The following is a 47,719-nucleotide window of genomic DNA, read 5'->3' as shown; positions in this document are numbered from 1 at the left end:
GCCGGACCCACGCCAATACGAGATAATACTATGCCTATCTTGAACCGGACAGCCGTGGGACAAGCCCGGCCATGACGACGCTGCGCATTCCAAGATGTATGCATGCGGTAACCCTAAAGGGGAGGGTGAACCGTCTGTTCTTGCATCCACCCGACCACCCTGCTCGGCAAATCGATGCGCAAGCGGTGGGCGCGACCAGAGCAAGCCGAGACCCGCTGGAGCCGCTCTGGCCCCGAGTTCGCATGGCGAGCCGCGCCCGGAGCGATGCGAGCCTGACGGCGCGCGGGTCCGGGGAGAACGTCGGATCGCGAGCCTCGAGGCTCGCTCTCGAGAGCGAGGAAGAAACATGACCGAGGGACAAGGATTTCGCAGAATCGACGTCGCCGCGGCGCGCGCGGTGCTGAGCGCCGGCGACGCGCTGGTCCTCGACGTGCGCGATCCGGCGTCTTTCGCGCGCGGGCACATCGCCGGCGCCGAGAATGCGGCGCAGGACGATCTCTCTTATTATTTGTTCGAGACCCCGAAAGAGACGCCGGTCGTCATCTGCTGCTATCACGGCAATTCGAGCCAGGCCTATGCGAAGATCTTTTCCGACATGGGCTTTGCGCAGGTCTACAGCCTCGACGGCGGCTATGAGGCCTGGGCCGCGGCCGAGCGCGCGGCCGCATCGACGCCCGCGCTCGGCGCCGCTCTGTCCGCCTTTCTCATCGAGAACGGCTTTCCCCCGAATGACGTGAACGCGCGCGACAAGACGGGCGCGACTCCCTTGATGGCGGCCGCTCGCCTCGCGCCGCCGGCGCTGGTGACGGAGCTGCTCGCCGCCGGCGCCGATCTCCATGCGGCCAACGCCGACGGCAATCAGGCGCTCTGGCTCGCTTGCGTCGGCGAGAATGTGGACAACATCCGCCTGCTCATCGAAGCGGGGATCGACATCGCCCATGTCAATCTCACCGGCGCGACGGCGCTGATGTTCTCCGCCTCCTCCGGCCGCGCAAAAGCGGTCGCCGCGCTGCTCGCGGCGGGCGCCGATCCGGCCCAGGAGACCGATCTCGGCCTCACCGCGCTCGACATGGCCGCGACGAAGGACTGCCTCGACCTGATGCGCGCGGCGGCGCGGAGCAAGACGGCGGGAGCGTGACGGCCTTCGCCGGATACTTGCGCTAGCGTCCCCACATTGCCATAAGAGCCGCCGGCCTCAAACCAGTCGGCGCTTCGCTCATGACCAGCTTTCCCCAGCGCGTCTTCTCCGGCGTGCAGTCCACCGGCAATCTGCACCTCGGCAATTATCTCGGCGCGATCGTCAAATTCGTCGAGCTGCAGCAGAGCTTCGACTGCCTCTATTGCGTCGTCGACCTGCACGCCATCACCGTGCCGCAGGACCCGCTGAAGCTCAAGGCCAACACGCGCGAGATCGCCGCCGCCTTCATCGCCTGCGGCATCGATCCGAAAAAGAACATCGTGTTCAATCAGAGCCAGGTGGCCGAGCACGCCGAGCTCGCCTGGGTGCTCAACTGCGTCGCCCGCATCGGCTGGCTCAACCGCATGACGCAGTTCAAGGACAAGGCCGGCAAGGATCGCGAGAACGCCTCCATGGGCCTGCTCGACTATCCGGTGCTGATGGCCGCCGATATTCTGATCTATCGCGCGACCCATGTGCCGGTCGGCGACGATCAGAAGCAGCATTTGGAGCTGGCCCGCGACATCGCGCAGAAGTTCAACAACGACTTCGCCGAATCGATCGCCCGCAACGGCTTCGGCGAGGCATTCTTCCCGCTGCCCGAGCCGCTGATTGCCGGCCCGGCGACGCGGGTGATGAGCCTGCGCGACGGCGCGAAGAAAATGTCGAAATCGGACGCCTCCGATTATTCACGCATAAATCTCGCCGATGACGCCGATCAGATCGCGACGAAGATCAGAAAGGCCAAGACCGACCCCGACGCATTGCCGTCGGAGGAGAAGGGGCTGGAGGGGCGGCCCGAGGCCGATAATCTCGTCGGCATATTCGCGGCGCTGTCGCAGCGCGCCAAGGCCGATGTGCTCGGCGAATTCGGCGGCGCCAATTTCTCGACGTTCAAGAACGCGCTGGTCGATCTCGCAGTCGCGAAGCTCGCGCCGATCACCGCCGAAATGCGCCGCCTGTCGGCCGACGAGGCCTATGTCGACGGCGTGCTGCGCGAGGGCGCCGAACGGGCGCGCCAATTGGCGCGCGCCAATATGGACGCCGTAAAAGATATCATCGGCTTCCTGCGCTGAGACGTGCGCCAGCGCACGGACGAATCGACGGCGCCTGCTATTCTTCATCCGGCGGCGGATGGAGAGAAGAATGCATCGGATCGGTTGCGCAATGGCGGTTCTGCTCGCCTTCGGCGAGCCATGCGTCGCGGGCTGCAAGGTCTCGCAGATCGAGACCGACATAGAAGCCGTGCGACTCGACGATGAGTCGAGCGCCGAACGGGCGCTCGGTGCGCTCGACGCTCTGCCCTTCGCCGGCGACGATATGCCGAGCTTGTTGCTCTTCAATGGCGACCGGAGCGAGATGGCGACGCTGACGCAATTTCCTGGCGCCATGCGCGGATCATTCGGCGTGATCGAGGTTCGCTCCGCCGTGGGCGCCTCGCGTCGTCCCGGGAAAATGCTCGAGGCCGAGCATCTTTCGAGCGAGCACGGCGTCAAGCTCGGCGTCTCGCAGCAATTCGTCGTCGACCTGCTCGGCCTCTGCTTCACGCCCAAGAAGACGAAAGGCGGACGCATGACGATCCGCTACGAAACCGACGATCCCGACCATCCGTTTCTCAAGCGCACCGGCCTGCCGAATTATTTCGCCGAATATACGTTCCGGCATGATCGGCTCGTCGCCTTCCGCTATGGCTCGGACAATCCCTGAAGCGCTGCGGGCCGCAGGCCGCCACAAGCCCAGTCGAGCAGCTCGATCGTGTGCAGAATCGGCAGGGCGGTCCCCTGCCCGATCTGAAACATGCAGCCGAGATTGCCGGCGGCGACGGCGCGCGGCGCGAGCGTCTCGATATTGGCGACCTTGCGCGCGCGCAATTGCTCCGCGAGATCCGGCTGCAGCAGATTATAGGTTCCCGCCGATCCGCAGCAGATATGGCTTTCGGGAACGGAAACGACCTCGAAGCCGGCGCGGCGCAGCAGCTCCATCGGCAGTTCCGCGATCTTCTGCCCATGCTGCAGCGAGCAGGCCGAGTGATAGGCGATGCGCAGAGCGCCGACGTCGGCCTTCGGCGTAAAGCCGAGCGCGGCGACGACTTCCGTCACGTCGCGCGCCAAAGACGCCACGCGCGCGGCCTGGTCCGCGAGCGTCGGATCATCGCGGAACATATGTCCGTAATCCTTCACGCTGGTTCCGCAGCCGGACGTGTCGATGACGATATGATCGAGCCCGCCCGCGTCGATCTCGCGCGTCCAGGCTTCGATGTTGCGGCGCGCGAGCGCGTGCGATTCGTCTGTTCTGCCGAGATGATGCGGCAGCGCGCCGCAGCAGCCGGCGCCTTCCGCGACGACGACCTCGGCGCCGAGGCGCGTCAGCAGCCGCACGGTCGCTTCGTGGATGCGCGTATCGAGCACGGTCTGCGCGCAGCCGGACAGCAGCGCGACGCGCATCCGCCGCGGCGCCTTTGCCCCGAACACCTGCGGCCGATCGACCGGCGAAGCGGGCGGCAAACGCGCCGGCGCCATGGCGAGCAGCGTCGCGAGGCGTTTCGGCAAAAGCTGCGCGAAAGGACGCGCAAGAGCGGCAGCGCGCAGAGATCGCCGGAACAGAGCCGGCCGCGTGAGCGTGAAGGCGAGCGCCGCGCGCAGAAAACGCTCGAACAGCGGACGGCGGTAGGTCTTCTCGATATGCGCGCGCGCATGATCGACGAGATGCATGTAATGCACGCTCGACGGACAAGTGGTCATGCAGGAGAGGCAGGAGAGGCAGCGATCGACATGCCGCGCGGTGCGCGCATCGGCCGGACGGTCGTTCTCCAGCATGTCCTTGATGAGATAGATGCGCCCGCGCGGGCTGTCGAGCTCGTCTCCGGTGAGGAGATAAGTGGGACAGGTCGCCGTGCAGAATCCGCAATGCACGCAGGCGCGCAGAATCGTCTCCGAATGCGCCATGTCGGAATCGGCGAGGAGATGGGGTGAGAAATGCGTCTGCATGGTCGCGCCTATGAGTGCGAGCCTGAAGGCTCGCGGTCCAGGGGCGCGCTTGGACCGCGAGCCTTCAGGCTCGCTCCTCGAAGCACGTCGATGCGCGGGGCGCAAGCCATCAGAATTCCGCCCTCATGCGGCCGCGCTCCAGTATATGGCGTGGATCGAACGCTTCTTTCACGCGCCGCGTCAGCGCGGCGAGCGCCGCCGGCTGTGGATGGAACACCTCGACCGCGGCGCGCGTCGCTTCGTCGGCGCGGATCAGCGTCGCATGGCCGCCCAGCCGATCGACGTGTCGGCGAATGACGCCGGCATGGGCGTCGGCCGCAGCCTCCAAGCGCAGCCAGACGAGGCCGCCGGCCCAATCATACACATGCGCGAGCAGCGGCGCCGCCTCGCGCCGCAAGCTCTCGACGAAAGCGAAACCATTGGTCGGCGCGAGCGAGACGCGCCAGACGACGCCCTCCCCCGCCGCCACGGGCTCCGCGTCGCGCAAGCGCATCCAGAAGGCGCGGCTGCTCTCGGCGTCCAGCGTTTGCGTGGCGGCGCCGAGCAGAGCGGCGAGATCGTCGCGTCGCTTCACGACGGAAATCTGCGGCCCCTCGAGCCGCAGCGCGGCGATGTCGTCGCGCGGATCGAAGGCCAGGCTCGAGACTTCGAAAGGCGAGCCCGACGCCTTGCGCAGCGCGGCGAGGCCCTTCTCCTCGCCGAGGCCGGAGAGCAGCAGCGTCTCTTCGGTCTCCGCCTTCGGCAGAACTTTTAGCGTCGCCTCGGTCAGCGCGGCGAGCGTGCCATAGGAGCCCGCGACGAGCTTGGAGAGGTCGTAGCCGGTGACGTTCTTCATCACGCGGCCGCCGGATTTCACCATTTCGCCGCGGCCGGTGACGCAGCGAAAGCCGAGCAGATGATCGCGCGCCGCGCCCGCCTTGACGCGCCGCGGGCCGGAGGCGTTGACGGCGATGACGCCGCCGATGGTGGCGTCGTCGCGCACGCCGCCGAGCAGCGCCGCGTGATCCATCGGCTCGAACGCCAATTGCTGGCGATGCGCATCGAGGAGCGCGACGATCTCGCGCAGCGGGGTGCCGGCGCGCGCGGTGAGCACCAGCTCCTCGGGCTCATAGAGCGTCACGCCGGAGAGCGCGGCAAGCGAGAGGATATGCGCCGGCGTGGCGGCGCGGCCGAGCGCGGCTTTGGAGCCATGGCCACGAATGGCGAGCGGCGACTCATCGGCGAGCGCGTCGCGCACCGCATCCAGAACGTCGGATTCGTCTCTGGGGCTCACCAGCATCTACAAAGCTCGCGCACCCTTCTCCCACTCGTGGGAGAAGGTGGCCCCGCGAAGCGGGGTCGGATGAGGGTCCCTCAAAGTTTGCGGCATGCGACAAAGGGCGCGCCAGTTTCCTCGGACCCTCATCCGACCCTCGCTGACGCGAGGGCCACCTTCTCCCGCAAGCGGGAGAAGGGGCGCGCCCGAACGCGATTGATAATGAAATTCCAATCAAAACCTCGGCAGGTCGGGGAACGGCAGCTTGCCGCCCTGCACATGCATGGCGCCGAGCTCGGCGCAGCGGTGCAGCGTCGGAAACACTTTTCCCGGATTGAGACGGTGCTGCGGATCGAAGGCGCATTTGACGCGCTGCTGCTGCGCGAGATCGGTCTCGTCGAACATCTCGCCCATCAGATCGCGCTTTTCGACGCCGACGCCATGCTCGCCGGTGAGCACGCCGCCGACTTCGACGCAGAGGCGCAAGATGTCGGCGCCGAGCCGCTCGGCGCGCTCGATGTCGCCCTCCTTCGAAGCGTCATAGAGAATGAGCGGATGCAGATTGCCGTCGCCGGCGTGGAACACATTGGCGACGCGCAGGCCGCAGGCTTTCGCCAGCTCGTCCATGCGCGTCAGCACATCGGGCAGGCGGCGGCGCGGAATCGTGCCGTCCATGCAGAGATAATCGGGGCCGATGCAGCTCACCGCCGGAAAAGCGTTCTTGCGCCCGGCCCAAAAGCGCAGCCGCTCCGCCTCGCTCCGCGAGACCCGCGTCTCCATCGCGCCTTCGGCGCGCGCGATCGCCTCCACCTCGGCGACCAGATGGTCGACCTCGGCGGGCGTGCCGTCCAGCTCGACGATGACGATCGCGCCGGCGTCGAGAGGATAGCCGCAGGGCTGGAAGCTCTCGACCGCGCGAATGGTCGCCTGGTCCATCATCTCGAGCCCGCCGGGAATGATCCCGCGCGCGATGATGGCGCCGACGCAGCGCGCGCCGGCCTCGACCGTCGGGAAAGCCAACAGCAGGCCGCGCGCGGCGAGCGGCTTTTGCAGCAGCCGCACGGTCACTTCGGTGACGACGCCGAGCAGGCCTTCGGAGCCGGTCATCAGTCCCAGGAGATCATACATCTCGCTGTCGAGATGCTTGCCGCCGAGGCGAAGGATCTCGCCGCCCATCAGCACGATCTCGAGGCCGAGGATGTTATTGGTGGTGAGGCCATATTTGAGGCAGTGCACGCCGCCGGCGTTCTCGCCGACATTGCCGCCGATCGTGCAGGCGATCTGCGACGACGGATCGGGCGCGTAATAGAAGCCGGCGTGCTCCACCGCGCGGGTGATGGCGAGATTCTGCACGCCCGGCTGCACGCGCGCGCAGCGGTTCTCGAAATCGACATCGAGGATGCGGTTGAATTTCGCCATTCCGAGCAGAATGCCGTCCTCGAGCGGCAGCGCGCCGCCGGAGAGCGAGGTGCCGCCGCCGCGCGGCACGATTTTCACATTCAGCTCCGCCGCCAGCGCCAGGATCGCGCTGACCTGCGCCACCGTTTCCGGCAGCGCCACCACCAGCGGCAAAGTCCGATACATGGCGAGCGCATCGCATTCATAGGCGCGCCGCGCCGTCTCGTCGGCGATGACGCTCGCCGGCGGCAGGATTCGGCGCAGCCGCGCGCAAATCTCGTCGCGGCGCGAGAGGATCGCGGGCTCCGGCGGCGGCATGATGAGAGGCATGAGGTCTCGCTCGAGGACACCGTTTCGGCGCGCCGGCGGCGGGCTTGCGGCGCCGGCCGTTTCATGGTCCTCCCTATGCGAGCCGGCGCGGGCGTGCAAGCCTCGCCGTCGAGCCCAATCCATGCCGGCCAGGAGCGGACGCCCATGCAGACCAAATTCGCGCTCACTCTCGCCGACGCCAGGCGGGTCGCCGAGGCCGCCGAGGCGGAGGCGCGCAAGAACGGCTGGAGTGTCGTCATCGCCATCGTCGATGACGGCGGCCATCTCGTGTTTCTGCAGCGTCTCGACGGGACGCAGCCCGCGTCCAGCGAGATCGCGACGGCCAAGGCGCGAACGGCCGCGCTGTTCAAGCGGCCGACCAAGGCGCTCGAGGAGGTCGTCGCCTCCGGCCGCACCGCCATGCTGAACCTTCCCGGAATGACGCCGGTCGAAGGCGGCGCGCCGATCCTCTATCGTGGCGAGATCGTCGGCGCGATCGGCGTCTCCGGCGTACAATCCTTCCAGGATGGACTCGTCGCCGCCGCCGGCGCCGCGGCGGTCGCGGAGAATGGCTGAGGCCGCGGGGCGGCCCGTCCTTCGCGACGCTTGCCGCGCAGGCTCGTCATCACGAGGCGGGAGACAGCGCCGCCTCCGCATCCGCGCGCTATTCGAAGCCGGTTCCGCCCAGCGCGACGCAAGCCGCGACGACGCGCTGCGGATCGCAGTTTTCCGCGGCCGCGAAGGCGACCAGCAGCGGCTCGTCGCTGCAGACATGCTCCAGCAATGCGCGACAAAAGCCGGCATTGTCCGCGAGCGCGCGAATCTCGCCCGGATTTGTTCCCGTGAGCGCCAGAAAGCGTTCCATCCGCTCGTCATCCGCCGCTAAAAAGATCAACAACTGCAACGCTATGGACCGCGCGTCGGCAATCGAGGGACGCATCGCCCGCTTTTCGCCACCAGCGGGGTGTGTAGTCTTTCCGATTTTCATTTCATCAATCTTCCTCTGCTAACCAGAAGACGATCTCGTCTTCGAGCCGATCCGCTCGCCATGCCGCGTCGGAGGAGGCCGAGGAAGACGCGTCGAAGACGGCTTACGCCGGCGGAAAACGCGACATGAAGAAGAGCCGAGTCCCCCATGCAGAAAACCGTCCTCATCGTCGAGGATAACGAACTCAACATGAAGCTCTTCAACGATCTTCTCGAAGCCAATGGGCATGCGACCCTGCAGACGAAGAGCGGCGTGGAGGCGATCGCGCTCGCGCGCCGCCATTCTCCGGATTTGATCCTGATGGACATCCAGCTCCCGGAAGTGTCGGGGCTCGAGGTGACGCGCTGGCTCAAGGACGATGAGGAGCTGCGCTCCATTCCGATCATCGCCATCACCGCCTTCGCCATGAAGGGCGACGAGGAGAAGATACGCCAGGGCGGCTGCGAAGCCTATCTCTCCAAACCCATTTCTGTGGCGCGTTTTCTCGAGACCGTGAACGCATTTCTCGCGGATAGATGAAAGGCCCTCGGCCATGACCGCACGCATTCTGATCGTCGACGACCTCGTCCCCAACGTCAAATTGCTGGAGGCCCGTCTCACGGCCGAATATTTCGACGTGCTCTCGGCGACCAACGGACCGGACGCGCTGCGCTTATGCCGCGAGGACCGCTGCGACATCGTGCTGCTCGACGCCATGATGCCGGGGATGGACGGTTTCGAGGCGTGCAGCCGATTGAAGGCCGATCCGGCGACGGCGCATCTGCCGGTGATCATGGTCACGGCGCTCGACCAGCCGGCCGACCGCGTGCGCGGGCTCGAGGCCGGCGCCGATGATTTTCTGACCAAGCCCGTCGACGAGGTGGCCCTGCTCGCCCGCGTGCGCTCGCTCGCCCGCCTCAAGATGATGCTCGACGAATTGCGCGCCCGCGCCGTGACCTCGGCGAGCCTCGGCCTCGTCGAGATGAACCGCACATCCTCCGACGCCGGGGAGAACGGCCGCATTCTGCTCATCGAAGACCGCGCCGGCTCGGCGGAGCGGATCCTCTCCGCTCTGCGCGGACGGCACGAGGTGACGATCGAGGCCAATCCGCAGGAAGCCTTGTTTCGCGCCGCGGAGGGCGGCTTCGACATGGCGGCGATCAGCCTCGATCTCGCCGATTTCGACGCGCTGCGGCTCGCCAGCCAGATGCGCTCGCTCGAGCGCACGCGCGCCCTGCCCATCCTCATCATCGCCGATCTCGACGACCGCCCCCGCATCCTTCGCGGACTCGATCTCGGCGTCAACGACTATATCGTCCGCCCGATCGACAAGAATGAGCTGATCGCGCGCGTGCGCAGCCAGCTGCGCCGCAAGCGCTACGCCGACAGCCTGCGCTCCGACGTGCAGGCGGCGATCGAGCTCGCCGCGGTCGATCCGCTGACCGGCCTCAACAATCGCCGCTATCTCGAGACGCATCTCGCTTCGCTGCTCGACCATGCCGCGCATCAAGGCCGGGCGCTGACGCTGATGATCCTCGACATCGACCATTTCAAATCGGTCAATGACAGCTACGGCCATGACGCCGGCGACGAGGTGCTGAAGAATTTCGCGCGCCGCGTGCGCCGGGTGGTGCGCAGCGGCGATCTGATCTGCCGGCTCGGCGGCGAGGAATTCGTCATCGTCATGCCGGACACGCCGCTCGCCATCGCCACGCGAGTGGCGGAGCGCGTGCGCTCCACCATCCAAGGCGAGCCCTTCTGCATCGACGCCAATGGCCGCACCATTCCGGTCACCGCCTCGATCGGCATCGCCGAGCGCGGCCGCGAGGCCAATCCCGATGCGCTGCTGCGCCGCGCCGACAAGGCGCTCTACGAATCGAAGAACGCAGGGCGCAATCGGGTGACCGCCGCGGCGGCGTGAGAAGCTAGGCAGTAAGGCAGTAGGCGCTCGGTGATGACTGCCCTACTGGTCCGCTTGATCGAATTTGATGGGCTTCGACAGCGAGCCTGAAGGCTCGCGGTCCAGGGCTCGCCCTGTCACCCTGCCAAATCCGCTGAAAGCACGCCACTACTGCCTACTGACTACTGCCCAAACTCCCCAACGCCCCCTCCCCTCGGACAAAAAAAACCTGCCCGAGAGAAACTCGGGCAGGGAGAGTTGGGAGCCCCACTCGGAGGAGAGCATCCGAGTGAAGAGGAGGCGCCGCGGCCCGAAGGCCGCCGCGGATGCCGATGAAGAATGAGAAAGTTTTCGAGAGGACGAGCGCCGGGGTTCGAGGGGCACAGCAACCGTCGCCGACGCGCCGCCGAGGCGCGAAGCGCTCTGACGAGACACCTAGGATCGACGACGCGCATGCGTCGCAAATCGCTTCGGTTCGAGAACTGCCGCAGAGGGCCGATCAGCGCTCGTCAGGGAAAGGTCAGGCGACCAGCGCGGGAGGCGCGCGTGGAGACAGCGGCCGCAATTCGGGCGAATCAGCCGGTGCGTCGATCCGGAATTCGGACCAGAAGCTCACAGCCGGCGGCTCCCGCCGCAGCACGACGACGGTCGCATGGCCGCCATCGATTTCTATGGCCGAGCTGCAATGAATCACGCAGCAAGGGCGGGCATGCCGTCGTTCGACCGGAGAGGAGCCCGAGTCGTCGCCGCCGTCGGAGGTGACGCAGACGACGCCGAACGGGCCGTCGGCGACATTCGCCATCGCCGAGCCGACGAAGCCGAGCGAGAGAGCCTGCAGCACGAACAGGATCGCGGCGGCCGCATTCACCGCCGCTCGTCCGATGCTCGCTTGTCTATGGGCTGCTGCTCTCACGTCCGCACACTCTGAGCTGTCGACGCACGCTATGAGACAGGGGCATGAGGGTCAAGAGCCGCCGGGCCACGTTCATGCGGCAAGATGTCGCGTGATTTAACGATATCCTTCCTCCGCCAGCACCTGCCGAACGGTCGGACGCGACTTCATCAGCTCGTAATGAGCGCGGCAATTGGCAGGCAGCTCCATGCCGATCTTGTCAGCCCAGAATTCGACGTAGAACAGCCCGGCGTCGGCGATCGAAAAGGCGCCGACCACATAGGATTTTCCGTCGAGCTCGCGGTTCACCTTCTCGAAGGCCTCGGCCACGATCTCGCGGCCCTGCGCCTTGGTCGCCTCTATGGCCCCCGCCGCGGCGTAGCGCTCCGGCGTGAACACGCGACGGAATCCCTCACCGTGAATATAGCGCGTGGCGAAATTGAGCGAGACCATCGCCCGCTCCTTGGCGTCCGGATCCTCCGGCAGCAGCTTGCGGCGCGGATAGGTCTCGGCCAGCCATGTCGCGATGGCGACAAAATCGGTGAGCGCGACGCCGTCGTCGCGCACCAGCGTCGGAATCGTGCCATGCGGATTAATGGCGAGATAGTCCGGCTTCAAATGGTCGCCGCGCGGCAGATTGAGGATATGGGCCTCGAAGACGAGGCCGGCCTCCTCGAGCAAGATATGGATGCCCGTCGAGCAGGATCCCGGCGTCATATAGAATTTCATCGCGCGCCTCCCGGCGACGAGAAGCAAGCGCCGCGCCAGGGAGAAGGAAAGCGCTCTCCATCCGCCCTCGAGAGCGAGCCTGAAGGCTCGCTCTCGAGGGATTGCGATGCGAGCTGTCAGCACGCCGTCGTCGTCTTCAGCCCATAGCTGGCGAAGCGCTCGATCTCGCCGGCGATCTCCTCCTCCGGCAAGATCACCGGCTCGCCGGCGAGGCGGGCGAGATAATAGACCCGCGCCAGCGTCTCGAGCTCCACGGCGCGCCACATCGCGCGCTCGAGACTGTCCGCCGTCACGATCATTCCATGATTGCCGAGCAGCACGCCATGCGCGCGGCCGAGTCCCTCGACGGCGAGATCGGAGAGCGCCTGCGTGCCGAAGGGCGCGTAATCCGTGCAGCGGATGCGCGAGGCGCCGAACACGCCGATCATATAGTGCACTGCCGGAATGTCGCGCCGCAGCGCAGAAAGAACGGTCGCATAGGTCGAATGCGTGTGCACGACGGCGTTCACATCGTCTCGCGCGCGCAGAATGTCGCGATGCATGCGCCATTCGCTCGACGGCGCGAGCGGCCCCTCGCTGCGGCCGTCGGCGAGCGAGACGAGCGGAATCTTTTCCGGCGTCAGCGCCTCGTAAGGCGTTCCGCTCGGCGTGATCAGCATCGCGGCGCCATGCCGAATCGAGAGATTGCCCGACGTGCCCTGATTGATGCCGAGCGCGTTCATCTCTCGCGCCGCGGCGATGAGCGCTGCGCGCCTTGCCGAATCCGCCACCCTCGCACCCTCCCTTAGCGCCTCTTGCCGAGGCGCTCGCGAGCCCCTACATCCGCTGGACTCTTTTCAGGCCGAGGCTCGGATGACACTGGAACAAAATGCGCCGGCGGTTTGGCATGCGACCACCATCGTCCTCGTAAAGAAGGACGGCAGAACGGTCATCGCCGGCGACGGACAAGTGAGCCTCGGGCAGACCATCGTCAAGGCCAATGCGAAGAAGGTGCGCCGGCTCGGCAAGGGCGATGTGATCGCCGGTTTCGCCGGCGCCACGGCCGACGCCTTCACCCTGTTCGAGCGGCTCGAGGGCAAGCTCGAGCAATATCCCGGACAATTGACCCGAGCCTGCGTGGAGCTCGCCAAGGATTGGCGCATGGACCGCTATCTGCGCCGGCTGGAAGCCATGATGCTGGTCGCCGACCGCGAGGTCGGCCTGACGCTCACCGGCGCCGGCGACGTGCTGGAGCCGCAGGCCTTCGAGAATGGCGCCGTGGCGGCGATCGGCTCGGGCGGCAATTTCGCGCTCGCCGCGGCGCGCGCCCTGCTCGACAGCCCGCTCGAGGCCGAGCCCATCGCCCGCCGCGCGATGGAGATCGCCGCCGAAATCTGCGTCTATACGAATACCAACATCGTGGTCGAATCGATCTGATCGCGCCGCCGCCCGAGGACTTTGAACCATGGCCGATTTTTCGCCGCGCGAGACCGTCTCCGAACTCGACCGCTTCATCGTGGGGCAGAAGGACGCCAAGCGCGCCGTCGCCATCGCGCTGCGCAACCGCTGGCGGCGCCTGCGGCTCGAGGGCCCGATGCGCGAGGAGGTTCTGCCCAAGAACATATTGATGATCGGCCCGACCGGCTGCGGCAAGACCGAGATCGCCCGCCGCCTCGCCCGTCTCGCCAATGCGCCCTTCCTGAAGGTGGAGGCGACGAAATTCACCGAGGTCGGCTATGTCGGACGCGATGTCGAGCAGATCGTGCGCGACCTCGTCGAGGTGGCGATCCTGCTGGTGAAAGACAAGCGCCGCAAGGGCGTCGAGGCCAAGGCCCAGCTCGCCGCCGAGGAGCGCGTGCTCGACGCTCTCGTCGGCCCCGCCGCCTCGCCGGCGACGCGCGATTCCTTCCGCAAGAAGCTGCGCGCCGGCGAGCTGGACGAGAAGGAGATCGAGATCGAGATCGCGCAATCGGGCCAGCAGATCCCGATGTTCGAATTGCCGAACATGCCCGGCGCCAGCGTCTCGGCCTTCTCGATCGGCGACATCTTCGGCAAGGCGCTCCAGGGCCGCGCCAAGCGCCGCAAGATGCAGGTGAAGGACGCCCACGCCCCACTCGTCGCCGAGGAGAGCGAGAAGCTCATCGATCAGGAAGAGAGCGTGCGCGAGGCGATCGCCGAGGTCGAGAACAACGGCATCGTCTTCCTCGACGAGCTGGACAAGATTTGCGCCCGCGAAGGGCGCGGCGGCGCGGATGTCTCGCGCGAGGGCGTGCAGCGCGACCTGCTGCCGCTGATCGAAGGCACGACCGTCGCGACCAAGCACGGGCCGGTGAAGACCGACCATGTGCTGTTCATCGCCTCGGGCGCCTTTCATGTGGCCAAGCCCTCCGACCTGCTGCCGGAGCTGCAAGGCCGCCTGCCGATCAGAGTCGAGCTCGCCTCGCTCGAGGAGGAGGATTTTCGCCGCATCCTCACCGAGACCGAGGCCTGCCTCACCAAGCAATATGTGGCGCTGATGGCGACCGAAGGCGTGGCCTTGAACTTCGCGCCTTCTGCGGTGGACGCCATCGCCCGGGTCGCGGTGCAGGTGAATTCCTCCGTCGAAAACATCGGCGCGCGGCGCCTGCAGACGGTGATGGAGCGCGTGCTGGACGAGGTGAGCTTTTCGGCCTCCGACCGCGCCGGCGAGACGGTGACGATCGACGGCGATTATGTCGAGAAGCACATCGGCGACCTCGCCAAGAACCGGGATCTGAGCCGCTTCATTCTGTGATCGCAAAAAGGCGCATGACGGGCTTGCGGCGCGCGGCGGGCTGAACTATACAGCCCTCGCGCCGGCGGCGACGAGTCGCCGGAACGCCCCGCCCTTTCCCAAGAGGGCCGGAATACCCTTTCCGAAGAAGGGGAAAAGTGGGGCCATAGCTCAGTTGGGAGAGCGCTTCAATGGCATTGAAGAGGTCGTCGGTTCGATTCCGTCTGGCTCCACCAAAGACTCTTTCGTTCGCCGTTAAAAGTCGAAGGCCGACTGCGACGGCAGCTCCCAGACGTTCCGCCGTCATAGCTTGAGCTGTGGGAATCGAGTTGTGCTCTTCATCGGCAGCTCGAACATGGCTCCGCCTTCTACGCGCATCGCCAATTCGATCATTCCATCCCATACCGCAAGCAAGCGCTCCGCCTGTTTCGTGAGCTTGCTCTTGTAAAGAGCCCTCGACATGAAAAACCCGATCAACCGCGAATTTCGGAAAACATGATATTCGGCCCTATTCTTGGTGATACGGCGATCTGCAGAGATGATTACCCATCGTCCTTCCCGGCTGAGAGCCTCGATCCCTTCGACGTCTTTAACACAAGGCCCGAATTTATCACGCAGGTGCACGACCTTGTGTTCGCCTTTGAATAGTTCGTCGAGAGCGCGCGCAAGCGCCGGTGGGAGATGCTCGTCGATGAGTATGTTCACGTCGACCGCAATGACTCTTCGAATTTCATGGCGTCGCGCACGGCGCCGACACTAGCATCGAACATCATCGCGACACGTTCGATCGACCCTTCGGCTTCGACCGCCTCCGCGAGCACGACGGTCGGCACGCCGAATTCCGCCGCTATCGGCTGACCGAACGCTCGGCTCGGATCGACGACGATCGATTCCTTGCCATTGAATGGCCGCCAGCGAGCGACCGAGTCTTCCGAAAAATCCAAATCCCGGAAGGTGCGTTCCACGACCTGCCTGAACGCATATTGGCGATGCTTCAAATCAAGCAGCTCGCTCTCGCCAGAATGCTTCAAGCTTTCCAAAAAAATCGTCCGTCCATCCGTCTTGAAACGTCGCGTCGAGAACGGACGGTCGTCATTCACGCACTCGCGTGCGCACTCCAGGCAATTACGTATCGTCTTGAGTCCGAGCCCCACGTCGAGGAACGCCTGAACGAAACGCAGCTCGATCAAATCACGAAATCCGATCTCCAAATGATCGTCGAATCTGGGGAGCTGCGGCATCCATAGCGGAGAGATCGCAGTGACGCTCCCATTATGCTTGTACGAATAGCCGCCTAGCCATCGATGAATATTCCGCGCAGGCGTCTTGATGAGCCGAGACGCCTCGGAAACGGTGTAAAATCCGATTCCGATAGGAACATCGTCGTAATGTCGCGAGCCAGAGCGCATAGGCTCGCTTATACACCGCCAGCGGCGGCCGACCTATAGGACGGCGCCCAATTCAATCGATGCTTTTTCATTGCGCGGACGCCCCGGCGCGCTATAAGCGTCGAACATCGCGGGCGTGGCGGAATTGGTAGACGCAGCGGACTCAAAATCCGCCATCCTCACGGATATGTCGGTTCGACTCCGACCGCCCGCACCACTCTCCCCTCCTCGATCGAAGCGAAGCTCGGCGCGCAGAATGCGCCCGTCGCAACGTGAGCGCGAGCGGCAACTGGCGCTGGAAAACGCCCGATAATCGGATATGATTTTCCCTCGAGCGCGGCGCGCCGGTCCTGTGGCGACAGGCGGCGGGGGGCGCGCGAGTCCAGCCTCGTCGAAGGCTGACGGCGGCGGCGCAGAGGCGGGGCCGCGGCCGGGAACGAAGCGCGAGGGAGAATCATCATGCCCGACGGTCTCGTCCCGTCACGGCGGTCGATCGATGGGTTTCGCCGCCTCAGGTCCATGCCCTTCGCCGGCCTCTTCGGCGCGGCATTGCTTTTCCTCGGTCTCGCCGTCCCGGCCGCCGCCCATGGACGGCTCGGCGCGGCGGAGGGCCGCTGCCGGCTATTCATCGGGCCGGACATCATGAACTTCACCGGCTATCTGCCCGACGCCTCGAAAAACGAGTTCTGCGAGGACATTCCCTCGACCGGCCATATGATCATCGCGCTCGACGCCGAGCAGGACGAGCTGCGCGAGATGGCGATCGACTTCCGCATCGTCAAGGATGTCGGCGGCGAGGAGAAGGAGAACGCCGATCTCGACGCGGTGACCGTCGCCTATCGCCCGCCCCGCATCTACCCCAACGGCACGATCAACTTCGAGCATGTGTTCCCGGAGGCGGGCTTCTTCGTCGGCATCGTCACGGCGACCGGCCCGCATGGCGAGCGCTGGGTCTCGCGCTTTCCCTTCTCGGTGGGCGAGAGCTTCTTTCGCACCCTGCCCTATTACATTCTGATGGCGCTCGGCGTGATCGGCCTGTTCGCCATCTATCTGAAGCATCGCCCGACCACGCCGATCAAGACGACGCGGCCCGAGCCGGCGGAGTGATCCGATTGCGAGCGCCGGACCGTTGCGGCGCCCGCGCGACTCAGCGGCCGTCGATGCGATCGGCGAGCAGAGCGATGGTCTTGGAATAGACCTTCGCCTTGTTCCATTCCAGCAGAACGGCGAAATTCGGCTCGCCTTCGTCCCAGCCGGCGCCCGGCTTCCAGCCATAGCCGTGCAGGAAATTGGCGGTCGAGGCGAGCACGTCGGCCGTGTCGTGGACGAGGTCGCGCGACCCGTCGCCGTTGAAATCGACGGCGAATTTCAGATAGGACGACGGCATGAACTGAGTCTGGCCGATCTCGCCGGCCCAGGCGCCGTGCATCTTGTCCGGCGAGAGGTCGCCGCGGTCGACGATGCGCAGCGCGTCGAGCAGCTCGGCGCGGAACCGCTCGGCGCGACGGCAGTCATAGGCGAGCGTCGCCAGCGCGCGAATCGTCGCGAAGCTGCCGTTGAACGCGCCGAAATCCGTCTCGAGGCCCCAAATGGCGACCAGCACCGGCCCCGGAACGCCATAGCGCTGCTCGATCTGCCTGAACAACGCCGCATGGCGCTGGAGAAGCTGGCGCCCCTTGTTCACCCGGAAGGAATTGGCCATCCGCGCCGAGAACTGCTCGAAGCTCTGGCGAAAGACCTTCTGCCCGCGATCATGCGAGATCACCGAGCGATCGTAATAGACGTCGGCGAGCGACGCCTGGATCGCCCGTTGCGAGATCCCCGCCGTCGTCGCCTCGCGCTTGAAGGAGTCGAGCCAAGCCTCGAATCCGTCGCCGCTGCGTCCGCAGTCGATGGTCCCCTCGGCCTCGGCCGCGACCGCGGCCGTGGCGAATGACGTGGTCAGCGCCGCCGCAAGGAGCAATCCTCGAAAATGACTGTGTCCGCCCATTTCACGTCTTCCGATCTCGCGCCTTCGCGCGTCGCAACGGCCGTCTGCAGGTCAGGCTGACCGCCATTCCCGGCCTTATTGCATCGCTGGCGCGGCAAATCCTAGTCTGGCGACCACCCGTTAGCATCAGGTTGCCGTGGTCGGGAGATTTGCTGGCGAGACGCGCGCTGGCGAGATTTGTAGCGAGGCGCCGCCGCCACTGTGGCGCGCGATCCTGTTCCCATATTGTTCTTGCGCGAGCGGTGGCGGCGCGCTAACCTTGCGATGGTCGAGTTCGGTCGGCGCGGCGCAGGCGGGGGCGCGGGCATGGTGATCAGAGTGGCAACCGTGGCCTTCGAGGGGATCGAGGCGAAGCCCGTCGACGTTCAGGTGCAGGTCGCCAACGGCAATGTGGTGTTCACCCTCGTCGGCCTCGCCGACAAGGCCGTCGCCGAATCGCGCGAGAGGGTGCGCGCGGCGCTGACCGCCTCGGGCCTGGCGCTGCCGGCCAAGCGGCTGACGGTCAATCTGGCTCCGGCCGACATGCCGAAGGAAGGCAGCCACTACGATCTGCCCATCGCGCTGGGCGTGATGGCCGCGATCGGCGCCATTCCGTCGGACGCGCTCGATGGCTTCACCGTGCTGGGCGAGCTCGCGCTCGACGGAACCTTGACCCCCGTGGCCGGCGTGCTGCCGGCGGCGGTCGCCGCCAATATGCGCGGCCAGGGTCTGATCTGCCCGCGCGAATGCGGACCGGAAGCGGCCTGGGCCTCGAGCGAGATGGAGGTGATCGCGCCGCGCTCGCTCATCCAGCTCGTCAACCATCTGAAGGGAACGCAGGTTCTGGCGCGGCCGCAGCCGGCGGCGCGCGCGCCGGGCGGCGAGCTGCCGGACCTGCGCGACATCAAGGGCCAGGAGAGCGCCAAGCGGGCGCTGGAGATCGCCGCCGCGGGCGGCCATAATCTCTTGATGAATGGTCCGCCCGGCGCCGGCAAGTCGATGCTGGCGGCGCGCCTGCCCTCGATCCTTCCGCTGCTCGGCCCGCGCGAGCTGCTCGAAGTGTCGATGATCCATTCCGTCGCCGGCGAGCTCGCGGGCGGCGAGCTCACCGATCGGCGGCCGTTTCGCGCGCCGCATCATTCCGCCTCCATGGCTGCGCTCGTCGGCGGCGGGACGCATGCGCGGCCGGGCGAGATCTCGCTCGCCCATAATGGCGTGCTGTTCCTCGACGAGCTGCCGGAGTTCCAGGCGCAGGCGCTCGACAGTCTGCGCCAGCCTCTCGAGACCGGCGAGGTCGCCGTCTCGCGCGCCAATCACCGCGCTGTCTATCCGGCGCGGTTCCAGCTCGTCGCGGCGATGAATCCCTGCCGCTGCGGGCATGCGCTCGATCCGGGCTTCGCCTGCCGGCGCCAGCCCAATGAGCGCTGCGTCGCGCAATATTCGGCGCGTCTGTCCGGCCCGCTGATCGACCGCTTCGACCTGCGCATCGAGGTCCCGGCGGTTTCTGCCGCCGATCTCGTGCTTCCGCCCCCGGCGGAGGGTTCGGCTCAGGCGGCGCGGCGAGTCGCCGCCGCGCGCGAGCGCCAGAGTCTTCGCTATGAGCAGATGAACCTGCCCGCGACGACCACCAATGCGTCGGCTCCCGCCGGCTCGATCGAGACCGCCGCGCGGCTCGACGCCTCGGGCGCGGCGCTGATCCGGGACGCCGCCGAGCGGCTCCGTCTTTCGGCGCGGGGCTTTCATCGCGTGCTGAAGCTCGCCCGCACGATAGCCGATCTCGACGACGCCGAGGCCGTCCAGCGCCGCCATCTCGCCGAAGCCCTCGCTTATCGCGGCGAGCAGCGCGCCCGCGCCGCCGCCTGAAGTCCGAAGTCTACGATTCGATTCATACTTTTTCCGATTCTCTACCGGATGATCGCCATGGTCGAAGCCAATCGGGAAATCCGGATGACCTTCCTGCTGCAGACCCTCGCTGTTCTCGCCGCCGCCGCGCTGCTCGCCGGCGCGGCCTATTGCTGCATGCGCCTCATGCGCTCGCGCCGCCGCTCTGCGGTCGAATGCGAGCTCGAAGGGCTGCGGGACGAGATTTGGGAACTGCGCGCGGCGGCGGCGGCCCGCGATCGGGCCGAGGCGGCGAGCCTCGCCAAATCCCGTTTTCTGGCCACCGTCAGCCATGAGATTCGCACGCCGCTCAACGGCGTTCTCGGCCTCGCTCAATTGCTGGCGGCGACACGGCTCGACGCCGAGCAGGCGAGCTATGTCGACGCCATTGCGGCCTCGGGACGCTCGCTCGCCCAGCTCATCGACGACATTCTCGATTTCTCCAAGATCGAGGCCGGAAGAGTCGAGCTGAGCATCGAATCCTTCGCGCTCGCGCCGCTCGTCGAGGGCGTCGTGGAGCTGCTCGCCCCGCGCGCCGAGGCCAAGAATTTGGAGATCGCCGGCTTCATCACGGCCGGCGCGCCCGAACATGTCGAGGGCGACGCCGCGCGCATTCGCCAAGTGCTCGTCAATCTCGCCGGCAACGCGGTGAACTTCACCTCGGAGGGCGGCGTCGGCCTGCGGGTCGAGATCGACGCCGAGGGCGCGCTTGCTTTTCGAGTCGTCGACACCGGACCGGGCGTCCCGCCCGGCGCGCGCGAGATCATCTTCGAGGAATTCGAGCAGGGCGACGGCTCGTCGACGCGTCGCCATGGCGGCACCGGCCTCGGCCTCGCCATCTCGCGCCATTTGGCCCGCCTCATGGGCGGACGCCTCGAGATCGAGGATCGCGAAGGTCCGGGCTCCGTCTTCGTCTTCACGCTTCCGCGCGGGCCGAACGCCGCGTACGAGACGCGCGCGCGATCCACGGCCCGCCTCGCCGGAACGCGCGCGCTCATCGTCTCGGCGACGATTTTCGAAGGCGCGTTCATCGCCGAGATGCTGCGCGAGGCGGGAGCGCTGGCGCAGATCGCCCGCAGCGAGGCCGAAGCGTCTCATTGTCTGAGCGGAGAGCAGCCTTTCGATTCCGTCGTCGTCGACTGCGCGCTCGGCGAGGAGGCGACGGAGCGGCTCGCCCATGCGGCGCGGCGGGCGGGAGCCGGGCGCGTGCTGCTGCTGTTCTCGCCCATGGAGCGGCGGGCCTTCGGCGAAGCCGCGCTGCGCCGCTTCGACGGCTGGCTCGTCAAGCCGGCGCGCGCCGCCTCGCTCGTCGAAAGATTGTCGCCCGCGCCGCCGCCGGCGCGCAACGAGTCCGGATTCGTCGCGCCCGAGCCGACCTTGAGCGGCCTCCATATTCTCGTGGCCGAGGATAATGAGATCAACGCCCGGATCGTGTGCCGGCGCCTCGAGAAGCTCGACGCGCTGGTCACGCGCGCCGAAAACGGCGCCAAAGCGGTCGAGCTCGCCGGCGCGGCGCGGGCCGGCCGGGTCCGCCCTTTCGATCTCGCCTTGATGGATCTGTTCATGCCGGAGCTCGACGGGCTCGAGGCGACTCGTCTCATCCGCACAGAGGAAGCACGCGCCGGCGCGCCGCGTCTGCCGATCGTCGCGCTCACCGCGAGCGCGCTCGAGCAGGACGAACGCGCCGCGCTCGGCGCCGGGGTGGACGCCCTGCTCACCAAGCCGGTGGAATTCTCGGCTCTGTCGGCGGCGATCGCCGCGGCTCTCGCTCCGGAGCGGTGGAGCGAGGCTCGCGCGGCGATTTGAGCCGCGCGCCACGCCGTCACAAAAACGAGCGAATTTCGCCCGGCGGCTCCGTCATAGATGGATATAGATGGATAATGAGAATGACGAGCGCCGGCGCCGGCGATTCGTTCCGGAGCCGGGAGGACGCAGAAAAATGCGCAGAACAAAGAAGATTCTACTGGCTGGCGTGATGACGCCGGGGCTCATTCTCGGCTCTGGTCCGAATGCTCCGGCGCAGGCGCTCGACCCGACGCGGATGGCGCAAGCCGCGCCGGGCGCGCATGACAAGGACAAGAAGCCGCCGCAGCCGCGCGGCCCGGCGCCGTCGGCGCCTCATCCGGCTGCGCCGCAACCGGCGATGCGCGCGCCCGCGCCGATCGGCGCCGCTCCGCAGCCCCATGCGGCCCCAATGGCCCGACCGCTGGCGCCAGTCGCCCATCCGGCTCCCCAGCCGGCCCCCCAACCCGCGCCGCGCATGGTTCCGGCGCAGGCCCAACCCCTCGCGGCGCCGCGCGGCGCTCCCGCCCAACTGCCACGGGCGCTCGATGATTCGCCGGCGCGACGGCCGCAGGCCCCCGCCTTCGGCGGCGCGCCTGGCCGCCTCCCGGGCTCGGCGATCCCACAGCCCGTGGTCGAGCCGCGCATGGCGCATCCCGCAGCCCCGGCGCGCAGCCCCGAGGATGCGCCCGCCCCGCGCGCCCGCAGACCAGGCGCGCCGGCTCCCGGCGCGCTCGGCGCTCCACGGCGCGCGCCCGACGGCGATATGGCCCCGGCCCTTCGTGGCGCCCGGCCCGCCGGCGGTCCAGGCGCGACGCCTTCTCTCGGAGCGGCGCCCACGCCCGCCGCTGGCGCTCCAGACCATGTACGTGCTGGCCAGCCTCCCGCTCCGCCGGCGGCGGCGGGCGGTCCCGACTCTCCGGCGGCCCGAATTGGCGCCTCGCCCGCAATCGACGCCGCGCGCCCGCCAGCCGGCGCTCCGGCGACCCGCGGCAGCCCCGACCATGCGCCGGGCGGCCGCCCCGGCGTTCCGCCCGCAACCGACGCCACAAATCCGCAAGGCGGAGCCCCGGTCGGCGGCGGCGTCCCCGGCCATGCTCCCGGCGGCCGCCCCGGCGTTCCGCCCGCGGTCGACGCCGCAAATCCGCAAGGCGGAGCCCCGGCCGGCGGCGGCGCCCCCGGCCATGTTCCTGGCGGCATTACTGGCGGCCGGCCCGGCGTTCACCCGCCGGTCGACGCCGCCAACCCACCCGGCGGCGGCCCGGCTCCGGCGGCCAATAGCCCGGCGGACCATGCGGCTGGCGGCGCCCGCCCCGGCGGTCCGGTCGCGCCCGGCGCAGGCAACCCGGCCTTCCTCCCCCCGAATGTTCCGCCGTCTGCCAATGACGGCCGCGGCCCGGGCGGTCAGAGCCGCGTTCAGCCGCCCGGCGGATATGGCGGCCCCGGCGCGCCGCCGGTCGCCGGCGCAGCCGGAGCGCCCGCCGCGCCGCCGCAGCGAGGCGGCGGCTCCGGCCTCTCGCCCGCCGCCGCCGTGGCGATCGGCGCCGCGGCGGGCCTCGTCGGCGGCTTCATGCTGTCGCAGCCCGGCGTCGCGCATGTCGACCAGGTTCATGCCCACCGGCGCCAATTCGATCGCGACGGCTATACGGTGATCGAGGAGCCCGGCCGCACGATCGTGCGCGATCGTTACGGCGCCCATATCCGTCACGACGAAAACGAGCGCTTCCGCGACCTCGGGGTCGATCTGCGCAGCGAGCGGCGCGGCGATGAATTCGTCACCATCTATCCGCGACGCGACGGCGGCGAGGTGGTCACCTATACCGACGCCAATGGCGTTCTGCTGCGCCGCATCCGCCGTTTCCCGGACGGGCGCGAGATCATCCTCATCGACAACAGGTTCCGCGGCCCGCCGCGCGGCTTTGCCGACGAGATCGTGGCGCTGCCCCCGCCCCCGGTCGCGATCCCGCGCGAGCGCTATGTCGTCGACTATGGCGCAGCGGACGAGCAAGTGGTCTATGAGGCTCTGACGGCCCCGCCGGTCGCGCCGGTGCCGCGCCGCTACACGCTGGATGAAGTGCGCGCGAGCCCGAGCCTGCGCGCCTACACGCGCAGCGTCGACATCGACACGATCACCTTCGACACGGGCTCCTGGACCGTCGCGCCCGATCAGGCGCAACGGCTCTCGGTGATCGCAGCGGCTCTGAACCAGGCGATCCGCCGCAATCCGGGCGAGGTCTATCTCATCGAGGGCCATACCGACGCGGTCGGCTCGGATGTCGACAATCTGTCGCTGTCCGACCATCGCGCGCAATCGGTCGCGACCATATTGACGCGCGACTTCGGCGTGCCGGCGGAAAATCTGACGACCCAGGGATATGGCGAGCAATATCCGAAGGTCGAGGTTCAAGGCCCCTCGCGCGAGAACCGCCGCGTGACGGTGCGCCGCATCACGCCGCTCATCAACGGGCAGGATCAGTCGACCTCCCAGGCGCAGTAGTCACGACCAACGACGGCGCGCGGGAACGCGCGCCGTCACAAAAGCTTCGCCCGCTCGTGGTCTAAAACCTCGACCAGCGACGCTCCCCGACGAGGCGAGCGCGCGAGGAGCGAGGACGAAAAAAAATATGTGGGCGATCGACGCCGACGCCGGCCGCAAGATTATCGCCGGCGCTTTTCCTCTGCTGAAATTCAAAAAGAAAGCCGGCGCGCTCGACGGGCCGCTAGCGCGGCTCGGAACGCTGGAGGTGCGCCTCGCCTGCGGCAAGAAGGAGATCCGCAAGGCGCAGCGGCTGCGCTTCAAGGTGTTCTTCCGCAAAGGCGGCGCGATCCCCGACGCGAAGGCGACGATCACCCGCCGCGACGCCGATCGCTTCGACAAATTCTGCGATCACCTCATCGTCATCGATCACGCCGCGCAGAGCCGCTTCGGCAAGATCAAGCCCAAGGTCGTCGGCGCCTATCGCCTGCTGCGCAGCGACGTCGCGCAGAAGAAGGGCGGCTTCTATTCGTCGAGCGAATATGATCTCGAGCCGCTGCTCGCGAAACATCCGGGCCTGCGCTTCCTCGAGCTCGGACGCTCCTGCGTGCTCGAGCAATATCGCGGCAAGCGCACGATCGAGCTGCTCTGGCGCGGCATATTGGCCTATGTGCGTCATCATCGCATCGACGCGATGATCGGCTGCGCGAGCTTCGAGGGCGCCAATCCCCTCGCCCATGCCGCAGCATTGAGCTTCCTCTCCCATCATGCGAGCGCGGAGGAAGATTGGAGCGTCAGCGCGCGTCGCGACCTGCACGTGCCGATGGCGATGCTGGCGAAGGAAGCGGTCGACGCGCGCAGGGCGATGAACGCGCTGCCGCCGCTGATCAAGGGCTATCTGCGCGTCGGCGCGAAATTCGGCGACGGCGCGGTGGTCGACCGCAAGTTCAACACGACCGACGTGTTCGTCGTGGTGAAGGTCGCCGATCTCGACGCGCGCTATCTCGATTATTTCGGCGGCGCGTCTGAGAGCGAGCGCGACGCGGCGTAAAACGCCCTCCCGCGAGAGAGCCGACTGCGGCACAGGCGCCGCGTCGTTCACGACGTCGAACCGGCGCGCCTCGCGCTCGACCCGCTCCGGATAAGCATAGCGAGAAATCTGCGCTGGCGCATAGCCGCGTGAGCATGATGTGCGATTTTTCACGAGACGGCCGTGACTGCATCATCGGCGGCCGATCGCGCATGGCCTCGTTGCATCGGGCGGCTGTCACGCGTCCGCCACAGTGCCGGGAGGGGCGCCGACGGTCCGGGCGTGCCGCCGCGCTCTCGGCGCCGAGAGCGCGGCGATCCGCGCGCAGTCGAAGCTCTGACGCCGGCTCGTCAGAATGCGACGAAATGGTTCCACTCGCGCGTGTCCGACGCCGTCTTCCTGAGAGCCTTGATATTCGCGACGGGCTGAGCAATCTCGTCATAGGAGCGATTATTGGCGATGAAACTCACCGCCTTTTGAACCGAGGGCATCCACATATCATCGAGAACGATCACGCCCCCAACCGGAATGAGCTGATCCGAAAGATAAAAATCGATGATGATGTCGTCGAAGCGATGGCACCCGTCGATATAGATGAAATCGAAATCCGATTTCGAGCGTATGAGTCGGGAAAGGGCATGGATCGAGAACTCTTCGATGAACTCGAACTTGCCGGTCGCCCGCGTCCGTTTCACGTTGGTCAATCCCACTCCGCTCCACCAGCTTTTTTCGAATGGGTCGACGGCGACGTGCAGCGCATCGTCGCGCCCCGAGAGCGCCTCGAGCATCCATACCGATGAAAAACCGTAAGCAAATCCGATTTCCAATGATCGTCTCGCACCATTGTCGCGCATGAGCTTTCGGATCGCCGCGCCCTGCTCGATGCTTATTCTCGCCAGCTTGTCGATTTTCACCGGCGCGGGAGATTCCGTTCCGAGGAACTCCTCGGCCGAATACATGTCGGCGAGGAGCGTGGCCACGCTCTCGTCGATGTCGACCGCCAGGGCGCTGATATCTTTGAAAAATTTGCGTGAATTTGTCGAGTTTGTCATTTGGTCCTCATATCGCTGCGGCCCCGTTGGATGGCCCCGCTAGCGCTCTATTCCATCGACCGGCAGCGAGGACAAGGGGGAGATGCCTGACTTGCCGACTCTCGCAGCGCGAGTCCTTCTCCCGCTGGGCGGGAGAAGGCGGCCTTCGCGTCAGCGACAGTCGAATGAGGAGGTCGCGGCGGCGCCGCCATGGGTCAGCCGGCCGTCGCGAAACTCGAGATGCGCGCCGACATGCGCTCGAGCAATCTGCGGCGCTCTGTGGCCGCGCTCGGCGGACGGCTCGAGATCGCCGCGCATTTCGGAGAGGAGAGCGTGGTGGTGGATGTGGGGGAGGCGGCGTAGTCGACGATGCGTCACTGGTCGCTGTCGAACCCGAATTCGAGCGTCGGAAGCCCAAGATCCGAGGCGAACCGGTCGAAGCGCGCATTCGACGCGACATTCTTCAACACCAGCGCTTCGACGGCTTCCAACGGATCCCGGCGTCCGAGCCATGCGTCGGCGGCGCAAGTCGACAGGAGAGGACCGAGCGGAGAAGCGTAACTCATCCAGAATATTTTCTGGCGTTCACGCGGATCGTCCATCTCGATTCCGCCCCGCGCCCGCTCCACCGCTTCCGACACGACCTCGGCCCAAGCGCGAAGGCGGCCGCGCAAAAGATCGCGATACGCCTCGATCCGACCACGCTCGACGAGGGAGAGATGGGGCAGCATGTCGTCGACCGCACCGGAGACGACGATTTCCGCCGCATCCTTCGGCTGCGCTAGACATGCCTTGAATTTATGGACGCGCGCATAGAGCGCGTTCTTCACCTTCACCATATGGCCATCGGCGAAGCGCACGACATATCCTTCGCCCTCGGTCTCGGCCATCGCTGCGGCGGCGAAGGAATCCCAATCGGCGACGGGGTCGAAAGCACGAACGAGCGGAACGCGCAACCGGCGCGCATGCGCCGCCAGATCGTCATAAGCGATCAGAGCGCCGGTTTCGCGTCTGCGCAGTCCGGTCAACGTCAAGCTCGGCGTCTCGTGACGGACGACGACGATATTGTCCGGCGATGTCCATTCGAAGATCGGAGTGAGGCCCGCGACGATCAGATCGCGCAACGCGGCGCGCCCCGCGCCCGCGCCGTCCTCGGATTCGTACCACGCGAGAGCCTGTTGCGCGATCTTGCTCACCCCCCATCGCGTCGCGAAAGTGATTGCGCCATCAGGTTGCGCAAAGGCGTGAATCATCGATCCGTCGAGCTTCTCCAGCACGAGATGGCTGTCGGCGAGCGGGAGGTTCATAGCGAGCGTCTCCTCGCGCTCGCCCGCGTTGAAGAACTTCTGATAGGGGCGCGACAGCAGCTCGCCCGTTTCGGCATGAAATGTGAGCCCGCGAAGCTCCCGCGCCAGCGACGCGAACGGCGAGTCGCCGATCGCCGGAAACACATGGTTGTCCATATAAGCGTAGTCATAGACGATCGTGCGGTTGTCGCGCTCGCCACGCTTGAAGGCCTCGTGGATCAGCCCTGCGTCTCGATGAGCTCGATATCGTCCAGGCTCTGGATGATCGGAAATGCGTATTTCATGAAAATCTCCCGGCGACGGCTTCATTATACAGCCTATCCGTCGACGACGAAATCGACGGAACGCCGCGCGACGAAGCGCGAAGGGAGCGCGAGAGATTCTCGAAGTCGAAGATGCGCGAGAGCGCCCGCCTGCCAAGACAACCCGGCGAGCTGTCATCGAGCTCGAAAACCTCGCGCGCAGGGCGGCTTCATGCAATCGATAGCGAGGCCTCTCGAGCCCGGCCCCCCGGCGCGGCGACGCGCCTCGCGCGCGTCACCCCGGCAAGCGAATCGCCCCGAACTCGAACAGCAATCCTGCGACGCAGCCGCTCATCGCCGTCGCGAACGTGCCCGAGACGATCGAGAGAAGGCCGAGGCGGGCGATCTCGGCGCGGCGCTCGGGCAGCATCACATTCAGCCCGCCGACCAAAATGCCCATGCTGCCGAAATTGGCGAAGCCGCACATCGCATAAGTGAGGATCAGCCGGCTCTTGGGCGACAGCGTCTCGGGCCCGATCGCGCTCATGTCGCGATAGGCCACGAATTCATTGACCACGGTCTTCGTCGCCATCAGCGCGGCGGCTGGCGCGCTCTCGCTCCAGGGGACGCCGATCAGCCAGACGACCGGGCGAAACAGAAAGGCGAAGGCCCATTGCAGGCTCGGCGTCTCGCCGGCGACGGCGGGCAGATGCGCGAGCGCCATATTGACGAGCGTCACCAGCGCGATCGTCGTCAGCAGCACGCTGACGACTCCGACGAGCGGGCCGACGCCGTCGGCGACGCCTTTGACGATCGCATCGAAAGCGCCGGTCGGCGGATGATCGACACTGAGCTGCGCGCGCTCCTTCTCGCCCGGAACCCAGGGCGTCATCACCGCGGCGATCGCGATGGCGGCCGGCGTCGCGATCACCGAGGCGACGAGAATATGTCCGAGCGCGTCGGGGAAGAAAGGCGCGAGAAATCCCGCATAGACGACCATCACCGTGCCGGCGACGCCCGCCATGCCGCAGCTCATCAGCGCGAACAATTCGCCGCGCTGCATGCGCGCGAGATAGGGGCGGATCAGCAGCGGCGCCTCGATCATGCCGACGAAGATATGCACCGCGGCGCCGAGCGCCAGCGGGCCGGAGACGCCCATGGAGCGTTGCAGCAGGAAGGCGAAAGCGCCCGCGATCCGTTGCAGCGCCCCCCAATGGAACAGCAGCGAGGCGAGCGCCGAGATCGTCAGGATCATCGGCAGCGCCTTGAAAGCGAGAATGAAGCCCGCGCCCGCATTCTTCTCCTCGAAAGGCGGCGCGCCGCCGCCGAGATAGCCGAACACGAAGCTGGCGCCCGCCTCCGTCGCCGTCTGCAGCGCATGGGCGGCGTCATTGGCGGCGAAGACGATCGCGCGTGCGGGAGGGAATCCGATCAGGATCGCGGCGGCGGTGAATTGCAAGCCGAGCCCGCCGATCACGACGCGCCAGGGAATGCGCGCACGATCCTCGCTGAAAGCGAAGGCGAGGAGGAAGAAGCAGAGGAAGGCGAGCGCGGCTCGCGCGATATCCGTCATAGTGGTGAGAGACTCCAGCTCGAATGAGGCAATGGCGTGGGACGTCGGCGCATCGCCGAATCTCGCCCGCGCATCCTTCTCCCACTCGTGGGAGAAGGTGCTCGCCCCTACTCCGCCGCCTCTATGTCGAACGCCCCGCGGTCGATGCCGCCGCCGACCAATATCTCGCGCTTGCCCGCGTGATTGGCTTGGCCGACGACGCCCTCGCGCTCCATCTGCTCCACCAGCGACGCCGCCTTGTTGTAGCCGATGGAAAGCCGCCGCTGGATGTAGCTCGTCGAGCATTTGCGGTCGCGCAGCACGATCGCCACGGCGCGATCGTAGAGATCGCCCGCCTCTTCCGCATCCATCGAGCCGGGCGCGGCGGCCTCCGCCACGTCCTCGGACATTTCATCATCTGTGGTGATGGCGTCGAGATATTGCGGCTGGCCTTGCGTCTTCAGATGCGCGACGATGTGCTCGACCTCCGCGTCCGACACGAACGGCCCATGCACGCGCGCGATGCGGCCGCCGCCGGCCATGTAGAGCATGTCGCCCTGGCCGAGCAGCTGCTCGGCGCCCTGCTCGCCCAAAATGGTGCGGCTGTCGATCTTCGAGGTGACTTGGAACGAGATGCGCGTCGGAAAATTCGCCTTGATCGTGCCGGTGATGACGTCGACCGAGGGACGCTGCGTCGCCATGATGAGGTGAATGCCGGCCGCGCGCGCCATTTGCGCGAGGCGCTGGATCGCGCCCTCGATATCCTTGCCGGCGACCAGCATCAGATCCGCCATCTCGTCGACGATCACGACGATGAAGGGCAGCGGCTGCAGATCCATCTCCTCATGCTCGAAGACGGCCTCGCCGGTCTCCTTGTCGAAGCCGGTCTGCACGGTGCGGGTGATGATCTCGCCCTTGGCCTGCGCCTCGCCGACGCGCTGGTTGAAGCCCTCGATGTTGCGCACGCCGAGCTTGGACATCTTCTTGTAGCGGTCCTCCATCTCGCGCACCGCCCATTTCAGCGACACCACCGCCTTCTTCGGATCGGTGACGACGGGCGTCAGCAGATGCGGGATGTTGTCGTAGACCGAGAGCTCCAGCATTTTGGGATCGACCATGATGAGGCGGCACTCTTCCGGCTTCATCCGGTAGAGCAGCGACAGGATCATGGTGTTGATGGCGACGGATTTGCCGGAGCCGGTGGTGCCGGCGACGAGGAGATGCGGCATTCTCGCGAGATCGACGATCACCGGCTCGCCGCCGATGGTCTTGCCGAGCGCGATGGCCAAGCGATGCTTGGTCTTGTCGAAATCCTCGCAGGCGAGCAGCTCGCGCAGGAAAACCGTCTCGCGGCGATGGTTCGGCAATTCGATGCCGATGGCGTTGCGTCCGGAGACGACCGCGACGCGCGCGGAAACCGCCGACATGGAGCGGGCGATGTCGTCTGCGAGGCCGATCACGCGCGAGGATTTGATGCCGGGCGCGGGCTCCAGCTCATAGAGCGTGACCACCGGGCCGGGGCGCACATTGATGATCTCGCCCTTGACGCCGAAATCCTCGAGCACGCCCTCCAGCAGGCGGGCGTTCTGCTCCAGCGCGTCCTGCGAGACCTTGGCGGCGGCGGCCGGCTTCTTGGGCTCGCTCAGCAGCAGCAGGCCGGGCAGCTCGTAGCGCTGCGCGCCCCTGCCCTCGAACAGCGAGGGCTGCCGCTCGCGCAGCACGCGCTTGCCCGGCTTCAGCGGGCCGGCCGGCTCCATCACGCGCGCGGTCGCGGGCGGCGGGGCGTCGTCGTCATAGGCGGCGGGCGCGGCGGCGGGAGGCGCGGCGCGGGCGCGGGCCGGCGGCGGCGCGAAGGAGAAATAGTCGAACACCGGCTCGCGCCGCGCGCCGAGCAGCGGCGGGCCGGCCGGGAGATCGAGCGCGTCTGGCGGGCGGCGGGCGAAGAGCTGCGCGAGGCGCCGCCTCACATAAGTCTTCACCGTCAGCGCGACATGGATCAGCGCGCCGAGCGAGACCAGCGCGAAGCCAGGCTCCTCGTCCGTGTCCTCTTCGCTCGCCCTTTCGCTCTCATAGATCTCGTCATGGGCGCCTTCCGGTCGCGTCTCCAGGCCGAATCCGGCCGCGCCGGTGAGCGAGACGATGGCGAGAATGACGGCGAGCGCCGCCACGACCGCCATGACGGCGCTCGATTCGCCGGCGTAGCGGCGAGGCAGCGACAAAAGCGCATCGCCGAGCACGCCGCCGAGGCCGGTCGGCAACGGCCAGCGGTCGGTGACCGGCAATAATGAGCCGATCGCCGCCGCGGCGAGCGTTCCGACGATCCACAGGCCGCATCGCAGCAGCGGGCGGTGGACGGCCCGTTGAGTGAGCAGGCGCGCGCCGAGCAGAGCGAGCGGCAGCACGGCGGCGATGGTGGCGACGCCGAGCATCTGCATCGAGATATCGGCGACGATCGCCCCGCCCGAGCCGAGCAGATTGCGCACCTTGCCGCTCGTCGCATGGTTGAGCGAAGGATCGCGCGCCGACCAGGAGACGAGCGCCAGGACGGCCGCCAGCGAGCCGGCGAGCAGAGCGGCGCCCGAGAGCTCCGCCGCCCGCCGCGCGACGAATTCGCGGACGGGCTCTGGAACTCGGCGAAGAGCGTTGCTGCGCGGCATGAGGAGAGGCCCGATGGTCTGCGAAACGACAGCGAGGCGGCTTGCGACCCGAGCCTCCGCCGGATGTCGGTTCCGAGCCTAGGAAAGCGGGGTTAAGGGGTGATTAACCCTCGCCGCCATCCGGCTCGCGGCCTCTGTCGCATTCCCGTCACGAAAAATGGAGAAAAGTCGAGATCGCGCTGCCGGCGCGCCGGCTCGCGGAGCCTATCGGAACATCGGAGCCTTGCGATGCACTCGGTCCTTCGAGCCGCCCTCGCCCTGACGCTCGTCGCCGCCTCGACCGAGGTCCCGGCGGAATCTCTGTCCGAGCGCCGCGCCGCCAAGGAAAAGGTCGAGACGGTCGAGATCGAGATCGCCTGCGGCAAGCTCGACAAGGAGAATTGCGCCATCGTCGCGCCGGAGATCAACTCCAAGACGATCTCCCAGGGCGTACGGCTGAAGCCGCTCGAGTCGAAGGGCAGCATCGAATCGGTCAACGGCCTCTGCGAGGGAGACGTGAATATCGCCGTGGTTCAGGCCGACGTCCTCGCCGCCCGCGTGGCCAAGCCCGATTGCGCCGGCAAGCTCGTCCAGCTCGGCGCGCCACTCTATCCTTACGAAGGCTTCATGGTCGTCCGCGCCGAGACGCGGGAGAGCAAATTCGCCGATCTCGTCGATAATCTGAAGTCTGGAAGCGTTCTGCGCGTCGCCGCCGGCGGCGCAGGCTCGGGCGGCGAGCTCACCCTGCGCAGCGTCCTCGCCAGCCAGCCGGAGTGGAAGCTCCTCATCGACATTCAGCCGGACGGATCGGCGACCGCGCTCAACAAGCTGCGCGACCGGCAGATCGACGCCTTCTTCGTCATGGACGGGCCGCACTCGCCGCTGCTGCAGGAGGTGCGCGAGACCGTCGATCCGAAGACCAGGCAGCGCGTGTTCAAATTCGTCGACTTCCGCCCCGGCGAACGCCTTTCGGGGCAGCGATTCAACGGCCGCGCCCTCTACGCCACGGCGACGATCGAGTCGGGCTGGTTCAGCGCGCTCCGCTCGATCTCGACGCCGGCCGTAATCGCCATTCGCGACGAATTCTACCGCGGCCAGCCCTCCATCGCCGCCAAGATTCGACAGGCGGCGGAGGACGCGTCGCCGGCGATCGCCGCCCGCGCCGGGGCCCGACCCGATTGGCGCCAGGATTTCGAGGCGCGGTAACGTCCCCGAGAGCGCGAGCCTGAAAGCCCTCGGTCCCGCGCGCTCGCGTATTTTGGCGGCCAAAATCTTTGACTGCTGCTGCAGCGCCGTTGAAGCGCCAGACGGAGGGCGCATGCGTCCGCCCCTTCATATTATCCTTGACGCGCGCCGATCCGGCCTCGCCTCTTCCTGCAGCGCCATCGAACGCTTAAGCTCCTATATGCAACATGTCGTCGACGGCTCGGGCGTTTCCGGTCTTCACGCCGCCGGCGGTCCGGTTCTTGTATAAAGCGGCGACAGGAGTGCGCTGCACAAAGGCGCCTCGGAAAGCGATGCGATGACCAAATGGGTCTATCATTTCGGCGCGGGAACCGCGGACGGCTCCGCCGCCCAACGGGACCTCCTCGGCGGCAAGGGCGCCAATCTCGCCGAAATGGCCGCTCTCGGCCTGCCTGTGCCGCCCGGCTTCACCATCACCACCGAGGTGTGTTCGCATTTCTACGCGAATGGAAAGACCTATCCGGCGGACCTCGAGCCGCAGGTCGAGGCCGCGCTGACCCGGCTCGCCGAGATCGCCGGACACGCCTTCGGCGAGACCAATTGGCCGCTGCTCGTCTCGGTGCGCTCGGGCGCCCGCGCCTCCATGCCCGGCATGATGGACACGGTGCTCAATCTCGGGCTCAACGACGAGACCGTGGAGGCGCTGGCGAAAATCGCCCGCAACGAGCGCTTCGCCTATGATTCCTATCGCCGTTTCATCGAGATGTATTCGACGGTGGTGCTCGGCCTCGGGCATCACGAGTTCGAGGATGCGCTCGAGCATTACAAGGCCGGCAAGGGCTATGCGCTCGACACCGAGCTTTCGGCCGAGGACTGGCGTGCCATTGTCGCAACTTTCAAGGACATTGTCGAGAAAGCGACTTCCCGCCCCTTCCCACAGGACTCGCGCCGGCAATTATGGGGCGCCATCGGCGCCGTGTTCTCGTCTTGGATGAATACGCGCGCGGCGATCTACCGGCAGCTGCACAATATTCCAGAAAATTGGGGCACGGCCGTCACTGTCCAGGCCATGGTGTTCGGCAATATGGACGATCAGTCCGCGACCGGCGTCGCCTTCACCCGCAATCCGTCGACCGGCGCGCGCGAGCTGTTCGGCGAGTTCCTGATCAACGCGCAGGGAGAAGATGTCGTCGCCGGCATTCGCACGCCGCAGTCGATCACCGAGGCGGCGCGGCGCGCCGGCCGGTCCGAGCGACCGTCGATGGAGACGGCGCTGCCGCAGATCTTCGCCGAGTTCCGCGCCGTCGCGCAGCGGCTGGAGACGCATTACCGCGACATGCAGGACATGGAGTTCACGGTCGAGCGCGGCCGGCTGTGGATGCTGCAGACCCGCGCCGGCAAGCGCACCGCGCGGGCGGCGCTGAAGATCGCCGTCGACATGGCCGATGAGGGGCTGATCTCGCGCGAGGAGGCGATTCTGCGCGTCGATCCGCTGTCGCTCGACCAATTGCTGCATCCGACCATCGACCCGGACGCGAAGCCGCCCATTCTGGCGAGCGGCCTGCCCGCTTCGCCCGGCGCGGCGGCGGGCGAGATCGTCTTCGACGCGCAGGAGGCGGAAAAGCTCGCCGCAGCCGGCCGCAAGGTGATCCTCGTGCGCGTCGAGACGAGCCCGGAGGATATCGGCGGCATGCACGCCGCCGAGGGCATTCTGACGACGCGCGGCGGCATGACCTCGCATGCGGCGGTGGTGGCGCGCGGCATGGGCAAGCCCTGCGTCTGCGGCGCCGGCGCCATCCGCGTCAGCTATGAGGACCAGAGCTTTTCCGTCGCCGGCCGGCGCTTCGCCAAGGGCGACCTCGTCACCATCGACGGCTCGGGGGGCCATGTCATCGCCGGCGCGGTGACAATGCATCAGCCCGAGGTCACTGGCGAATTCGCCGTGCTGATGGACTGGGCCGACACGGCCCGCCGCATGCGCGTGCGCGCCAACGCCGAAACGCCCGCCGACGCCCGCGCGGCGCGTCGCTTCGGGGCGGAGGGCGTCGGCCTCGCCCGCACCGAGCATATGTTCTTCGAGGGCGAGCGCATCGTCGCCGTGCGCGAGATGATCCTCGCCGACGACGCCGCGGGACGGCGCGCCGCGCTCGCCAAGCTGCTGCCCATGCAGCGCGAGGACTTCGAGGAGCTGTTCGAGATCATGGCCGGCCTGCCGGTGACGATCCGCCTGCTCGATCCGCCGCTGCACGAGTTCCTGCCGCATTCGGACGCGGAGATCGCCGAGGTCGCCCGCGCCATGGGCGCGGACCCGGCCAAGCTGCGCCAACGGGCGCGCGAGCTCTCCGAGTTCAATCCGATGCTCGGCTTTCGCGGCGTGCGCCTCGCCATCGCCTTTCCCGAGATCGTCGAAATGCAGGCGCGCGCCATCTTCGAGGCGGCCATCGCAGCGGCCGCTGCGACCGGCGTTTCCGCGACGATCGAGATCATGGTCCCGCTGGTGTTCGGACGGCCGGAGCTCGATTTCGTGCGCGCGCAAGTGGCGGCGACCGCCGCCGCGGTGACGCAGGAGACCGGCCTCTCGCCGCGCTATCAGATCGGCACGATGATCGAGCTGCCGCGCGCCTGCCTGCGCGCCGGCGAAATCGCCGAGACGGCCGAATTTTTCTCCTTCGGCACCAATGACCTCACCCAGACCGCGCTCGGCGTCTCGCGCGACGACGCCGGCGCCTTTCTCGGCATCTATTCGCAGAAGGGCATTCTTCCCGCCGATCCTTTCGTGACGATCGACCAGGAGGGCGTCGGCGAATTGGTGCGCCTCGCCGCGACGCGCGCCCGCGCCGCGCGGCCGGGCATCAAGCTCGGCATCTGCGGCGAGCATGGCGGCGATCCGGCCTCGATCGCATTTTTCGAGAGCGTCGGGCTCGACTACATCTCTTGCTCCCCCTTCCGCGTGCCGATCGCGCGCCTCGCCGCCGCGCAGGCGGCGCTGGGCAAGGCGGCGACGAGCACGGCGTGAAGCGCCCCCCGATCGGCCGCGTCAGGAGGCGAGCGCGTGACGGCGGCGCACCTTGGCGAAATAAGCGGCGGCGCGATCACGACGAAGCTTCGAGACGCGATCGGTGAAGAGCCGGCCGTTCAAATGATCGATTTCATGCTGCAGGCAGACCGAGAAAACGCCGTCGGCCTCGATCTCCCTCCTGTCGCCGTCCATATCCATGAACCGCACCCGCACGCGCGCGGCGCGTTCGACCGGAAGGCCATAGCCGGGCATGGAGAGGCACCCCTCCTCCTCGATGCGCGTCTGCGCCGAGACCTCGACGATTTCCGGATTGAGGAGCGCCATTCGGCGACGCGCCCCATTCCGATCGGGCGTGTCGGTCACGACGACGCGCAGCGGCGCGCCGATCTGTATCGCCGAAAGGCCGGCGCCATTCGCCATATCCATGACGGAAAACATTTCGCCTCCGAGCGCGCGCAGCCCGTCGTCTATGCGTTCGACCCGTTCGGATGTCTGCTTCAAGCGCGGATCGTCGATCGCCAAAATCGGATCATCCGGCATCGCCGTCTCTCCCCTTTCAATATCGATGGCAAGGCCTCATATTCGAGACGCCCGCGGCGATCGTCAAGCCGAAGACCGCGCCGCGCAGGGGGATCGGGTGAAGGATAAAATCCCCAACCCTCGTCCTGAGGAGCCGCCGCAGGCGGCGTCTCGAAGGACGGCCGCGGGGCACAACCAAAGGATTCTTCCCATTGCCATCCTTCGAGACGCCCGCTTCGCGGGCTCCTCAGGATGAGGATCATGGAGCTGTCGTCCTTCACCCGATTACCCTGCGGCGCCGCGCGGACGTCCGGCTGGACAATGCGGCCCTTCGCCCGCACTTTCCGACCATGCGCCAGGCGATCCATCACTTCCGCGTCGAAACGCGAGGCCGGGGCTTTTACGAGATCACCCGCCAAGTCTCCGCCTTGGCGCACGAGCAGCGCATGACGACCGGCCTCATCACCTTGTGCGCGATCCTGAACGCGCCTTCGCCGCGCTGCCGCCCATGCAGCGCGAGGAATTTCAGGACGTGCTCGAGATCATGGCGGGCCTGCCGGTCACTATCCGCCTGCTCGATCCGCCGCTGCGCTTCGGCAGCCCCTCAAAAAATATCGTAGGTGAGCTTGGCGTAATAGAAACCGCCGCTCGGAGCGAAAGGCGCCGGCCCGTAGGAGAAAGTGGACGCGCCCGTGTTGGGATCGCCGGGACCATTCTTGTCCGGCCGCACGTCGAATAGGTTGGTCGCGCCGAGCGTGCCTTTGAGGCCGGGCAGAAATTCATAGGTCACATCGAGATCCGTGATCCATTTCGCGCCGAACGACACATCCTGCGCGGGATTTTCCGTCCGTTGCCAGACATATTCGCCATAGCGCGTCGTCCTCGCATTGATCTCGAAATCCGAGATCAGCCAGCGTGCGGCGAGAATGAGCTTGGTGTGCGGATTGGCGACGGTGAGATCGCCTCGGCTGCTGCGTGGAAACCACACGAGGCTGCCGCCCGGATTGGCTCCGAGAGAGCTCAACACCGCCGGAGCCGACTTGACGCCGACGATCTCCGTCTCGTTCCAATTGAAGGCCGCGGTCCAGCGAACGACGCCGAAGTCTCCGTAATCCTGCGTCGCGTCGGCGACGAGATCGACGCCGGTCGTCCGCGTGTCGGCGCCGTTTGCGAAATATTGCAGCCATTCCGTGCCGGTCAGCCCATTGGCGACCAGGATCGGCGTGACCGCAGGCCCGTAGAGATAGCCTGTCCGAATGATGCGATCCTTGATGCCGATGCGATATCCGTCGACCGTGACGCTGACATTGCGCCACGGCTGCAGCACGACGCCGAGGCTGACATTCTCCGAATGCTCGGGCTTCAAATCCTGGGCGCCGAGCGCATGCGCCAGCGCTGAATTATTGCGCGCGAGCTTGGAGAGGCTCGGCACGACGACGCCGGCGGCGTTGATATTGGTCCGATTGTCGGTTTGCGCATAGCCGATCTGCGTCAGCGACGGCGCCCGAAACCCGGTTCCGACCGTGCCGCGGACCGCGATCTCGGGCGTGATGTCGTAGCGGGAATTGATCTTGCCGCTGACCGTATTCCCGGAACTGTCGCTATAGTGCTCGCCGCGCACCGACGCATTGACGAACCAATTTTCGATCGGATAGACGCCGATCTCGCCATAGCCGGCGACGCTGTCGCGCGTGAGCACGACCGCATCGGCCGGCGTCAACGTCACGCCCGCCTGGGCGCCGACCGAGGCGGGCTTGCCGATATTGGAATTCCCGGGCTGGTCGCCTGCCTGGAACACATATCCGCCATTGATATAGCTGCGCGGATCGCCGGCGAAAGTCGAGAATTTGTCGATGCGATATTCGGCGCCGAGCGAGGCTTCGATCGGCTTCTTCGTCAATCCGAGATCGAATGAGCGCGTCACGTCGAGATTATTGACCCATTGCTCGAACTGATAGGTCGCGAGATTGTCGAAACGCGTCGGCGACGCGGCGCCGAGAGAAGGATTGATCGTCAGATCGCTGTATTGGAGATTGTGGTTGATTCCGTAGGAAGAGCTGAGATCGAAGCTCCAGTCGAAAGCGCGGCCCTTGCCGCCGGCGACGATCTGAAAATCGGTCTCGCTCGTATTGTTCAGAGGATAATAGCCATCGGGAAAAATCTGGGCGATCGACGCCAGCCCGTTCGGACGGCGAAAATTATTGCCGATGGCGGTGTTGCGCAGACCGAAGGTCGCGTAGGAATAGACGCTCGCCGCATCTTCGAGCGGCTTCTCCACATTATAGGAGAAGTTCAGAGCCCGGATCTGCGGATCGCCATTATGCGCGCCATCGCGATTCCAGCTCGCATTGCGCGGATCCGAGGCCGGCGAATAGATGACCCCGTTGGTCGCCGGGAAGTTCCACCACGCCATGCCACGCTTGCGGATGTCGGCGCTCAGATGCGCGAAGCCGCCGCCGGGAAGCTCGAAGCCGGCGTCCGCCTCTCCACGCACGGTCGAAAGATCGCCTTTTCCGCTGCCGAGCGCTCCGCCGAGCACGCCGAGATGCACGCCATGATCGGCGGATTTCAGCACGACATTGACGACGCCGGCCACGGCGTCCGAACCATATTGCGCGGCGGCGCTGTCCCTCAGCACCTCGATGTGATCGACCGCGCTGAGCGGAATCATGTCGAGATCGACGGCGTTGATTCCGCTGGTGTCGCCGCCTCCGTTGGTGAGCAGAGAGCCATTGTGGCGCCTCTTGCCATTGACGAGCACCAGAGTATAGGCGGGACCGAGCCCGCGGTTCGTCACCGGCCGCACGATCGAGTTTATGCCCGATTGATTGGTGCCGAAATTGAACGAGGGCAGCAGCTTGGTGATCGCCTCGCTGAGCTCGGCGCGACCGCTGAGCCGCAATTGTTGACCGCTGACGATATCCACCGGAGACGCACTGTCGGCGAGGATGCGCTTGGCGCCGCGGACGCCCGTCGTGACGATCACGTCCTGAATCTCTCCGAGATGGAGGGCGTCGTCGCCTCGCCGAGACGGCGCATCGGCCTGCTGCGCGACGGCAGCTCCGGTCCAGAACAGAAGCGAGAGCGACGTCACGAACGAAACAGAAACACGGCGCGGACCGCTATTCGCAGGGCGCGGGAGGGTGGCGGCAAACGGAGACTTCTCGATTACGGAACTCGACTTCATAGGTATGCTCTAAGCGTATGTTCAGGCGTAAATAGGTAACAATACCCGCGTATCTTTGTCAATTAACTAGATCGAATTAATATGATTTAATTTTGGCCGATTCGGCCTGGACACGCTTCCCTCCAGCATTCACATTGCCGCCATGCGCCAAGCCCTCCATCACTTCCACGTCGAAACGCGGGGCAAGGGCTTCTACGAGGTCACGCGCCAAGTCGCCGCCTGGGCGCGCGAGCAGCGCATGACGACCGGCCTGCTCACCCTCTTTTGCCGGCACACCTCCGCCTCGCTGGTCATTCAGGAGAACGCCGATCCGGCCGTGCTGCGCGATCTCGAGCGCGCTTTTTCCGCTTTGGCGCCCGAAGGCGCCGGGCTCTATGAGCACGACAGCGAAGGCGCGGACGACATGCCCGCGCATATTCGCGCGGCGCTGACGCAGACGCAGCTCTCCATTCCGCTGTCCGGCGGCGCTCTCGCGCTCGGGACCTGGCAAGGCGTCTTTCTGTTCGAGCACAGGCGGGGCGCCCGCACCCGCGAGATCGTCGCCCATCTCCTCGGCGAATGATCCATTCTGAAACGCTCGCCGGCGCGCGGCCGTAACGGAGCCGCAAGCCTGATAAGAGATAAGTTTTTCGTCGAGCGTTTCGGCGGCGACGTGGCTCTCGCGCCACACGCCGCGCGGGGGTCTGCGTATGAGTCGTCGGTCGGGTTTGAGCTGGGCCATCGGCGTGATCGCGCCTTGGTGGCTCGGAGCGGGTGTCTTGGTGTCCTTCACCGCCGATGCGGGCCAAAGGCCGGCCGAAGGCTGGAGCCTCTCGCCTTTCGCCGCTCGCGCGGGGAGCCGCTCGGCGCTCTACGGCCGCGTCCACTCGGCCCGGCTCGAAGTCGGCGACGCCGACGATCTCGACGCGCCGCCCGACGAGCGCGAGCCGCATGTGGCGCTCAAGCAGAATGTCCAGCATTTTCCCGAGGTCGATCGCCGGCACAAGGGCGATCCGCTGATCGCGCTGCGGCCGACCTTCGAATCGTGGAACGGCGAAACGGTGGCGCTCGCGCCCGGGGCCGATGGCGAGTCGACCATCGCCGCCTTCGCGCCCGGCGAGGATGCGCTCGACGCGGCGGACGCCGGCGACAGGGGCGCGCCGACCACGCAGCGCGGCGCCGGCGAGGCCTCGCCGCGGCAGCGCGGAACGGCGACGACGCAGCGCGTCGTCTCCAACGAGGCCACCAAGGCCCGCGCCGCCCATGGCGCGACCCCTCAGACGCCCCGCGCGGCGGCCCTCGCCTCCTCGACGCCGGCGCAGCGCGAGGCTCTGCCGGTCGAGGTCGCCTCCTTCTCCCACGCGACGGCGGCGCCCATGGGCGCGCGACATCCCGACTACGCCTCGCTCATCGATCCCGCCAAGCTCGAGCGCGAAAAGCGCTGCCTCGCCGAGGCAGTCTATTTCGAGGCGCGCAGCGAGCCCGAGACCGGCCAGGCAGCGGTCGCGCAAGTGGTGCTGAACCGCGTGTCCTCCGGGCTCTATCCGTCCAACGTGTGCGGCGTCGTCTATCAGAACCGCACGCATTACAAGGCCTGCCAATTCTCCTTCGCCTGCGAGGGCCGCAGGCTGCGCATCGCCGAGCCCGAGGCCTGGGCGTCCGCGACCCGCGTCGCCGACGAGGTGATGAAGGGCGAGACCTATATTTCCGACGTCGGCGGCTCGACGCATTATCATGCGAACTACGTCAAGCCGCGCTGGGCGAAGGCGCTGAAACGGACCGACAAGATCGGCAATCATATCTTCTACCGCCTGCGGCCTGGCCAGACCTGACGTGTAGCGCGCCAAATCAAATGGCACTCCACGACAGATCATTTGGCACAGGCTGCGATCCGCAGCGCGCAAAAAAAGGGGCCTTGAAGGCCCCTTTTTGTTGCCTCATGGGCTCTCTGCTGATGCCCGCGCCGTAGCTCCATAGGGCTGGAATGCGACGGGGTGAGGCGAGGCGACGATGACTCTGGCGGCCATCGCGCCCCATGCGCCGACGCTGGGCCAGCTGTCAGGGCCGGCCGGGCGGGGTCAGTGGCGCTCGACATCCAGTGGAGACTCTCCGCCGTCGATAGGAGCGTCGTCTGTGCGTCGGCGCAACCCGGACATCAGCGCCCATCCGATGTCCTTTGGTCCGATTGAGACCCCGAGTCGGGTCCCCGGCTCCGCGTCGATTGCGACTGCGGCCCATTCGGCCCGCGCCTGGCGCGTATCGGCTCGGAGTCCGAGCCATGATCGATAATGTGTGGGGGCAAAGGGCAGGAGCGCCACATTCAGCGGGCGCGCGGCCTTGACCCGCGCCAGGACCATCCGCTGCGCGCTGGCGGTCGGAATCAGCGAGGGCTCGAAATCGCCATCGAGTGGCATGTCCTCGTCGCGGCGATATTGGATCATCACGATCTCGATCGCCTGATCCTCGGCCGCCTGCGCGCGAGCGGCGTCGATCCGCTCGATCATCTGCGCCACGGCCGCGTCCTGCGCCGCCGCGATCCGCACGAGCGCCTCGATCTCAGCGGCCCGAACATCATAGAGCTTGTATACAGCATCAATGTGAGCCGGGATATCCGGGCAGGCCCGGGCTTTCAAGAGCCGATCACCAATCGCCCAGCCCCGGACCTCACCGGAGACGAGGCAGTGGCACGTCCTCGACAGCCTCGGCGGCCGCGCCGTAGGGCACGAACGCGACCGGGAGCGCGGTCGCGACCATGACTCGCGCCGCCATCGCGCTCCAGGCGCCGACGCAGGGCCAGCCGAGCGCTCGGGCCTCGACATCATCGGCGGGCTTTTCGAGGATGATCACATCGAGCCCGGAGCTCTCCGCCTCCGCGTCCGCCTGCGCCGCCTGCCGATGGATCAGCGCGATCAGCTCGGCGATGATCCCGATCGGCGTACTCCGGCGGCCAGACGACATGTCCTTGGCCTGCTGCCGGCCGATGTCCAGCATGTCGGACGCTTCGCCCAGCGAGAGCCCGGCAAGGCCACAGAGAGATGCGAAAGGTGTCATGGCCGCCCCGGCATTAGAGCGCGTCGTCCAGCGACTGGAGCCCGCGGGCTGTATGACGCAAGCATCCGAGATGCGAAAAGCACCGCCCGGCATAGGACGTAAAACAGGCAGCGTAGCGCTGGCCCGGCGGGAGGGCGAGAAAGATGTCGATCCCCTCCTCGAGGGCGCTCACGACACCGATGTGAGCCGCCTCTCTCACGGCGGCTGCGGTGGCGTCTGCGTCGATCAGCGCATCTGCATCGTGATACGCGTCGATACCAGAGAGATAGATCGACGCCACGGTCACGCAAAAATGCTGCACGGCTCCACGGAGGGCGGCTGAAAAGACGGCCTCCTCTGGCGTCGCCCGGCCGAGAAGAAGCGGCGCCGTCCGCTTGCGCTTGGCCTCGCCGAGTCGGGCCTCGATCTCTCGGATATGCGGGATCATTGCTTTGGCGTCGCGCAGGTCGGCGGCCATTGCCTCGTACAAGCGGACCTCGTGATCAGGGTCTGTGATCATCTCAGGGCTCCATCCCTCTTGCGGTCGGCTATCCGTCCGCGATGCGATGACTATACACCGTTGGTGTTGGCGCGCAACAGAAAAAAGGCGTCAGTCGAGAGCGAAGACAGCGGCTGCGGACTGGCTTACCATACAGGATATACGGCCCCGCCACCTCGGGTCGGCTCACTCCTCCTTCGGCTCGCAGGCGAGCCGCACCACCAGGCCGGCGCTCGAGAACCCGAAAACCCGGCTCTTGACGATCCAATCGCGATCATCGTCGTCGCCGAAGCCCAGCGTCGTCACGACGCCGCCGGGGCCGACGCCGACCTGTCCCGGCGCCAGAGTGACGTGGAACGGCCGGCAGTCGCGATCGAACTTGCCCTTGCGCGAGGCCGCGTGATGCTTGGCCTCGAGCTGCGTCCCGAACACATGCGGATGCACATAGTCGGGCGCGCCGTCGCCCGCCTCGCCGGCCTCGCTGCCGATCTCCTCGCGCTTGCCCGTCTTTCGATCGTAATGGACCGCCTTGCATTTGGCGCGGCGCTGGCGATCGCGCGTCGTGAAGGTGAACCCCTCGGTGTCATTGGGCGTGATCGTCACGCGGCCCGCCTGGCCTCCCGAGGCCGTGAGTCCCGCGCCGCGCGGCAGGAAGATCAGCCGGCCGCCCTGAAACTTCGCCAGCGCGCCATATTGGCGCGCGAGCCGCATCACCAGATGCATATCCGACTCGCCCGTCTGCGCGATCAGCTTCTCGATCTTGATCGAGCCCAGGGAATCGTGAACCGCCGCCTGCAGCCCATTGTCCGAGGCGACCTCCTTCAGCACGTCGCCGAGCGTCTTCGGAGCCTTCCAGGAGCGCGTTTTTTGGCCCTTCAAAGTCTTTTTCAAATCCGCCGAATCGCCGGTCAGATGCAGCTCGGCGCGCGGCCCGGTCTTGGTCACCTCGGTGATGACGAATTCGCCGATCTTGGCGGGGCCCGCCTCCTCCCATCCGACCGCCACCAGGACCTTCTGGCCGGTCGCGGGCTTGGCGATCCGCCCGTCGTAATTGCTGATCTCGAGATGCAGCGTATCCGCGCGCTCGCCATCGCTCTCGACGATCTGGCCGGAGAGCGCCCGCTTGCCGATCAGCGCGACCGGCGCGCCGTCGAGCGAGACGTCGACGATCGGCGTCACGACCACAGATCCACGGTGGCGATCTGCGGCCGCGGGCGGGCGAGATCGGGCAGCAGGATGGTGAGATTTTCAGGCAGGATCGGCCCGTGCTCGGCGAGGCCCGGATTGGCGGCGAGGATCGCCTCGGCCGCGCCGATATGCTCGTCGCCATAGGCGCGCGCCGCGATCGCGTCGACCATGTCGCCGCGGCTGGTCACGTAAGTCCTCACGGCCATAGGCTCCAAATCTGGCCGAAGCCATCGTCATGCACAGCAAAATCGAGATCGTAGACGAGCTTTTGCGGCGTCCCGTCCGGCAGATGGAAGCTCTCGACCGTCTGCGCCGCCTCCAGCCGGTGCGGCCCGGCGATGTCGCCCGATTCGGAGAGCAGGATGTGCGTCGCGCCGGCCCGGCAATCGGCGAGCATGGCGGCGATGAGCAGCTCCACGCCGCCGCCCTGGTCGACCGGATAGATCGTGCCGCGCAGGCTCACGATCTCCTCGCCGGGACCGAGATATTGGCCCGCCGGCCGCCGGCCGATGATCGCATGCTTTTCCCAGCGCGCATGAACGCGCCGGCGCAGCTCCTCGAAGGCGGCGCGGCCGACCTCGAAGCGATGCGGTCCCCAGCCCATCAGCACGGCCGCCATCAATGCGCCTCCGGCCCGTCATGCAGCGGATGCTGAAAGCTCTGCCGCCGCAGATGCGCGCCCAATTGATCGAGCTGGCCGAGCAGCGAGCGCGCCTCGCGCAGCTTGGCCAGAAAGGAATCGAGCGAGCCGGCGTCGACCGTCGGCGAGGCTGTCACATCGAGCGATTGCTTGATCTCCTCGCCCGCCGCCTTGGCCTTTTGCTTCGCGGCGTCGATCTCGCTGGTGTCGACATGCGGCGTCGCGGCTTCCGGCGCCGCCGCCTGGCGGTCCGGCGCCACGCGCTCGGCCATAGCGAAGGTCGGCACGACGAGGCGCGGGCCGATCGGCTCCAGCTCCATGGGCGGAGGCTCGGGCTGGCGCACGAAGAAGGGGAGCTTCCGCCCCTTCTTGCCATGGTCCAGCGGCTCGAGCTGCCGAGCCGGAGCGCCCTCGACGATCGGCCGCTGAAAATCCGGCGGCAGCGCATAGGCGTGCTGGTTCCGCATGCGCGCGAATGCCGCCGAGGCGGGCTCCGCTTTTTCCCACCACGGCATATCGACGCCGATCGAGCGCCACCATTCATGAGACCGCCGCGCGATCTCGGCCTCCTTCCCCGCGAGGATTTCCGGCGTCCAGCCGAACGCCTTCTCCTCAAATCTCCCCAGCGCCCATTGCCCGGCCCATTGCAACGCGCCGGTGATGAGGCCATTGCGGATCGTCGCGCCGATGGGGCGGGCGATCTCGAGCACGCGCTCGGGACCGCCGGCCCCGCGCACGAATTCCGTGGCGAAATCGCTCGGCTTGCCGATCAGCTTCGATACGGAGCCGAGCGACTGGCGGACGAAGCCCGGCCCCTTGGCCACCGGCTCCACCGCCTCCCCTCGTGCGCGGGCGAGGCCTTCGCCAACCGAATTCCCGACGGTCACCAGAGCGCGACGCGCCAGCACTCCCGCCGCGCCCCACAGCGCCACCGCGCTGGCCGCCGAACCCGCGGCGATTGCCCAGGGATGCTTCTCGGCGAAGTCGCCGAGCTGAAAAACGCGGTCCGCGGCCGTGTTGTAGGCCGCCTTTTCGTAGGGAAGGAACGCGGCTCCAACCTTGATCCGTAATTCCTCGAACGCATTCGACAGCCGCTCGGCCGCCGCCGTGGTCGTCGACATATTGGCGTCGAAGGCTTGCCGCGTCTCCTGCATCGCCTCGAGGGCGCTCGGCATGAAGTCTTTGAGCTGGCCGCGCATCGATGCATAGGCTTCGATACCCGCTCGGAAATAATAGTCCCTGGCGATCTCGCCCAGCTTACGGACATCGACGCCGTCGACCGTATGTGTCTCGTGATTGAGCTTTCCAGCTCCGCCGCCAGCCTTTTGAAGCCGATCCGAGATCGCGTCGAGCGTGGCGAACAAGGGGTCCTGTCCCGCCTTCAACGCCTTTTCGCGGGTCTTATAAACGTCCACGTGCAGGCTATCGCGTATCTTCTCGGCTTCGCTCGGGTCCGTCAGCTTCGTCATCACATGCCGGAGCCGCGTGTCGGCCTCGTAAGCGGTTCCTGTGACCTTGCGGAATATCTGCAGGACGGCGGGCAGATCGGTCGAGAGCTGCTCTCCCGTCAGGCCATAGGTCCGGCCGAGCGCGATGAGGCTCGGAAGGCCATGCGCGAGGTCCTTCAGCTCGAACGCGCCCCTGCGGCCTTGCACGAAGTTCTTCTCGAGAGCCTCCATGGCCTGGACGGCTTTCATGCCTCCAAGCTCCATGTAGTGGAACATCATGTTGTAGAGTTCGCTCGGCTCGGCTTCCGACGCTTTGACGAGACGGCCGATCCTGTCTCGGACGGGGGCCAGCTTCTCGACGAATTCTCCGCCTCCGAGGGAGACGAGCTGCCTTTCGCCTCGTGCGATATCGGCCCATTTGACGCCGGAAGCGCGTGACGCATCGAGCACCGCTCTCGAGATCGCCGCTTCCTGACCGATGATCCCGCCGCCGGTCGCGATTGATTGGACGCTGCGCTCGAACTCTGCGGCATGTTGAAGCGCCGTCAGATTGGCTCGAAAAACCGCTGACCCGACGCGCTCGAAGCCTCGCGCCGCCGCAGCCGATATTGCCGCCGACTGCACGGCGTTGACCTTCGCCATCGTCTCTTCGTAGCGCTCGGCTTCCTCTCGCGTCCTGCGGATCGCCTGTTGCTGCTCGATCCAGACGCTCGCCTTCACCATGCCCGCATCGGCGCGCGCCGCTGTGGCGGCGGTCCGCCCCATACGGTCGAGCTCGCTCTCGACGGCGCGGATCGGGCCCGTGGCGGCGGACATCGCCTCCGCCTGCGCGGCGCCCGCGCGCGCCACCGTCTGCGCATGGCGCTCCACATCCTCGCTCGCCTTGCGGACCGCCTGGCTCTCGTCGCGCCAGACGGATGTCCGGTAGCCGAGCCGCTGCGCCTCGGCCCTCGCCCGAGCTTTTTCGAGCCTGTCGATCTCGCTCTCGACGGCGCGGATCGGCGCCGTCTCCGGCGCGATGGCCGCCCGCGCCACAGGCGGCGCGACTGCCGCGGCGCGCTCGATGATCTGCGTCGGCCGCTCGACGATCTCGGTCGCCTTGCGCGCCGGAGCGATCTCGCGCGACGCCTCCGCATGCGCGACCGCCGCGATCGGCGTCATGGCCGGAGGCTGCGCCCGCGCGGCGGCCGCCGCGACCTTCGCGTGGCGCTCGATCTCGGCCGTGGCCTGCCGGACCGCCGCGCTTTGCTCGGCCCAGCCGCCGGCCCCGGCGGCGCCGCGATGCGTCTCGACGCGGGCGGCGATCTTCTCGAGCTTTTCCAGCTCGCTCTCGACGGCGCGGATCGGTCCTGTCGCCTGATCGACGAGGCGCAGGATCATCTCGAC

41 protein-coding genes and 2 tRNA genes are annotated in these 47,719 nt (G+C 66.8%); 20 read left to right on the top strand and 23 right to left on the bottom strand.

Annotated features, from left to right (window positions below; translation table 11 throughout):
* Positions 1-346 precede the first annotated feature (346 nt).
* From K3F48_RS19170 to K3F48_RS19160, 3 genes are all read left to right on the top strand, one after another.
* Complete coding sequence (locus K3F48_RS19170) at positions 347-1,138, top strand: ankyrin repeat domain-containing protein (RefSeq protein ID WP_222577042.1); 792 nt, start codon at positions 347-349, stop codon at positions 1,136-1,138.
* 80 nt (positions 1,139-1,218) lie between these two features.
* Positions 1,219-2,253 carry a tryptophan--tRNA ligase gene (gene trpS / locus K3F48_RS19165; protein ID WP_222577041.1) on the top strand — a complete coding sequence of 345 codons (1,035 nt, stop codon included), beginning with the start codon at positions 1,219-1,221 and terminating at the stop codon, positions 2,251-2,253.
* Positions 2,254-2,323: 70 nt separating this feature from the next.
* A complete protein-coding gene (locus K3F48_RS19160; RefSeq protein WP_222577040.1) occupies positions 2,324-2,884 on the top strand; it encodes a hypothetical protein in 561 nt (186 codons plus the stop codon).
* Here the strand turns inward: K3F48_RS19160 and glcF are convergent.
* From glcF to K3F48_RS19145, 3 genes are all read right to left on the bottom strand, one after another.
* The gene (gene glcF / locus K3F48_RS19155) at positions 2,863-4,164 is read right to left on the bottom strand and encodes a glycolate oxidase subunit GlcF (RefSeq protein ID WP_222577039.1); all 1,302 of its coding nucleotides are present in this window, start codon (positions 4,162-4,164) and stop codon (positions 2,863-2,865) included. The two genes, K3F48_RS19160 and glcF, sit on opposite strands and share 22 nt — an antisense overlap.
* A gap of 109 nt (positions 4,165-4,273) precedes the next feature.
* The gene (gene glcE / locus K3F48_RS19150) at positions 4,274-5,443 is read right to left on the bottom strand and encodes a glycolate oxidase subunit GlcE (RefSeq protein ID WP_222577038.1); all 1,170 of its coding nucleotides are present in this window, start codon (positions 5,441-5,443) and stop codon (positions 4,274-4,276) included.
* A 210-nt stretch (positions 5,444-5,653) separates the two neighbouring features.
* Entirely contained in the window at positions 5,654-7,147 is a 1,494-nt protein-coding gene (locus K3F48_RS19145; RefSeq protein ID WP_222577036.1) for an FAD-linked oxidase C-terminal domain-containing protein, read from the bottom strand.
* A gap of 144 nt (positions 7,148-7,291) precedes the next feature.
* Between K3F48_RS19145 and K3F48_RS19140 the strand changes: the two genes are divergently transcribed.
* Positions 7,292-7,702: a heme-binding protein gene (locus tag K3F48_RS19140; RefSeq protein WP_222577035.1), complete on the top strand. Its 411-nt coding sequence runs from the start codon at positions 7,292-7,294 to the stop codon at positions 7,700-7,702.
* An 88-nt stretch (positions 7,703-7,790) separates the two neighbouring features.
* Here K3F48_RS19140 and K3F48_RS19135 read toward each other — a convergent pair whose 3' ends face one another.
* Positions 7,791-8,066 (bottom strand): DUF3572 domain-containing protein, encoded by a 276-nt coding sequence (locus K3F48_RS19135; RefSeq protein WP_255609406.1) that lies wholly within the window; start codon positions 8,064-8,066, stop codon positions 7,791-7,793.
* Positions 8,067-8,261: 195 nt separating this feature from the next.
* Between K3F48_RS19135 and K3F48_RS19130 the strand changes: the two genes are divergently transcribed.
* Together K3F48_RS19130 and K3F48_RS19125 are read left to right on the top strand one after the other, a co-directional pair.
* Positions 8,262-8,633, top strand: a complete 372-nt coding sequence (locus K3F48_RS19130; RefSeq protein WP_003613091.1) for a response regulator — start codon at positions 8,262-8,264, stop codon at positions 8,631-8,633.
* Between the two features lie 13 nt (positions 8,634-8,646).
* Complete coding sequence (locus K3F48_RS19125; RefSeq protein ID WP_222577033.1) at positions 8,647-10,014, top strand: PleD family two-component system response regulator; 1,368 nt, start codon at positions 8,647-8,649, stop codon at positions 10,012-10,014.
* A 499-nt stretch (positions 10,015-10,513) separates the two neighbouring features.
* On the opposite strand, the gene K3F48_RS19120 is transcribed toward K3F48_RS19125, so the two are convergent.
* The 3 genes from K3F48_RS19120 to K3F48_RS19110 all read right to left on the bottom strand — a co-directional run bounded on the left by K3F48_RS19120 (position 10,514) and on the right by K3F48_RS19110 (position 12,384).
* Entirely contained in the window at positions 10,514-10,861 is a 348-nt protein-coding gene (locus tag K3F48_RS19120) for a hypothetical protein (RefSeq protein WP_222577032.1), read from the bottom strand.
* A 141-nt stretch (positions 10,862-11,002) separates the two neighbouring features.
* Complete coding sequence (locus K3F48_RS19115) at positions 11,003-11,614, bottom strand: glutathione S-transferase family protein (protein WP_222577030.1); 612 nt, start codon at positions 11,612-11,614, stop codon at positions 11,003-11,005.
* Positions 11,615-11,730: 116 nt separating this feature from the next.
* A complete protein-coding gene (locus K3F48_RS19110) occupies positions 11,731-12,384 on the bottom strand; it encodes a class II aldolase/adducin family protein (RefSeq protein ID WP_222577029.1) in 654 nt (217 codons plus the stop codon).
* A gap of 82 nt (positions 12,385-12,466) precedes the next feature.
* Between K3F48_RS19110 and hslV the strand changes: the two genes are divergently transcribed.
* The 3 genes from hslV (at position 12,467) to K3F48_RS19095 (ending at position 14,581) form a co-directional block, all read left to right on the top strand.
* Positions 12,467-13,030: an ATP-dependent protease subunit HslV gene (gene hslV / locus K3F48_RS19105; protein ID WP_222577028.1), complete on the top strand. Its 564-nt coding sequence runs from the start codon at positions 12,467-12,469 to the stop codon at positions 13,028-13,030.
* 28 nt (positions 13,031-13,058) lie between these two features.
* A complete protein-coding gene (gene hslU / locus K3F48_RS19100) occupies positions 13,059-14,366 on the top strand; it encodes an ATP-dependent protease ATPase subunit HslU (RefSeq protein ID WP_222577027.1) in 1,308 nt (435 codons plus the stop codon).
* 139 nt (positions 14,367-14,505) lie between these two features.
* Positions 14,506-14,581 (top strand) — tRNA-Ala (locus K3F48_RS19095).
* A gap of 67 nt (positions 14,582-14,648) precedes the next feature.
* Here K3F48_RS19095 and K3F48_RS19090 read toward each other — a convergent pair.
* Both K3F48_RS19090 and K3F48_RS19085 read right to left on the bottom strand, forming a co-directional pair.
* The gene (locus tag K3F48_RS19090; RefSeq protein ID WP_222577026.1) at positions 14,649-15,050 is read right to left on the bottom strand and encodes a hypothetical protein; all 402 of its coding nucleotides are present in this window, start codon (positions 15,048-15,050) and stop codon (positions 14,649-14,651) included.
* Positions 15,047-15,535, bottom strand: coding sequence for a hypothetical protein (locus K3F48_RS19085; RefSeq protein ID WP_255609405.1), 489 nt, complete (start codon positions 15,533-15,535; stop codon positions 15,047-15,049). Before K3F48_RS19085 ends, K3F48_RS19090 begins: the two co-directional genes overlap by 4 nt.
* A gap of 328 nt (positions 15,536-15,863) precedes the next feature.
* Between K3F48_RS19085 and K3F48_RS19080 the strand changes: the two genes are divergently transcribed.
* Positions 15,864-15,950 (top strand) — tRNA-Leu (locus K3F48_RS19080).
* 242 nt (positions 15,951-16,192) lie between these two features.
* Entirely contained in the window at positions 16,193-16,840 is a 648-nt protein-coding gene (locus K3F48_RS19075) for a hypothetical protein (RefSeq protein WP_222577024.1), read from the top strand.
* Positions 16,841-16,880: 40 nt separating this feature from the next.
* On the opposite strand, the gene K3F48_RS19070 is transcribed toward K3F48_RS19075, so the two are convergent.
* The gene (locus tag K3F48_RS19070; protein ID WP_222577023.1) at positions 16,881-17,723 is read right to left on the bottom strand and encodes a lytic transglycosylase domain-containing protein; all 843 of its coding nucleotides are present in this window, start codon (positions 17,721-17,723) and stop codon (positions 16,881-16,883) included.
* Positions 17,724-18,029: 306 nt separating this feature from the next.
* On the opposite strand from K3F48_RS19070, the gene K3F48_RS19065 reads away from it, so the two are divergent.
* From K3F48_RS19065 to K3F48_RS19050, 4 genes are all read left to right on the top strand, one after another.
* Positions 18,030-19,565, top strand: coding sequence for a YifB family Mg chelatase-like AAA ATPase (locus K3F48_RS19065; RefSeq protein WP_222577022.1), 1,536 nt, complete (start codon positions 18,030-18,032; stop codon positions 19,563-19,565).
* A 57-nt stretch (positions 19,566-19,622) separates the two neighbouring features.
* The gene (locus K3F48_RS24745) at positions 19,623-21,389 is read left to right on the top strand and encodes an ATP-binding protein (RefSeq protein WP_222577021.1); all 1,767 of its coding nucleotides are present in this window, start codon (positions 19,623-19,625) and stop codon (positions 21,387-21,389) included.
* 133 nt (positions 21,390-21,522) lie between these two features.
* Positions 21,523-23,862, top strand: a complete 2,340-nt coding sequence (locus K3F48_RS19055; RefSeq protein ID WP_222577020.1) for an OmpA family protein — start codon at positions 21,523-21,525, stop codon at positions 23,860-23,862.
* Between the two features lie 127 nt (positions 23,863-23,989).
* Positions 23,990-24,892 carry a GNAT family N-acetyltransferase gene (locus K3F48_RS19050; RefSeq protein ID WP_222577019.1) on the top strand — a complete coding sequence of 301 codons (903 nt, stop codon included), beginning with the start codon at positions 23,990-23,992 and terminating at the stop codon, positions 24,890-24,892.
* 329 nt (positions 24,893-25,221) lie between these two features.
* Here the strand turns inward: K3F48_RS19050 and K3F48_RS19045 are convergent, their stop codons facing one another.
* Positions 25,222-25,923, bottom strand: a complete 702-nt coding sequence (locus K3F48_RS19045) for a class I SAM-dependent methyltransferase (RefSeq protein ID WP_222577018.1) — start codon at positions 25,921-25,923, stop codon at positions 25,222-25,224.
* Positions 25,924-26,112: 189 nt separating this feature from the next.
* On the opposite strand from K3F48_RS19045, the gene K3F48_RS19040 reads away from it, so the two are divergent.
* Entirely contained in the window at positions 26,113-26,265 is a 153-nt protein-coding gene (locus K3F48_RS19040) for a hypothetical protein (protein WP_222577017.1), read from the top strand.
* A gap of 11 nt (positions 26,266-26,276) precedes the next feature.
* On the opposite strand, the gene K3F48_RS19035 is transcribed toward K3F48_RS19040, so the two are convergent.
* From K3F48_RS19035 to K3F48_RS19025, 3 genes are all read right to left on the bottom strand, one after another.
* Complete coding sequence (locus K3F48_RS19035; RefSeq protein ID WP_222577016.1) at positions 26,277-27,518, bottom strand: RNA ligase; 1,242 nt, start codon at positions 27,516-27,518, stop codon at positions 26,277-26,279.
* 228 nt (positions 27,519-27,746) lie between these two features.
* On the bottom strand, positions 27,747-29,024 hold the full coding sequence (locus tag K3F48_RS19030; protein ID WP_222577015.1) for a NupC/NupG family nucleoside CNT transporter: 1,278 nt from the start codon (positions 29,022-29,024) through the stop codon (positions 27,747-27,749).
* A gap of 107 nt (positions 29,025-29,131) precedes the next feature.
* Positions 29,132-31,660 (bottom strand): DNA translocase FtsK 4TM domain-containing protein, encoded by a 2,529-nt coding sequence (locus K3F48_RS19025; RefSeq protein WP_222577014.1) that lies wholly within the window; start codon positions 31,658-31,660, stop codon positions 29,132-29,134.
* A gap of 228 nt (positions 31,661-31,888) precedes the next feature.
* Between K3F48_RS19025 and K3F48_RS19020 the strand changes: the two genes are divergently transcribed.
* Together K3F48_RS19020 and ppdK are read left to right on the top strand one after the other, a co-directional pair.
* Complete coding sequence (locus K3F48_RS19020; protein ID WP_222577013.1) at positions 31,889-32,845, top strand: TAXI family TRAP transporter solute-binding subunit; 957 nt, start codon at positions 31,889-31,891, stop codon at positions 32,843-32,845.
* A gap of 316 nt (positions 32,846-33,161) precedes the next feature.
* Positions 33,162-35,840 carry a pyruvate, phosphate dikinase gene (gene ppdK / locus K3F48_RS19015; protein WP_222577012.1) on the top strand — a complete coding sequence of 893 codons (2,679 nt, stop codon included), beginning with the start codon at positions 33,162-33,164 and terminating at the stop codon, positions 35,838-35,840.
* 21 nt (positions 35,841-35,861) lie between these two features.
* Here ppdK and def read toward each other — a convergent pair whose 3' ends face one another.
* A complete protein-coding gene (gene def, locus K3F48_RS19010) occupies positions 35,862-36,383 on the bottom strand; it encodes a peptide deformylase (protein WP_222577011.1) in 522 nt (173 codons plus the stop codon).
* Between the two features lie 583 nt (positions 36,384-36,966).
* Positions 36,967-39,348: a TonB-dependent receptor plug domain-containing protein gene (locus K3F48_RS19005; RefSeq protein ID WP_370631453.1), complete on the bottom strand. Its 2,382-nt coding sequence runs from the start codon at positions 39,346-39,348 to the stop codon at positions 36,967-36,969.
* A gap of 343 nt (positions 39,349-39,691) precedes the next feature.
* On the opposite strand from K3F48_RS19005, the gene K3F48_RS19000 reads away from it, so the two are divergent.
* Together K3F48_RS19000 and K3F48_RS18995 are read left to right on the top strand one after the other, a co-directional pair.
* Positions 39,692-40,111 (top strand): secondary thiamine-phosphate synthase enzyme YjbQ, encoded by a 420-nt coding sequence (locus K3F48_RS19000; RefSeq protein WP_222577009.1) that lies wholly within the window; start codon positions 39,692-39,694, stop codon positions 40,109-40,111.
* A 127-nt stretch (positions 40,112-40,238) separates the two neighbouring features.
* Positions 40,239-41,360, top strand: a complete 1,122-nt coding sequence (locus K3F48_RS18995) for a cell wall hydrolase (RefSeq protein ID WP_222577008.1) — start codon at positions 40,239-40,241, stop codon at positions 41,358-41,360.
* Between the two features lie 246 nt (positions 41,361-41,606).
* Here the strand turns inward: K3F48_RS18995 and K3F48_RS18990 are convergent, their stop codons facing one another.
* The 7 genes from K3F48_RS18990 to K3F48_RS18960 form a co-directional block, all read right to left on the bottom strand.
* Positions 41,607-42,071, bottom strand: a complete 465-nt coding sequence (locus tag K3F48_RS18990) for a hypothetical protein (RefSeq protein ID WP_222577007.1) — start codon at positions 42,069-42,071, stop codon at positions 41,607-41,609.
* Between the two features lie 121 nt (positions 42,072-42,192).
* Positions 42,193-42,519: a hypothetical protein gene (locus K3F48_RS18985; protein WP_222577006.1), complete on the bottom strand. Its 327-nt coding sequence runs from the start codon at positions 42,517-42,519 to the stop codon at positions 42,193-42,195.
* A gap of 73 nt (positions 42,520-42,592) precedes the next feature.
* A complete protein-coding gene (locus tag K3F48_RS18980; protein ID WP_222577005.1) occupies positions 42,593-43,036 on the bottom strand; it encodes a hypothetical protein in 444 nt (147 codons plus the stop codon).
* A 207-nt stretch (positions 43,037-43,243) separates the two neighbouring features.
* Positions 43,244-44,236: a contractile injection system protein, VgrG/Pvc8 family gene (locus tag K3F48_RS18975; RefSeq protein WP_222577004.1), complete on the bottom strand. Its 993-nt coding sequence runs from the start codon at positions 44,234-44,236 to the stop codon at positions 43,244-43,246.
* Positions 44,233-44,445, bottom strand: coding sequence for a tail protein X (locus K3F48_RS18970; protein WP_255609002.1), 213 nt, complete (start codon positions 44,443-44,445; stop codon positions 44,233-44,235). The genes K3F48_RS18975 and K3F48_RS18970 overlap by 4 nt, the downstream gene beginning before the upstream one ends.
* The gene (locus K3F48_RS18965; protein WP_222577002.1) at positions 44,442-44,864 is read right to left on the bottom strand and encodes a phage tail protein; all 423 of its coding nucleotides are present in this window, start codon (positions 44,862-44,864) and stop codon (positions 44,442-44,444) included. The genes K3F48_RS18970 and K3F48_RS18965 overlap by 4 nt, the downstream gene beginning before the upstream one ends.
* On the bottom strand, positions 44,864-47,719 hold a 2,856-nt coding region (locus K3F48_RS18960; RefSeq protein ID WP_222577001.1), incomplete at its 5' end, for a phage tail tape measure protein. The genes K3F48_RS18965 and K3F48_RS18960, both read right to left, overlap by 1 nt.

Source organism: Methylosinus sp. Sm6, assembly GCF_019802345.1.
GTDB lineage: Bacteria > Pseudomonadota > Alphaproteobacteria > Rhizobiales > Beijerinckiaceae > Methylosinus.
The sequence above is the reverse complement of the archived record's forward strand: the minus strand, read 5'-3'. Positions and strand labels throughout refer to the sequence as shown.

Bases quoted from the DNA above. Each gene is read 5' to 3' on its own strand.
- glcE (WP_222577038.1), bottom strand. From the start codon at position 5,443: ATGCTGGTGAGCCCCAGAGACGAATCCGACGTTCTGGATGCGGTGCGC.
- K3F48_RS19070 (WP_222577023.1), bottom strand. From the start codon at position 17,723: ATGGGCGGACACAGTCATTTTCGAGGATTGCTCCTTGCGGCGGCGCTG.
- K3F48_RS19130 (WP_003613091.1), top strand. From the start codon at position 8,262: ATGCAGAAAACCGTCCTCATCGTCGAGGATAACGAACTCAACATGAAG.
- hslV (WP_222577028.1), top strand. From the start codon at position 12,467: ATGACACTGGAACAAAATGCGCCGGCGGTTTGGCATGCGACCACCATC.
- ppdK (WP_222577012.1), top strand. From the start codon at position 33,162: ATGACCAAATGGGTCTATCATTTCGGCGCGGGAACCGCGGACGGCTCC.
- hslU (WP_222577027.1), top strand. From the start codon at position 13,059: ATGGCCGATTTTTCGCCGCGCGAGACCGTCTCCGAACTCGACCGCTTC.
- K3F48_RS19055 (WP_222577020.1), top strand. From the start codon at position 21,523: ATGCGCAGAACAAAGAAGATTCTACTGGCTGGCGTGATGACGCCGGGG.
- K3F48_RS19050 (WP_222577019.1), top strand. From the start codon at position 23,990: ATGTGGGCGATCGACGCCGACGCCGGCCGCAAGATTATCGCCGGCGCT.
- K3F48_RS19030 (WP_222577015.1), bottom strand. From the start codon at position 29,024: ATGACGGATATCGCGCGAGCCGCGCTCGCCTTCCTCTGCTTCTTCCTC.
- K3F48_RS19115 (WP_222577030.1), bottom strand. From the start codon at position 11,614: ATGAAATTCTATATGACGCCGGGATCCTGCTCGACGGGCATCCATATC.
- K3F48_RS19170 (WP_222577042.1), top strand. From the start codon at position 347: ATGACCGAGGGACAAGGATTTCGCAGAATCGACGTCGCCGCGGCGCGC.
- K3F48_RS19025 (WP_222577014.1), bottom strand. From the start codon at position 31,660: ATGCCGCGCAGCAACGCTCTTCGCCGAGTTCCAGAGCCCGTCCGCGAA.
- K3F48_RS18985 (WP_222577006.1), bottom strand. From the start codon at position 42,519: ATGCTGGACATCGGCCGGCAGCAGGCCAAGGACATGTCGTCTGGCCGC.
- trpS (WP_222577041.1), top strand. From the start codon at position 1,219: ATGACCAGCTTTCCCCAGCGCGTCTTCTCCGGCGTGCAGTCCACCGGC.
- K3F48_RS19035 (WP_222577016.1), bottom strand. From the start codon at position 27,518: ATGAAGCCGTCGCCGGGAGATTTTCATGAAATACGCATTTCCGATCAT.
- K3F48_RS19040 (WP_222577017.1), top strand. From the start codon at position 26,113: ATGGGTCAGCCGGCCGTCGCGAAACTCGAGATGCGCGCCGACATGCGC.
- K3F48_RS19065 (WP_222577022.1), top strand. From the start codon at position 18,030: ATGGTGATCAGAGTGGCAACCGTGGCCTTCGAGGGGATCGAGGCGAAG.
- def (WP_222577011.1), bottom strand. From the start codon at position 36,383: ATGCCGGATGATCCGATTTTGGCGATCGACGATCCGCGCTTGAAGCAG.
- K3F48_RS19135 (WP_255609406.1), bottom strand. From the start codon at position 8,066: ATGCGTCCCTCGATTGCCGACGCGCGGTCCATAGCGTTGCAGTTGTTG.
- K3F48_RS18995 (WP_222577008.1), top strand. From the start codon at position 40,239: ATGAGTCGTCGGTCGGGTTTGAGCTGGGCCATCGGCGTGATCGCGCCT.
- K3F48_RS19000 (WP_222577009.1), top strand. From the start codon at position 39,692: ATGCGCCAAGCCCTCCATCACTTCCACGTCGAAACGCGGGGCAAGGGC.
- K3F48_RS18980 (WP_222577005.1), bottom strand. From the start codon at position 43,036: ATGGCCGCCGACCTGCGCGACGCCAAAGCAATGATCCCGCATATCCGA.
- K3F48_RS19125 (WP_222577033.1), top strand. From the start codon at position 8,647: ATGACCGCACGCATTCTGATCGTCGACGACCTCGTCCCCAACGTCAAA.
- K3F48_RS18965 (WP_222577002.1), bottom strand. From the start codon at position 44,864: ATGGCGGCCGTGCTGATGGGCTGGGGACCGCATCGCTTCGAGGTCGGC.
- K3F48_RS24745 (WP_222577021.1), top strand. From the start codon at position 19,623: ATGGTCGAAGCCAATCGGGAAATCCGGATGACCTTCCTGCTGCAGACC.
- K3F48_RS19075 (WP_222577024.1), top strand. From the start codon at position 16,193: ATGCCCGACGGTCTCGTCCCGTCACGGCGGTCGATCGATGGGTTTCGC.
- K3F48_RS19160 (WP_222577040.1), top strand. From the start codon at position 2,324: ATGCATCGGATCGGTTGCGCAATGGCGGTTCTGCTCGCCTTCGGCGAG.
- K3F48_RS19140 (WP_222577035.1), top strand. From the start codon at position 7,292: ATGCAGACCAAATTCGCGCTCACTCTCGCCGACGCCAGGCGGGTCGCC.
- K3F48_RS19045 (WP_222577018.1), bottom strand. From the start codon at position 25,923: ATGACAAACTCGACAAATTCACGCAAATTTTTCAAAGATATCAGCGCC.
- K3F48_RS19020 (WP_222577013.1), top strand. From the start codon at position 31,889: ATGCACTCGGTCCTTCGAGCCGCCCTCGCCCTGACGCTCGTCGCCGCC.
- glcF (WP_222577039.1), bottom strand. From the start codon at position 4,164: ATGCAGACGCATTTCTCACCCCATCTCCTCGCCGATTCCGACATGGCG.
- K3F48_RS19145 (WP_222577036.1), bottom strand. From the start codon at position 7,147: ATGCCTCTCATCATGCCGCCGCCGGAGCCCGCGATCCTCTCGCGCCGC.